The sequence below is a fragment of the Methylobacterium sp. Leaf123 genome (assembly GCF_001423405.1).
Taxonomy (GTDB): Bacteria; Pseudomonadota; Alphaproteobacteria; order Rhizobiales; family Beijerinckiaceae; genus Methylobacterium.
This window is the reverse complement of record NZ_LMNS01000012.1, coordinates 287,660-343,519: the sequence shown is the minus strand read 5'-3', so window position 1 is coordinate 343,519 and position 55,860 is coordinate 287,660. Positions and strand designations below refer to the sequence as shown.

56 protein-coding genes and 1 other RNA gene (2 of these 57 only partly in view) are annotated in these 55,860 nt (G+C 69.5%); 33 read left to right on the top strand and 24 right to left on the bottom strand.

Annotated features, from left to right (window positions below):
- Positions 1-1,288, top strand: the 3' portion of a protein-coding gene (gltA, locus tag ASF53_RS11265; RefSeq protein WP_056197945.1) for a citrate synthase. It extends 2 nt beyond the left edge of the window; the window shows 1,288 of its 1,290 coding nt (coding positions 3-1,290); its start codon straddles the left edge of the window (only 1 of its three bases is visible, at position 1); it ends in the stop codon at positions 1,286-1,288.
- Between the two features lie 44 nt (positions 1,289-1,332).
- Here the strand turns inward: gltA and ASF53_RS11260 are convergent, their stop codons facing one another.
- The 12 genes from ASF53_RS11260 to ASF53_RS11205 form a co-directional block, all read right to left on the bottom strand.
- A complete protein-coding gene (locus ASF53_RS11260; RefSeq protein ID WP_056197942.1) occupies positions 1,333-1,815 on the bottom strand; it encodes a YaiI/YqxD family protein in 483 nt (160 codons plus the stop codon).
- Complete coding sequence (gene lpxB, locus ASF53_RS11255) at positions 1,812-2,972, bottom strand: lipid-A-disaccharide synthase (RefSeq protein WP_056197940.1); 1,161 nt, start codon at positions 2,970-2,972, stop codon at positions 1,812-1,814. The genes ASF53_RS11260 and lpxB overlap by 4 nt, the downstream gene beginning before the upstream one ends.
- A complete protein-coding gene (locus ASF53_RS11250) occupies positions 2,969-3,817 on the bottom strand; it encodes an LpxI family protein (protein ID WP_056197938.1) in 849 nt (282 codons plus the stop codon). The genes lpxB and ASF53_RS11250 overlap by 4 nt, the downstream gene beginning before the upstream one ends.
- 11 nt (positions 3,818-3,828) lie before the next feature.
- Positions 3,829-4,638 carry an acyl-ACP--UDP-N-acetylglucosamine O-acyltransferase gene (gene lpxA, locus ASF53_RS11245; RefSeq protein ID WP_502690587.1) on the bottom strand — a complete coding sequence of 270 codons (810 nt, stop codon included), beginning with the start codon at positions 4,636-4,638 and terminating at the stop codon, positions 3,829-3,831.
- Positions 4,639-4,640: 2 nt separating this feature from the next.
- Entirely contained in the window at positions 4,641-5,102 is a 462-nt protein-coding gene (gene fabZ, locus ASF53_RS11240; RefSeq protein WP_056197937.1) for a 3-hydroxyacyl-ACP dehydratase FabZ, read from the bottom strand.
- A gap of 185 nt (positions 5,103-5,287) precedes the next feature.
- Positions 5,288-5,581: a helix-turn-helix domain-containing protein gene (locus ASF53_RS11235; protein WP_056197935.1), complete on the bottom strand. Its 294-nt coding sequence runs from the start codon at positions 5,579-5,581 to the stop codon at positions 5,288-5,290.
- A 10-nt stretch (positions 5,582-5,591) separates the two neighbouring features.
- Positions 5,592-5,918 (bottom strand): type II toxin-antitoxin system RelE/ParE family toxin, encoded by a 327-nt coding sequence (locus tag ASF53_RS11230; RefSeq protein ID WP_056197933.1) that lies wholly within the window; start codon positions 5,916-5,918, stop codon positions 5,592-5,594.
- 94 nt (positions 5,919-6,012) lie between these two features.
- Positions 6,013-7,239 carry a molybdopterin molybdotransferase MoeA gene (locus ASF53_RS11225; protein WP_056198451.1) on the bottom strand — a complete coding sequence of 409 codons (1,227 nt, stop codon included), beginning with the start codon at positions 7,237-7,239 and terminating at the stop codon, positions 6,013-6,015.
- Entirely contained in the window at positions 7,236-7,721 is a 486-nt protein-coding gene (gene moaC, locus ASF53_RS11220; protein WP_056197931.1) for a cyclic pyranopterin monophosphate synthase MoaC, read from the bottom strand. The genes ASF53_RS11225 and moaC overlap by 4 nt, the downstream gene beginning before the upstream one ends.
- The gene (gene trpC / locus ASF53_RS11215; RefSeq protein ID WP_056197929.1) at positions 7,718-8,569 is read right to left on the bottom strand and encodes an indole-3-glycerol phosphate synthase TrpC; all 852 of its coding nucleotides are present in this window, start codon (positions 8,567-8,569) and stop codon (positions 7,718-7,720) included. The genes moaC and trpC overlap by 4 nt, the downstream gene beginning before the upstream one ends.
- Positions 8,570-8,703: 134 nt before the next feature.
- A complete protein-coding gene (gene trpD, locus ASF53_RS11210; RefSeq protein WP_056198447.1) occupies positions 8,704-9,717 on the bottom strand; it encodes an anthranilate phosphoribosyltransferase in 1,014 nt (337 codons plus the stop codon).
- Between the two features lie 200 nt (positions 9,718-9,917).
- Positions 9,918-10,520 carry an anthranilate synthase component II gene (locus ASF53_RS11205; protein ID WP_056197926.1) on the bottom strand — a complete coding sequence of 201 codons (603 nt, stop codon included), beginning with the start codon at positions 10,518-10,520 and terminating at the stop codon, positions 9,918-9,920.
- 278 nt (positions 10,521-10,798) lie between these two features.
- Here ASF53_RS11205 and ASF53_RS11200 point away from each other — a divergent pair, with 278 nt between their 5' ends.
- Positions 10,799-12,490, top strand: a complete 1,692-nt coding sequence (locus ASF53_RS11200; RefSeq protein WP_056197925.1) for a methyl-accepting chemotaxis protein — start codon at positions 10,799-10,801, stop codon at positions 12,488-12,490.
- 61 nt (positions 12,491-12,551) lie between these two features.
- Here the strand turns inward: ASF53_RS11200 and trpE are convergent, their stop codons facing one another.
- On the bottom strand, positions 12,552-14,072 hold the full coding sequence (gene trpE / locus ASF53_RS11195) for an anthranilate synthase component I (RefSeq protein ID WP_056197922.1): 1,521 nt from the start codon (positions 14,070-14,072) through the stop codon (positions 12,552-12,554).
- Positions 14,073-14,079: 7 nt separating this feature from the next.
- Positions 14,080-15,984, bottom strand: a complete 1,905-nt coding sequence (locus tag ASF53_RS11190) for a SurA N-terminal domain-containing protein (protein WP_056197921.1) — start codon at positions 15,982-15,984, stop codon at positions 14,080-14,082.
- 221 nt (positions 15,985-16,205) lie between these two features.
- On the opposite strand from ASF53_RS11190, the gene tpiA reads away from it, so the two are divergent.
- Together tpiA and ASF53_RS11180 are read left to right on the top strand one after the other, a co-directional pair.
- Positions 16,206-16,970 carry a triose-phosphate isomerase gene (gene tpiA, locus ASF53_RS11185; RefSeq protein WP_056197919.1) on the top strand — a complete coding sequence of 255 codons (765 nt, stop codon included), beginning with the start codon at positions 16,206-16,208 and terminating at the stop codon, positions 16,968-16,970.
- The gene (locus tag ASF53_RS11180; RefSeq protein WP_286134332.1) at positions 16,967-17,449 is read left to right on the top strand and encodes a Tsi3 family protein; all 483 of its coding nucleotides are present in this window, start codon (positions 16,967-16,969) and stop codon (positions 17,447-17,449) included. Before tpiA ends, ASF53_RS11180 begins: the two co-directional genes overlap by 4 nt.
- Positions 17,450-17,469: 20 nt before the next feature.
- Here the strand turns inward: ASF53_RS11180 and ASF53_RS11175 are convergent, their stop codons facing one another.
- Positions 17,470-17,943 carry an isochorismatase family protein gene (locus ASF53_RS11175; protein WP_056197917.1) on the bottom strand — a complete coding sequence of 158 codons (474 nt, stop codon included), beginning with the start codon at positions 17,941-17,943 and terminating at the stop codon, positions 17,470-17,472.
- A 20-nt stretch (positions 17,944-17,963) separates the two neighbouring features.
- On the bottom strand, positions 17,964-18,245 hold the full coding sequence (locus ASF53_RS11170; RefSeq protein WP_015824704.1) for a hypothetical protein: 282 nt from the start codon (positions 18,243-18,245) through the stop codon (positions 17,964-17,966).
- 289 nt (positions 18,246-18,534) lie between these two features.
- On the opposite strand from ASF53_RS11170, the gene secG reads away from it, so the two are divergent.
- The 5 genes from secG (at position 18,535) to ASF53_RS11145 (ending at position 23,059) form a co-directional block, all read left to right on the top strand.
- Positions 18,535-19,017, top strand: coding sequence for a preprotein translocase subunit SecG (secG, locus tag ASF53_RS11165; protein ID WP_056197914.1), 483 nt, complete (start codon positions 18,535-18,537; stop codon positions 19,015-19,017).
- Positions 19,018-19,202: 185 nt separating this feature from the next.
- A complete protein-coding gene (pyrG, locus tag ASF53_RS11160) occupies positions 19,203-20,831 on the top strand; it encodes a CTP synthase (protein ID WP_056197913.1) in 1,629 nt (542 codons plus the stop codon).
- Positions 20,832-20,848: 17 nt separating this feature from the next.
- Positions 20,849-21,247, top strand: a complete 399-nt coding sequence (locus tag ASF53_RS11155) for a DUF350 domain-containing protein (RefSeq protein ID WP_056197910.1) — start codon at positions 20,849-20,851, stop codon at positions 21,245-21,247.
- 4 nt (positions 21,248-21,251) lie between these two features.
- Positions 21,252-21,896 (top strand): DUF1190 domain-containing protein, encoded by a 645-nt coding sequence (locus ASF53_RS11150; RefSeq protein ID WP_056197909.1) that lies wholly within the window; start codon positions 21,252-21,254, stop codon positions 21,894-21,896.
- Positions 21,896-23,059: a glutathionylspermidine synthase family protein gene (locus tag ASF53_RS11145; protein WP_056197907.1), complete on the top strand. Its 1,164-nt coding sequence runs from the start codon at positions 21,896-21,898 to the stop codon at positions 23,057-23,059. The genes ASF53_RS11150 and ASF53_RS11145 overlap by 1 nt, the downstream gene beginning before the upstream one ends.
- A gap of 61 nt (positions 23,060-23,120) precedes the next feature.
- Here ASF53_RS11145 and ASF53_RS11140 read toward each other — a convergent pair whose 3' ends face one another.
- Positions 23,121-23,402 carry a hypothetical protein gene (locus ASF53_RS11140; protein WP_056197905.1) on the bottom strand — a complete coding sequence of 94 codons (282 nt, stop codon included), beginning with the start codon at positions 23,400-23,402 and terminating at the stop codon, positions 23,121-23,123.
- Positions 23,403-24,048: 646 nt separating this feature from the next.
- Here ASF53_RS11140 and ASF53_RS11130 point away from each other — a divergent pair.
- From ASF53_RS11130 to ASF53_RS11110, 5 genes are all read left to right on the top strand, one after another.
- Positions 24,049-24,501, top strand: a complete 453-nt coding sequence (locus ASF53_RS11130) for a DNA polymerase III subunit chi (protein WP_056197901.1) — start codon at positions 24,049-24,051, stop codon at positions 24,499-24,501.
- Between the two features lie 59 nt (positions 24,502-24,560).
- Positions 24,561-26,216, top strand: a complete 1,656-nt coding sequence (locus tag ASF53_RS11125) for a S10 family peptidase (protein ID WP_056197898.1) — start codon at positions 24,561-24,563, stop codon at positions 26,214-26,216.
- Complete coding sequence (locus tag ASF53_RS11120; RefSeq protein ID WP_056197896.1) at positions 26,213-26,584, top strand: hypothetical protein; 372 nt, start codon at positions 26,213-26,215, stop codon at positions 26,582-26,584. Before ASF53_RS11125 ends, ASF53_RS11120 begins: the two co-directional genes overlap by 4 nt.
- Positions 26,585-26,734: 150 nt before the next feature.
- Positions 26,735-27,862 (top strand): carboxylate-amine ligase, encoded by a 1,128-nt coding sequence (locus ASF53_RS11115; protein ID WP_056197894.1) that lies wholly within the window; start codon positions 26,735-26,737, stop codon positions 27,860-27,862.
- Positions 27,863-27,946: 84 nt separating this feature from the next.
- Positions 27,947-28,492 (top strand): DUF4142 domain-containing protein, encoded by a 546-nt coding sequence (locus ASF53_RS11110; RefSeq protein WP_056197892.1) that lies wholly within the window; start codon positions 27,947-27,949, stop codon positions 28,490-28,492.
- 224 nt (positions 28,493-28,716) lie between these two features.
- On the opposite strand, the gene ASF53_RS11105 is transcribed toward ASF53_RS11110, so the two are convergent.
- Positions 28,717-29,763 carry a threonine aldolase family protein gene (locus ASF53_RS11105; RefSeq protein ID WP_056197890.1) on the bottom strand — a complete coding sequence of 349 codons (1,047 nt, stop codon included), beginning with the start codon at positions 29,761-29,763 and terminating at the stop codon, positions 28,717-28,719.
- A gap of 266 nt (positions 29,764-30,029) precedes the next feature.
- On the opposite strand from ASF53_RS11105, the gene ASF53_RS11100 reads away from it, so the two are divergent.
- Complete coding sequence (locus ASF53_RS11100; RefSeq protein WP_056197888.1) at positions 30,030-30,707, top strand: GntR family transcriptional regulator; 678 nt, start codon at positions 30,030-30,032, stop codon at positions 30,705-30,707.
- Between the two features lie 26 nt (positions 30,708-30,733).
- Here the strand turns inward: ASF53_RS11100 and ASF53_RS11095 are convergent, their stop codons facing one another.
- Both ASF53_RS11095 and ASF53_RS11090 read right to left on the bottom strand, forming a co-directional pair.
- Complete coding sequence (locus tag ASF53_RS11095) at positions 30,734-31,558, bottom strand: enoyl-CoA hydratase (protein ID WP_056197886.1); 825 nt, start codon at positions 31,556-31,558, stop codon at positions 30,734-30,736.
- Positions 31,559-31,581: 23 nt separating this feature from the next.
- Complete coding sequence (locus ASF53_RS11090) at positions 31,582-32,802, bottom strand: CaiB/BaiF CoA transferase family protein (RefSeq protein ID WP_056197884.1); 1,221 nt, start codon at positions 32,800-32,802, stop codon at positions 31,582-31,584.
- A 337-nt stretch (positions 32,803-33,139) separates the two neighbouring features.
- Between ASF53_RS11090 and ASF53_RS11085 the strand changes: the two genes are divergently transcribed.
- Both ASF53_RS11085 and ASF53_RS11080 read left to right on the top strand, forming a co-directional pair.
- Positions 33,140-33,607, top strand: a complete 468-nt coding sequence (locus ASF53_RS11085; protein ID WP_056197882.1) for a hypothetical protein — start codon at positions 33,140-33,142, stop codon at positions 33,605-33,607.
- A gap of 66 nt (positions 33,608-33,673) precedes the next feature.
- Complete coding sequence (locus ASF53_RS11080; RefSeq protein ID WP_056197880.1) at positions 33,674-34,096, top strand: FKBP-type peptidyl-prolyl cis-trans isomerase; 423 nt, start codon at positions 33,674-33,676, stop codon at positions 34,094-34,096.
- Positions 34,097-34,150: 54 nt separating this feature from the next.
- Here the strand turns inward: ASF53_RS11080 and ASF53_RS11075 are convergent, their stop codons facing one another.
- From ASF53_RS11075 to ASF53_RS11065, 3 genes are all read right to left on the bottom strand, one after another.
- Positions 34,151-35,164 carry an adenosine kinase gene (locus tag ASF53_RS11075; protein ID WP_056197878.1) on the bottom strand — a complete coding sequence of 338 codons (1,014 nt, stop codon included), beginning with the start codon at positions 35,162-35,164 and terminating at the stop codon, positions 34,151-34,153.
- Positions 35,165-35,240: 76 nt separating this feature from the next.
- On the bottom strand, positions 35,241-35,798 hold the full coding sequence (locus tag ASF53_RS11070; protein ID WP_056198442.1) for a Uma2 family endonuclease: 558 nt from the start codon (positions 35,796-35,798) through the stop codon (positions 35,241-35,243).
- Complete coding sequence (locus ASF53_RS11065; RefSeq protein WP_056197876.1) at positions 35,771-36,091, bottom strand: hypothetical protein; 321 nt, start codon at positions 36,089-36,091, stop codon at positions 35,771-35,773. The genes ASF53_RS11070 and ASF53_RS11065 overlap by 28 nt, the downstream gene beginning before the upstream one ends.
- A 116-nt stretch (positions 36,092-36,207) precedes the next feature.
- On the opposite strand from ASF53_RS11065, the gene ligA reads away from it, so the two are divergent.
- From ligA to ASF53_RS11005, 13 genes are all read left to right on the top strand, one after another.
- A complete protein-coding gene (ligA, locus tag ASF53_RS11060) occupies positions 36,208-38,655 on the top strand; it encodes an NAD-dependent DNA ligase LigA (protein WP_056197874.1) in 2,448 nt (815 codons plus the stop codon).
- Positions 38,656-38,728: 73 nt separating this feature from the next.
- Complete coding sequence (locus tag ASF53_RS11055) at positions 38,729-39,004, top strand: type II toxin-antitoxin system ParD family antitoxin (RefSeq protein ID WP_056197872.1); 276 nt, start codon at positions 38,729-38,731, stop codon at positions 39,002-39,004.
- Positions 38,994-39,299, top strand: coding sequence for a type II toxin-antitoxin system RelE/ParE family toxin (locus ASF53_RS11050; RefSeq protein ID WP_056197870.1), 306 nt, complete (start codon positions 38,994-38,996; stop codon positions 39,297-39,299). The genes ASF53_RS11055 and ASF53_RS11050 overlap by 11 nt, the downstream gene beginning before the upstream one ends.
- Before the next feature lie 99 nt (positions 39,300-39,398).
- Positions 39,399-39,802, top strand: an RNA gene (gene rnpB, locus ASF53_RS12505) — RNase P RNA component class A.
- A gap of 483 nt (positions 39,803-40,285) precedes the next feature.
- Positions 40,286-41,308 (top strand): 16S rRNA (cytosine(1402)-N(4))-methyltransferase RsmH, encoded by a 1,023-nt coding sequence (rsmH, locus tag ASF53_RS11045; protein WP_502690585.1) that lies wholly within the window; start codon positions 40,286-40,288, stop codon positions 41,306-41,308.
- Positions 41,305-41,736, top strand: coding sequence for a cell division protein FtsL (ftsL, locus tag ASF53_RS11040; protein WP_003602234.1), 432 nt, complete (start codon positions 41,305-41,307; stop codon positions 41,734-41,736). Before rsmH ends, ftsL begins: the two co-directional genes overlap by 4 nt.
- Positions 41,737-41,743: 7 nt before the next feature.
- Positions 41,744-43,621, top strand: a complete 1,878-nt coding sequence (locus tag ASF53_RS11035; protein ID WP_056197867.1) for a peptidoglycan D,D-transpeptidase FtsI family protein — start codon at positions 41,744-41,746, stop codon at positions 43,619-43,621.
- 59 nt (positions 43,622-43,680) lie between these two features.
- The gene (locus ASF53_RS11030; RefSeq protein ID WP_056197865.1) at positions 43,681-45,174 is read left to right on the top strand and encodes a UDP-N-acetylmuramoyl-L-alanyl-D-glutamate--2,6-diaminopimelate ligase; all 1,494 of its coding nucleotides are present in this window, start codon (positions 43,681-43,683) and stop codon (positions 45,172-45,174) included.
- A complete protein-coding gene (locus ASF53_RS11025) occupies positions 45,171-46,634 on the top strand; it encodes a UDP-N-acetylmuramoylalanyl-D-glutamyl-2,6-diaminopimelate--D-alanyl-D-alanine ligase (RefSeq protein WP_056197863.1) in 1,464 nt (487 codons plus the stop codon). Before ASF53_RS11030 ends, ASF53_RS11025 begins: the two co-directional genes overlap by 4 nt.
- 104 nt (positions 46,635-46,738) lie before the next feature.
- On the top strand, positions 46,739-47,821 hold the full coding sequence (mraY, locus tag ASF53_RS11020) for a phospho-N-acetylmuramoyl-pentapeptide-transferase (protein ID WP_003603658.1): 1,083 nt from the start codon (positions 46,739-46,741) through the stop codon (positions 47,819-47,821).
- A gap of 412 nt (positions 47,822-48,233) precedes the next feature.
- Positions 48,234-48,455 carry a YjiS-like domain-containing protein gene (locus ASF53_RS11015; RefSeq protein ID WP_056197861.1) on the top strand — a complete coding sequence of 74 codons (222 nt, stop codon included), beginning with the start codon at positions 48,234-48,236 and terminating at the stop codon, positions 48,453-48,455.
- Positions 48,456-48,766: 311 nt separating this feature from the next.
- The gene (gene murD / locus ASF53_RS11010) at positions 48,767-50,131 is read left to right on the top strand and encodes a UDP-N-acetylmuramoyl-L-alanine--D-glutamate ligase (protein ID WP_056198436.1); all 1,365 of its coding nucleotides are present in this window, start codon (positions 48,767-48,769) and stop codon (positions 50,129-50,131) included.
- Positions 50,132-50,283: 152 nt separating this feature from the next.
- Positions 50,284-50,748, top strand: coding sequence for an acyl-CoA thioesterase (locus ASF53_RS11005; protein ID WP_353652175.1), 465 nt, complete (start codon positions 50,284-50,286; stop codon positions 50,746-50,748).
- Positions 50,749-50,770: 22 nt separating this feature from the next.
- Here the strand turns inward: ASF53_RS11005 and ASF53_RS11000 are convergent, their stop codons facing one another.
- Positions 50,771-52,660: a cation:proton antiporter domain-containing protein gene (locus tag ASF53_RS11000; protein WP_056197858.1), complete on the bottom strand. Its 1,890-nt coding sequence runs from the start codon at positions 52,658-52,660 to the stop codon at positions 50,771-50,773.
- Between the two features lie 304 nt (positions 52,661-52,964).
- On the opposite strand from ASF53_RS11000, the gene ASF53_RS10995 reads away from it, so the two are divergent.
- The 3 genes from ASF53_RS10995 to ASF53_RS10985 form a co-directional block, all read left to right on the top strand.
- Positions 52,965-54,203 carry a hypothetical protein gene (locus tag ASF53_RS10995; protein WP_056197857.1) on the top strand — a complete coding sequence of 413 codons (1,239 nt, stop codon included), beginning with the start codon at positions 52,965-52,967 and terminating at the stop codon, positions 54,201-54,203.
- Positions 54,204-54,329: 126 nt separating this feature from the next.
- Complete coding sequence (locus ASF53_RS10990) at positions 54,330-54,983, top strand: hypothetical protein (protein WP_056197856.1); 654 nt, start codon at positions 54,330-54,332, stop codon at positions 54,981-54,983.
- 95 nt (positions 54,984-55,078) lie between these two features.
- Positions 55,079-55,860 carry the 5' portion of an AAA family ATPase gene (locus ASF53_RS10985; RefSeq protein ID WP_056197855.1) on the top strand. Its footprint extends 70 nt past the window's final position, so only the first 782 of its 852 coding nucleotides appear in the window; the start codon lies at positions 55,079-55,081; its stop codon lies off the right edge, out of view.

Sequence of the window (55,860 nt, the reverse complement as noted above, 5' to 3'; positions counted from 1 at the left end):
GAGCGCTTCCGCCAGCACCATCATCGTGGGCGACAAAAACGTCGAATTGCCCATCAAGACCGGAACGATCGGCCCCGACGTCGTCGATATCGGCAAGCTCTACGCCCAGACCGGCAAGTTCACCTTCGATCCGGGCTTCACCTCGACCGCCTCCTGCGAGTCGAAGATCACCTATATCGACGGCGACGAGGGCATCCTGCTCTATCGTGGCTATCCGATCGAGCAGCTCGCCGAGAACGGCGACTTTCTCGAGACCGCCTACCTGATGCTGTTCGGCGAGCTGCCCAGCTCGGCCCAGAAGGCGGATTTCGATTACCGGGTCACGCGCCACACCATGGTGCACGACCAGATGAGCCGCTTCTTCCAGGGTTTCCGCCGCGACGCCCACCCGATGGCGGTGATGGTGGCCTGCGTCGGCGCGCTCTCGGCCTTCTACCATGACTCGACCGATATCTCGGACGAGCAGCAGCGGATGATCGCCTCGCTGCGCATGATCGCGAAGATGCCGACGCTGGCCGCGATGGCCTACAAGTACACGATCGGCCAGCCCTTCGTGTATCCGAAGAACGACCTCGATTACACCTCGAACTTCCTGCGGATGTGCTTCGCGGTTCCGTGCGAGGAATACGTCGTCAACCCGATCTACGCCCGCGCGCTGGACAAGATCTTCATCCTGCACGCCGACCACGAGCAGAACGCCTCGACCTCGACGGTGCGTCTCGCCGGCTCCTCGGGCGCCAATCCGTTCGCCTGCATCGCGGCCGGCATCGCCTGCCTGTGGGGCCCGGCCCATGGTGGCGCCAACGAGGCGGCGCTCAAGATGCTCATGGAGATCGGGCATCCCGAGAACGTGCAAAAATACGTCGCCAAGGCGAAGGACAAGAACGATCCCTTCCGCTTGATGGGCTTCGGCCACCGGGTCTACAAGAACTACGACCCGCGCGCGCGCATCATGCAGAAGACGACCCACGAGGTTCTGAACGAACTCGGGATCAAGGACGACCTCCTCGAGGTGGCCGTCCAGCTCGAGAAGATCGCCCTCGAGGACGAGTACTTCATCGAGAAGAAGCTCTACCCGAACATCGACTTCTACTCGGGCATCACCCTCAAGGCACTCGGCTTCCCGACCTCGATGTTCACGGTGCTGTTCGCGCTCGCCCGCACCGTCGGCTGGATCGCCCAGTGGGCCGAGATGATCGAGGACCCGTCCCAGAAGATCGGCCGCCCGCGCCAACTCTATATCGGCCCGGATCGCCGCGACTACACGCCGATCGGCCAGCGGAGCTGAGCGGAAGATCGCCTCCGGACCCTGCGGTCCGGAGGCGCACGATGTCAGAGCTTGAGATCGCGCTTCAGGCGCATGACCACGCGATCCAGAGCACCGAGAAAGGCCGAGCGGTCCTTCGGTGAAAACGGCCTCGGTCCACCGGTGATTGCGCCGGCTTCGCGCAAATCCTGCATCAGGTTGCGGGTCGCGAGGGCGAGACCGACCGACGACTCCGTGAAGGCCTTGCCGTTCGGCGCGAGCGCGACCGCGCCGGTTTTCACGCAGCGGCTCGCCAGCGGCACATCTGCCGTGATGACGACGGCGCCGCGGCTCGCCCGCTCGGCGATCCAGTCGTCGGCCGCGTCGAACTTGTCCCCGACCACGACCCGCTCGATCCAGGGCTCGCGCGGCAGGTTCAGAAAGCTGTTCGAGACGACGAAGACGTGGAGGCCGTAGCGCCCGGCGACGCGGTACACCTCGTCCTTCACCGGACAGGCGTCGGCATCGACGTAGATCGCGATCCTCGGCGTCGTCGCTTCCTCGCTCATGCCGCCCTCTGCGCGCCCAAGACGATCCGGGCCGCCGCCTGGCTCGGTTCCTCGTCGCCGGGCAGCCGCATCCGGCCGTCGATCCGGGCCAGCGCGTCGAGCTGTGTCCGGCGGGCGGGGCCGCCCGCGAGAAGCGGCGCCAGCGTCTCGGCCAGCCGCTCCGGCGTACAATCCGCCTGCACGAATTCCGGCATGGCGTTCTCGGACAGGATCAGGTTCGGCAGCACGATCGTCGGCACCTGGATCAGCCGCCGGGCGATGACTTCCTCGACCCGCGACACCTTGTAGGCCACGACCATCGGCACGCCGGCGAGCGCAAGTTCGAGGGTGACGGTGCCGGAGGCCGCGAGCGCGGCCCGCGCCCGCCGGAAGGTCGCGTACTTGTCGCCCCCCCCGTGGACGATCCGCGGATGCCGCTCCCAGGCGGCGGCCAGCCGCTCGATCAGGGCGCGGTGACGGCTCACCGCCGGCAGCTCGATCTCGAACGGGCCGACCCGCCGGCTGAGTTCGGCGGTCGCCTGTCCGAAGATCGGCATCAGCCGTTCGATTTCTGAGCGGCGCGAGCCCGGCAGGACGGCGAGGACCGGCGGGCGGCCTTCGCGGACCGACGTTTCCTCGGGGGAGGGGCGCAGCTCGGCCAGACGCTCGATCAGCGGGTGGCCGACATAGGTGCAGGGTGGCCCGCCGAGGCGGCGATGCGCCTCCGGCTCGAAGGGGAGGAGGGCGAGCACGTGGTCGATGAAGGGCACCATGCCCTTGGCCCGCCACGGCCGCCACGCCCACACGCTCGGCGAGACGTAATCGACGATCGGCAGATCCGGCAGGCGCTTGCGCACGCGGGTCGCGACCGCGTGGGTGAAGCCGGGGCTGTCGATGATGACGAGCACGTCCGGCCGACCGGCCACGACGTCGTCCACGGTCTCGCGGATGCGCCGCAGCAGGGTGCGGGCGCGGGCAAGCACGGGCAGGTAGCCCATCACCGCCACGTCATCGATGGGAAAGAGCGAGCGGAAGCCCTCGGCCTCCATCGCCTCGCCGCCGACGCCGCCGAGCGTCAGGGGCTCGGGCGCGAGCGCCCGCAGGGCCCGGATCAGCTTGGCGCCGAGCTGGTCGCCGGAATCCTCGCCCGCCACGAGCCAGATCCGCCGATGCGTCACGGGGCGACCTCCACGCCGATCAGGAACAGACCCGCCGCATCCGCGGCCGTCACCGTCGCCTCGCCGTCGATCACCAGCGTATGGCCGGCGCCGATGGCGATGCCGGCGCAGCCGGCCTCCGCGGCGCGGCGCACGGTGCGCGGGCCGATGGCCGGCAGGTCGATCCGCAGATCCTGGCCGAGTTTCGGCAGCTTCACGAGCACCGTCCCCTTCGCGGGCGTGCCGCGGCCGAAGGGCTTGCGGTTGAGCGCGCGGGCGCGGGCGAGCATGCGGTCGGTGCCCTCGGGGCCCTCGACGGCGATGACGCGCTCGCCCGCCACCACGGCGGCCTGCCCGACATCGAACGGACTCAGCGCGCCGAGCATGGCGCGGCCCGTGGCAATCGAGAGGGTCGCGTCGGGATCCGGCGCCACCCGACCGAGCCGACCGAGCCGGCCGAGCAGGTCGGGCGCGACCTCGTGGACGCCGAGCACCCGGTGCCCGTTTTCTTCGAGGAGCGAGAGCACGGCCCGGAGCAGGCGGTCGTCACCGCCGGCGAGACTCTTCAGGATGTCGCGGTTGCGCACCGCGTGCGCCGCGTTGAGCAGGGCGGCCGGGCTTGGGCGGGTGACGCCGCCGGCCGGCACCACGGCGGCGGGAGCCCACTCCTTCAGGATGCCCAGGGTGCCGGGGATGTCGAGGAGATCGACCACCGCATCCGCACGCCGCCGCATCGCCCGCTCGGTGAAGCCGCGCACGGCCAGCACGCGGAACGGCCGCCGCGCCCGATCGAGAGAGGCCGCGACGAGTTCCGGCAGGTGGCCCGCGCCGGCCACCAGGGCGAGGGGCCGGGCGGGATCGATCACAACGGGCCGCCTCAGGCCGCCGCGGAGACGGGGCGGGGCGTACAGATCGAGCGCTTGCCGCCCGCGCGGATGAAGGCGAGGATTTCGTGGATCGCCGAATGGGTGTCGAACTCGGCCGCCACGTCCTCGACGCGCTCCATCAGCGTGCCTTCCTGGGCGAAGAGCAGCCGATAGGCCCGGCGCAGGGCGTGGATATCCTCACGCGAGAAACCGCGGCGCTGGAGGCCGATGATGTTGAGCCCGGAGAGATAGGCGCGGTTGCCGAGCACCATGCCGTAGGGGATGCAGTCGTTCTCCAGCCCCGAGAGGCCGCCGACGAAGGCATGGTCGCCGACGCGGGCGAACTGGATCACTGCCGCCCCGCCGCCGAGGATGGCGTAGTTGCCCACCGTGCAATGCCCGGCGAGCATCACATTGTTGGAGAAGATGACGTGGTCGCCGACGCGGCAATCATGGCCAACATGGCTGTTGGCCAGGAAGGCGCAGCCGTTGCCGACCACCGTCTCCAGGCCGCCGCCGGCCGTGCCGGGATTCATCGTCACGCCCTCGCGGATCAGGCAATCGGAGCCGACCACCAGCGTCGAGGGCTCACCGCGGAATTTCAGATCCTGCGGCGGGTGGCCGATCGAGGCGAACGGGTAGATCCGGGTGCGCGCGCCGACCGTGGTCCGGCCGGCGACGACGACATGGCTGACGAGTTCGCAGCCGTCCCCCAGCACGACGTCAGGCCCGATATGGCAGAACGGTCCGATCCGCACGCCGTCCCCGAGCCGGGCGCCGTCCTCGACGACGCTGCTCGGATGGATCCCGTCCCGCACGATGTTCACTCCGTCACCAGCATGGCACCGATCTCGGCCTGGGCCACGAGCACGCCATCGACGCGGGCCTCGCCGCGGAACCACCACATGGTCTTGCGCTGGTTCATCTTCGTCATGTGGAAGCGCACTTGGTCGCCGGGCACGACGGGCTTGCGGAACTTGCACTTGTCGATGGTCATGAAGAAGACCTGCTTGGTCTTCAGGTCGTCGCTCATGATGTGGCGGCAGCAGATCGCGCCCGCGGTCTGGGCCATGCCCTCGATCAGCAGCACGCCGGGGAAGACCGGCAGGCCGGGAAAGTGCCCGGTGAATTGCGGCTCGTTCGCCGTGACGTTCTTGATGCCGATGCAGCTCTCGTCCCGGTCGATCTCGATGATGCGATCGATCATCAGGAAGGGATAGCGGTGGGGCAGCAGTTCCAGCACCTTCTGGATGTCAGCCGAACCCAGCTCCCGCGTCTCACTCATCGGTCCCAACGCTCCCCGCCCATGCTTGCCCGGCGGCGTCTGCCGCGCGGTCCCGTGCCCTTTGCCGGTGGCCCATATCCGGTGAAGGCCGCCCTCTTCGGCAGAAAATCAGGCGGATGCAAGACTTTTGCGCCGTCGGGGCGTCTGCGAGGCGGGAACGGCCGGGTTGCCGGCCCGCCACGGGCTCAACCGCCGAGCGTCTCCTCCACGAGGCGCGGGTTCTTTTCCAGAAGAGCGAGGAGCACGCGGGCGGGCCCCTCGGGCCGCCGCCGTCGCTGTTCCCAGTTCCGCAACGTCCCGACGGCCACGCCGATGCGGCGGGCGAAGGCGTCCTGTGAGAGAGCCGAGGCTCTCCGCACCGCAACCACATCGATGTCGTGGGGAACGTGCACCTGCAATCCACCGACGGTCTCGCCGCGCGCATGGGCGGCCGCCTGCTCAAGGCTGCGCGTCAGTTCCTGGAACGTCGCCTCATCCATGGCTTCATCCTCAAAACAGCGTATCGACCAACCGCGCCAGCGCTTGCGCCTGTGCCGGTGTCGGATTGGCTTGATCGTTCTTCGCGTAGGCCAGAAGCAGGTACACGCCGCGTGCGCTCACAAAACACGTGATCACCCGTGCGCCTCCGCGCTTGCCACGACCGGGTAGAGGCACGCGAACCTTGCGCAGCCCACCCGTACCCGGGATCACATCGCCAGCGAATGGGTCGGCGGCGAGAACGTCCACGACCGCTGCCCGCTCCGCCTCGGTCATCAGGCGCTCCGCCGACCGAAGATAAATCTCGGTCTCGATGACGGTATGGAGCGCGTCGGCCATCTCACCAAATGAGCGGCTCACCACCCTACGTCAATGGCGCAGACGCGAACAACCTTGCCCGAACGATGCAATCTGCACGGACAGCACTCTCGGCTTAAACGATCCGCCGATCGAGCCGGATGATCCGGCACGGGTCGCCCGCCTTGGCGGGGCTCGCATGCGGCGGACGGATCAGCAGCGCCTCGCTGGTGCCGAGCACCGAGAGCATCGAGGAATCCTGGCGCGACTCGGGGTGGACGATCGGCAGCCGGTCCGGCGCCGTATCGAGGCGGGCGCGCAGATAGTCCTGGCGGGCATCGTTCTCCGGCATGTCGCGGCCGAGGGTCGCCGGCTCGCTGCGGTCCTCGCCCGCCCGCGCATCGCCGAGGAGCGCCCGGATCGCCGGCACCACGAAGAGCAGGCCGCAGACGATCGAGGAGACGGGATTGCCCGGTAGGCCGATCACCGCCATGGGCCCGAGCCGCCCGTGCATCAGCGGCTTGCCGGGCCGGAGCGCCACCCGCCAGAAGCCGAGTTCCAGCCCCTCGGCCCCGAGGGCGGCCTGAACGAGGTCGTGGTCGCCGACCGAGGCCCCGCCGAGCGTAACAAGCAGGTCAGCTTCGGCCGCGCGCGCACGGCCGACCGCCTCGCGCAAGGCGCCGAGATCGTCGGTGGCGATGCCGAGATCGATGACCTCCGCGCCCGCTTCCAGGCTCAGCGCGCCGAGCGCGAGGCCGTTCGAGGCGACGATCTGGTCCCAGGCCGCCGGCTCGCCCGGCCGCACCAGCTCGTCGCCGGTCGCGAGGACGGCGACCCGCGGTTTGCGCCGAACGGGCAGCACGGCATGGCCGGCGCTGGCCGCGAGCGCGAGGCGGCGCGCGTCGAGGGTCTCACCGGCCCGCACCAGCGTTTCGCCCTCGCGGAAATCGAGGCCGGCGCGGCGCAGGAAGCGGCCAGTTGCCACCGGCTCGCGGGCGGTGACGCTCTCGCCCTCAGACTCGGCGTTCTCCTGGATCAGGATCGCGTCGGCGCCCTCGGGCACGGGCGCGCCGGTGAAGATACGCACCGCTTCGCCGGGCCGCAGCGTTCCGGAGAAGCCGTGGCCGGCGGCGCTGGTGCCGATCAGGCGCAGGCGCGCCGGAACGGTCGCGACGTCGGCGGCGCGCACGGCGTAGCCGTCCATGGCGGAGGCCGGGAAGGGCGGCTGGGTGCGCCGGGCCGTGAGGTCGGCGGCGAGCGTCCGGCCGGCGCCCTGCGCGATGGGGATTTCCTCCACCGCGACCGGGCCGGGGATGGCGGCGAGGATCTTTGCCAGAGCCTCGGCAACCGGGAGCAGGCTCATGAGCCGGCGTTCCACGCGCCGGACTTGCCGCCTTCCTTCGAGAGGAGACGGATGCCCTCGATGCGCATGCCGCGATCGGCGGCCTTCACCATGTCGTAGACCGTCAGGCAGGCGACCGAGACGGCGGTCAGCGCCTCCATCTCGACGCCGGTCTGGCCCTGCACCTTCACCTCCGCGGTGAGGCGAAGACCGGGCAGGGAATCGTCGGGCTCGCAGGTGAGCCGGACCTTGGTGATCAGCAACGGGTGGCAGAGCGGGATCAGCTCATGCGTGCGCTTGGCCGCCATGATGCCGGCGAGCCGGGCGGTGCCGATGACGTCGCCCTTCTTGGCATCGCCCTCGCGGATCAGCGCCAGGGTCTCGGGCAGCATCACCACCACGCCCTCGGCCACCGCCGTGCGCGAGGTCGCGGCCTTGTCCGAGACATCGACCATGTTGGCCGCGCCGGTCCGGTCGATATGGGTGAGGGTGGCGCCGCTCACCGGTCCTGATCCCCGAACAGCAGAGCCTTGGTGGCAGCGGTCACGTCGTCCTGCCGCATCAGGCTCTCGCCGACGAGGATGGTGTCGAGCCCGTGCTGCTTCAGCCGCAGCACATCGGAATGTCCGCCGATGCCGCTCTCGGCCACGGCGATCCGGTCGGCCGGGATGCCGGGCTTCAGGGTGATCGCGGTCTCGAACGAGACCTCGAAGGTCTTGAGGTTGCGGTTGTTGACGCCGAGGAGACGCGTGCCGAGCGGCAGGGCGCGCTCCAGCTCCTGCGCGTCGTGGACCTCGACCAGCACGTCCATGCCGAGATCATGCGCGGTCTCGGTGATGGCGGCGGCCTCCGCGTCATCGAGGCAGGCCATGATGACGAGGACGCAATCGGCCCCCCAGGCGCGGGCCTCGTAGACCTGATACGGCTCGAACATGAAATCCTTGCGGAGGACCGGCAGGTCGCAGGCTGCGCGCGCCTCGATCAGGAAGTCCGGCGCGCCCTGGAAGGAGGGCGTGTCGGTCAGCACCGAGAGGCAGGTGGCGCCGCCCTTGGCATAGGCCTTGGCGAGCTTTTTCGGGTCGAAATCGGCGCGGATCAGCCCCTTCGAAGGCGAGGCCTTCTTGATCTCGGCGATCAGGGCCGGGCGGCCTTCCGCGATATGCCGGGCGATGGCGTCAGCGAAGCCGCGCGGCGGCTCGGCCTTGGCGACTTGCTTTTCCAGCTTGGCCAGGGGCACCCGCAACTTCGCCTCGGCGATCTCGCGGCGCTTATAGGCCTCGATCCGGGCCAGCACGCTCGCCCGCTCCGGCGTGGCGGGCCCGATGGTCACGTCGGCCACGATGTCGTCCATCGGTTTGTCCTCAGAGCATCGTCCCGAAAGTTGGCTTTCGGCTGTCAGATCAAGACGATGCGAAAACGTGCGTTGCGAGCATCGTCCCGGATGCGCCGCCGGGACCATGCTCTAGAACCGCTCAAAGCCGTCTATCATGCATTGGAGACGGCGACGAGGCGCGCGAGCGTGCCCCGCGCCGTACCGGAATCGATCGCGCCTTGCGCCCGCGCGACACCCTCGGCGAGCGTGCCGGCGGCCCCCGCCACCACGAGGCCGGCGCCCGCGTTGAGCACGGCAATGTCGCGATAGGCGTTGCGGGCGCCCTCCAGCACGGCGCCCAAAGCGGCGGCGTTGTGCTCGGGGTCGCCCCCGCGCAGGTCGTCCAGGGTCGCGAGCGGCAGGCCGACCTCGCGCGGATCGAGGGTAAAGCGCGAGAACGCGCCGTCTTCCAGCGCGACCACGGCGGTGGGACCGGTGGTGGTGATCTCGTCGAGCCCGTCGGAGCCGTGCACGGTCCAGACCCGGCGGCTGCCGAGTGTGGCCAGCACCCGTGTCAGCGGCTCGGCCCAGGCCGGCCGCGAGACGCCGAACACCTGGGCCGTCACGCCGGCCGGGTTCGAGAGCGGTCCCAGCATGTTGAAGATGGTGCGGAACGGCAGTTCGCTGCGCACCGGCGCGACATGGCGCATGGCGCCGTGATGCGTCTGCGCAAACATGAAGCAGAGCCCCGCTTCCGAGAGGCAGCGTGCCAGGGCCTCGGGCGGGAGCCCGATCTTCACGCCGAGGGCCGCCAGCACGTCGGCGGCGCCGGAGCGCGAGGTTGCGGCGCGGTTGCCGTGTTTGGCCACCGGCACGCCGCAGGCGGCCGTGAGGATCGCGGCCAGGGTCGAGACGTTGTAGCTGCCCGAATGGTCGCCGCCAGTGCCGACGATGTCGATGGCGCCCTCGGGCGCCGCGACCGGCAGCATCCGCGCGCGCATCGCCGAGACCGCGCCGACGATCTCGTCCTCGCTCTCGCCGCGCACCGAGAGGGCGGTGAGGAAGGCGCCGGCCTGGATCGGCGTGACCTCGCCCGAGAGCAGGTCATCGAAGGCGGCGCGGGCCTGCTCGCGGCTCAGCGGGGCGCCGGAGGCGACGGTCGCGAGATGAGTCTTGAAGGCGTCCATCGGGGTCGTGATCATCCGCTGGAAGCCCTCTCCCCTCTGCGGGAGAGGGTGCCCCCCGGAGGGGGTCGGGTGAGGGGAGCGGCGTTTCCGAAGAATTCGGAGCCAGCCCCTCTCCCGCCTCGCATCCGCGAGGCACCCTCCCCCGCGGAGGGGGGAGGGAATAGGGTGTGCCCCGTCAATGCACGCCGCGGCCGGCCTTGTCACGCGCGGGGCGCGGCGTCCTTCCGCCAAGCGGCGGCGATGTCGAGGAAGTTGCGCAGGATCTGCGTGCCGTGGTTCGAGAGGATGCTCTCGGGGTGGAACTGCACGCCGTGAACCGGCAACGCCCGGTGCTGAAGCCCCATGATGAGCCCGTCGGCTTCCGCCGTCACGGCGAGATCCTGCGGGCAGCTCGCACGGTCCACCACCAGCGAGTGGTAGCGCGTGGCGGAAAAACCCTCGTTGATGCCGCGAAACACGCCCTTGGCCTCGTGGCGGATGGTGGAGACCTTGCCGTGCATGGGGGAGGGCGCGCGCACCACGTCGCCGCCATAGGCCTGTCCGATGGTCTGCAGCCCGAGGCAGACGCCGAAGATCGGGATCTCGGAGCCCAGCTCCCGCACCGCATCGAGGCAGATCCCGGCCTCGTTCGGGGTGCACGGCCCCGGCGAGAGCACGAGCGCGTCCGGCGCCCGCGCGCGGATTCCGGCAACGTCGATCTGATCGTTGCGCACCACGTCGATCCGCTCGCAGAGCGGGCCGATCAGGTGGACGAGATTCCACGTGAAGGAATCGTAGTTGTCGATGACGAGGACGTTGGACATGGCCGCCGGTTCTGCGGAGTTTCCCGGTCGATGTGACCGTTGATCCGGCCGGGGTCAACGGGCTCTCGGGGACGCATCGCGCCGCCGGCCGTCCGTTCCGCACGACCGGCCGCGATGGCGCGGCCGAGCGCACCGCGGATCGGGTGCACGCTGTGGGCGGAGCGTGGCCCCCAATTTGCTCGTGCTGGTGGCATCACTTCATCCATCACATCTTAACCGTTTTTTTCACATCATTTGTTTATTTTAGGGCTTGCTCCACGTCAGGGCGTCCGGTCGTCATGCGCTACATCAACCATCTCGCGTTGCCCCTGAAGCTCGCAATCCCGATCGGGCTCCTGATCTGCCTGAGCATCGGCCTCGTGCTCACCGCCGGGTCCGGGATCGACGGGATCCTGGACCGGGTGACGCGCCTCACGGACTACACGCTCCAGCGCCGTATCGCGGTCAGCGAGTTCGATCGCCTGATCAAGGAGGCGACGCTTCATGAGAAGAACATTCTCATCGAGAGCGATCCGGCCGAGATGACGAAGTCGAAGGCCCTCCTCGATACAAGCCGAACCAAGGTCTTCAAGCAGATCGACACGATCCTCGCGGTGGCTGAAACGAGCGCTTTGCAAAAGCGCTACGAAGAGACCCGCCACGTGCTGGACGTCTATCTGTCCCAGGTTGAACGAAGCGTCGAGCGCGCGCTGCAGGGTGATCAGAAGGGGGCGTTCGCGATCGCCAACGGCGAGGGACGTGCCGCGCGCCAGCGCCTGGAGGAGCGCCTGTCGTCCCACCTGGCGGTGAATGCGGCCAGCACCGAGAAAGCCATCGAAACGATGGCGGCGGCAGGACACGCCACCATGACACGCCTCATCGTCACCGGCGTCGTCGGTATCGGAGGGCTGGCCTCGCTGGCAGGGCTGATCACCTTCCTCGGGATCGCACGCCCGATACGGCGAGCCGTGCAGGCCACCGAGCGCCTCGCGGCCGGCGACCTCGACACAGCTGTGGACGACGTCGCACGGCGCGACGAAGTCGGCGCGCTCAATCGGGCGCTCGCGGTGTTCAAGGAAAGCGCTCTGGCGCGGCAGCGGCTTGAGGCCGAGCAGGCCCGCGAGACCCATGCGAAGATGATGCGCGCCGAGCGGCTCGACGCGGCGACCCGCACCTTCGAAGCCGACGCCACCCGGATGACCTCCGGCCTCACCATAGCATCGGCGAACATGGAGGTGACCGCCCGCTCGATGAGCGGGATCGCCGACGAGACGTCCACGCAGGCGATGGCGGTCTCCTCGACGGCGACGCAGACCGCCTCCAACGTCCAGACCGTGGCCGCCGCCACGGAGGAATTGTCCGCCTCGATCGCGGAGATCACGGCGCAGGTCGCACAGTCCATCCACCTGATCGGGGCCGCCGTCGATCGCGTCGCGGAAACCGACGCGACCATCCAAACCCTGAGCAACACGGCCGAGCGCATCGGCGCGGTGGTGGCGATGATTTCAGGGATCGCAGGCCAGACGAACCTGCTGGCGCTCAACGCGACGATCGAGGCGGCTCGGGCCGGCCAAGCCGGCCGCGGCTTCGCGGTGGTCGCCACGGAGGTGAAGGAACTCGCCGCGCGGACCGGGCAGGCGACCGAGGAGGTCTCTGCTCAGATCGGATCGATCCAGGAAGCGACCAAGGCGGCGGTCGCCGCCATCCGCAGCATCGGCGGGCAGATCGCCAGCCTGGAACAGGTTTCGACGAGCATCGCGGCGGCTCTGGAAGAGCAGGAAACCGCAACCCGCGAGATCGCCCGCAACGTTCAAGAGGCGGCCCACGGCACCGAGCACGTCACCTGCGGCGTTGCCGGCATGAAGAAGGGCGCAGGCGAGACCGGCACGGCGGCGACGGAGGTTCTCGGGGCGGCTCGCCAGCTCGCCGACAGCGCCGAAGGGATCAGTCGCACCGTCGCCAGCTTCCTCGCAGACGTGAAGACCGCTTGAGTCCATGGACACGGGCCCTCGGCAGACGCGCCGGGGGCTCAAACCCGCTTCCCCGAAGCCGCTACTGCCCCCGCTTGGCCCGGCTCGCGAACTGCACCGCATCCTCCGCCGCGCGGAACAGGGCACGCGCCTTGTTCACGCACTCCTGCTGCTCGGAGGCGGGATCGGAATCGTAGACGATGCCGGCGCCGGCCTGCACGTGCATGCGGCCGTCCTTCACGATGGCCGTGCGCAGGACGATGCAGGTGTCCATCTCGCCGCGCGCGCCGAAATAGCCGATGCAGCCGCCATAGGGCCCGCGCTTCTCGCGCTCCAACTCGTCGATGATCTCCATCGCCCGCACCTTCGGCGCGCCCGAGACGGTGCCGGCGGGAAAGCCGGCGGCCAGCGCCGAGAGCGCGTCGTGGCTCGGGTCGAGGTCGCCCTCGACGTTCGAGACGATGTGCATCACCTGCGAATAGTATTCGAGGAAGAACGAGTCGGTGACGGTGACGCTGCCGATCTTCGAGACGCGGCCGACATCGTTGCGGCCGAGGTCGAGCAGCATCAGGTGCTCGGAGCGCTCCTTCGGATCGGCCAGGAGTTCGTCGGCGAGCGCCCGGTCCTCGGCGGGCGTGGCGCCGCGGCGGCGCGTGCCCGCGATCGGGCGGATCGTCACCTTGCCCTCGCGCACCCGCACGAGGATCTCGGGCGAGGAGCAGACGACCTGAAACGCCTCGAAATCGAGGTAGCACAGGAACGGCGCCGGGTTGGTGCGGCGCAAGGAGCGGTAGAGGGCGAGGGCCGGCAGGGTGAAGGGCGCCTCGAAGCGCTGCGACAGCACCACTTGGAAGATGTCGCCCGCGACGATGTACTCCTTGGCCTTGGCCACCATGTCGAGGAACGCGTCCGGCTCGGTGTTCGAGACCGGGGAGGGCAGGGGCAGGCTCGCGACGTCGAGGCGCGCCTCGACCGGCAACGGGCCTTCGAGGGCCTCCGCGACCCGGTCGAGACGGCCCTGCGCGGCTTCCAGCGCGGCGCGCACGCTCACGCCATCTGTCGGGCGCACGGGGGTGACGACGGTGAGCGCGTCGGCCACCGCGTCGAACACCACCATCACCCGCGGGCGCATCAGGATCGCGTCCGGCACGCCGAGCGGATCGGGGTTCGGCTCCGGCAGCCGCTCCATGGCGCGGACCATGTCGTAGCCGAGATAGCCGAACAGACCGGCCGCCATCGGCGGCAGCGCGGCGCTCTCGGCGTCATCCCCGACCGCGCTCTCGGCGATGAGGGCACGCAGCGAGGCGAGCGGCGCCCGCTCGTCGGCCACGAAATCCGTGAGGTCGGCGTCGCGGGCGATCTCGGGGCGTCCGTCGCGGCAGCGCCAGATCAGGTCGGGGTCGAGCCCGATCATGGAGTAGCGCCCGCGCACCGCGCCGCCCTCGACCGATTCGAGCAGGAAGCCAGGTCCGGCATGGACCGCCTTCAGCTTGAGGAAGGCGGCGACCGGCGTTTCCAGATCGGCCACGAGGGTCAGGCCGAGCAGGCTCGCCCGTCCCGCCTCGTAGGCACGCGCTACGGCCTCGTGCGCAGGCTCGGTCATGGGGGCCTCAGTACTCGCCGCCGAGCGCGCGCCGCAGGGCGGTCTGGTTCACGGTGACGCCGGCGCTCTTCTGCACCTCGGCGATGAACTCGCCGAGCACGTCGTCGGCGATCGCCGTGCGCAGCGAGGTCACGAGTTGGCCGTCGCTCGGCGTGCCCGGCACGAAGGCCGGCATCGTGGCGGCGGTGACCTTGAACACCGCGCGTCCGTCGCCGGCGGGCGCCGAGGCCGCCTTGCCGACCGGGGTGGTGAAGATGCGCTCGACGATCTCGGTGGAGAGGTCGTCCTTCGCTTGGTTGCGGCCGATCTCGCTGAACGCCTTCAGCGGCACGCCCGCCTCCTGCGCCACGGCCTCGATGGCCTCGCCCTTGTCGAGGCGCTCGGTCAGCTCCTTCGACTTGGCGACGAGGCGCTTGGCGACCTCGGCTTCGGTCCAGCCCTTCACCACCGCGTCGCGGACTTCCGCCAGCGGCTTGTCGTGCGAGGGATCGATCTTGACGACATCGTACCAGATCGCGCCGCCGGCCTTCGTGCGCAGCACTTCGGTGTCGTTGCCGACATCCGCGCGGAAGGCGGCCGGCAGGGTGGTCTCCTTGTCCGGAATGCCGGCGACCGGCTGGCCGGAAGGGTCGTTGCCCTGGGCATCGACCGCCGGGATGCTCAGCAGCGTCAGGCCCTGGTCCTTGGCGATCTCAGCCAGCGGCTTGGCGGAGGCGCGGGCATCCTCGATGGCGTCCTGCGCCTTGTCGAAGCCGCCGTCGCGCACGCGCTTCAGCGCGATCTCCTTGCGGATCTCGTCCTTGACCGCGTCGAACGGCTTGACCGTGCCGGGCTCGATGGCCGTGACGCGCAGGAGCACGGTGCCGAAGCGGCCCTTTACCGGCTCGCTCACCTTGCCCTGCTCCAGGGCGAAGGCGGCGTTGCCCACCGCCGGATCGAACAGCTCGGCCTTCGTCATCGTGCCGAGATCGAGCTGCTTCGGGTCGAGGTCACGGTCGGCGGCCACCGTCTCGAACGGCGTCGCGCCGCTCTCGATCTTGGCCCGCGCCTCCGATGCAGCCGCCTCGTCGGGGAAGCTGATCTGCTGGATCGTGCGCCGCTCCGGCTTGCCGAAACGGCCGGGATTGGCGTCGTAGACCTTGCGCGCCTCCTCGTCGGAGACCTCCTCCGGTTTGGCGAGAGCGGCGGGGTCGAGCACCAGCAGGTTAAGGCTGCGGTATTCGGGGGCGCGGAACGAGGCCTTGTTGTTCTCGTAATAGGCGTTCAGCTCGTCGTCGGTCGGGGCGGGGATCTCGCCAGCGGCGGAGGGCGCCAGCGTCAGCACGGCGGCGTCGCGGCGCTCGGTGCTGTAGCGGTGCACCGCCTCGCGGATCGCCTGAGGCACCGGCATCTCGGCGACGATCGCGTCGGCTAGTTGCAGGCGGGCGATGACCGAGCGCTGCTCGCGCACGAACATCGCCTCGTTCAGGCCCGCCCGCTGGAGCGTCTGGAAGAACAGCGCCCGGTCGAAGCTGCCATTGGCGTTCTTGAAGCTCGGCTCGTCCTGGATCGCCCGCAGCACCGTCGCGTCGGAGACGGCAAGGCCGAGATCCGTGGTCTTCTGGTCGAGCGCCGCCTCGGTGATGAGCTGCGCCAGCACCTGGCGCTCCAGGCCCATCGCCCGCGCCTGGTCCGGCGTCAGCGTCCGCTTGAGCTGGGCCTGATAGCGCTGGAGCTGGTTCTGGTAGGCGCTGCGAACCTCCTCGGCCGTGATCGGCGTCTTGCCGACGGTGGCGACCGCCGTGGTCGACCCGCCGCGGAAGAACTCCTCCACACCGAAGATCGCGACGCCCGCGATCAGGAAGGTGAAGATCACCGACAGCACGACCTTGCCGAGCCAATGCTGGCTGGCACTGCGAATGGACTGGAGCATCGGACGCCCGGACCTAAATCTTGACGGTCCCCGCCCGCGCGGGCGGGGAACAAATTCGAGCCCCGCGATAGACGATCGGGGCGGCGGCGCAAAGGGCATGTCGATTGCAGGCGGATTGTCAGCGGGAATCGCCCGAAGGGTGGTTTGCGCCCCTAAGCTTGCTCTGCTAGGTGCGCCCACGACGTTGCAGCCTTCCACCAGACACGGAGAACCGGGACGCCATGGCAAGCGAGGGACGCCGTCCGCTGGTTGCCGGCAACTGGAAGATGAACGGTCTGCTCTCCTCGGTCCCGACCGTCGAGGCGATCCGTGACGGGCTCTCGCCGGCGCTCGCGGACAAGATCGACGTGCTGATCTGCCCGCCCGCGACGCTGATCTCCTCCTGCGTGGCGGCGGTCTACGGCTCCGTGGTCGCCATCGGCGGCCAGAACCTGCATGCGCGGCCAAACGGCGCCTTCACCGGCTCGATCTCGGCGGAGATGTTTGCCGATCTCGGCGCGACCTACGTCATCGTCGGCCATTCCGAGCGGCGCGCCTACCATTACGAGACCGATGACGGCGTCCACGCCAAGGCGCTGGGCGCCCGCCGCGCCGGCCTGCGCGGCATCATCTGCGTCGGCGAGACGATGGAGGAGCGCCAGCAGGGCCGGGCGCTCGACATCGTGCGCGCGCAGCTCGCCATCGGCCTGCCGAAGGGCGCGACCGGCGCCGACACCGTGATCGCCTACGAGCCGGTCTGGGCGATCGGCTCGGGCCGCACGCCGACGGCGACGGAGATCGCCGAGGTCCACGCCTCCTTGCGCGAGATGCTCGACAAGCTCGTCGGCGAGGAGGCGCACAAGATCCGCATCCTCTACGGCGGCTCGGTGAAGCCCTCGAATGCCCGCGAATTGATGGCGGTGGAGAATGTCGACGGCGCGCTGGTCGGCGGCGCCAGCCTCGTGGCGGAGGACTTTTTGGGGATCTGCCGCGCTTACGAGGGGTGAGCGTTTCCCGGCAGCGCCGCGCCGCCAGCCTCCTTGGACCCGTGGCGGCCGGAACGATCCTCGCTCTCCTGATGGCCACGGCGTCACAGGGCGCGGCCATCACCGCGCCGGGCGGATGCCGGCTGGCCCTCGATATCCCCAAGGGTTTGTCGGCCCGGCCCCACGGCGAGAGCATCGTCCTGCACCCGATCGGGCAGGAGGGCCGGCGCAACGTGTTCGCGATCAGGCTGACGCCCGGACGGGGTGGAGACGCCGACCTGACAGCGCACCGGCCCCTCGGTGCGACGATCGCCCGCTACCGGACGACACGCGAGACCGTGGGATCGGGGGGCGAGGAGACGACGCTCATTGCCGAGACACCGCATGCGGGCGGTGTCGTCCGTCTCGAAGCATCGGTGCAGCGAGACGATGGGGCCGAGCCGGATTTTGAACCAGCCTGGTCGGCTCTCGCGACCGCGCGCTGCACCGACGCCCGCTGAGCTAATGACTTGCCAGTAGGCTACATCGCGTCGGGACCGCTCAGAACGCTGCCGAAGTGGTGCCGCCAGAGTTCAGTCCCGAGCGAACCGGAGCGATCGAGGGATGACCCGACGCTGAGCCAGGGCAGCAGGGTCGGGCGCAGCCCGGCATCGAACAGCATGAAGCCGGCGGCGAGGCAGCAGGTCTCCGTCTGCACGCCGCAGACGAGGACGCGCTCGATCTCGAGCGCCCTGAAATGGTCGATCAGCGCGGGCGGCGGCAGGTAACCGTGCTTGACGAAAACCCGGTCGGCCGGGACCAGCGGCTCTTCGTCCACCGGCGGCGCCCAGCCGAGTTGCGCCCTGAACGGTGTCACCGCCTCGTCGTGCCGCTCGACGGTCGCGACCGTGTGCAGCCTCCGGCTCAGCGCGGTGATGCCGGCGACGATCGTGTCCGGCACGCGAAAGCTGGCCTGAACATCGACAACGAGCAGGGCCTGCCGGTCCCGCGGCACGGAATGCGTCGGGTCCGCGGTCAGTCCGCCCGGGCCGGCGCCTTCGCCACCGCCTCCTTGGTGCGCTCGATCATCGAGAGCACCGCGACATAGAAGGCCTGCTGCAGCGGGCTCATCGCATCCGGCCGGATCCGGTCGGAGAGCGCGGCCTGCAGCGCATCCATCGCCTGCGCCCGCCCGGCCGGGTCGGGCCGCTCCAGGGCGATCCGCAGAAGGTCGCCCTGGACAGCCTCCATCTCCTCGCGGTCGGCGCGGTCGATGAAGGCGGCGAACCGCCCGGCTTCGTGCTGAAAATCGCTCATTCCGACTCCTCGCACGGGCCGTGGCCCGATGACCATGCTCCTGCGGCGATTTTCCCAGGCACCGTCTCCATGCAGGCGAGGAGCGTTTCCCGATGCGCGGCTCCTCCTTCGTGCGGGCCGCGCGCGAGGCGTTTGTCCCGCCCGCTTGCTTGAAGGCCGGTTGGCGCGGATGGGCAAACGGTGTAGGAGCCCCCACTTCGTGCAGCGGATACGCGGGCGCGCTGCTTTTGCGCGCGACCTTTAGTCCGGCACACCGACAGCGTCCGCGCGAGCGGGCACCGGAATCGCTATGCAGACCGTCCTTATCGTCGTCCACCTCATCATCGTGCTGGCGCTCATCGCCGTGGTGCTGCTGCAGCGCTCGGAGGGCGGGCTCGGGCTCGGCGGTGGCGGGGGCGGCGGCGTCTCCGGCTTCATGACCGGCCGTGGCCAGGCGAACGCGCTGACCCGCGCGACCGCGATCCTGGCCGCCCTGTTCTTCACCACCAGCATCGCCCTGGCGATCATGGCCCACCGCAGCGCCGCGCCCCGCTCGATCCTCGACGAGGCCGGGACGCCGCAGGGCCAGACGCAGCAGACCCAGAAGCCGGTGAACGCCGACAACCTGCTCGACACCCTGCGCAGCGGCAGCCCGAACCAGGGCGGCCAGCCGGCCTCTGTGCCGACCGACGCACCGGCCCAGCCGGCGACCCCGGCTCCTGCTCCTGCTCCTGCTGCTCCGAGCACGCCGCCGGTCGCACCGGCGACGCCGGACGCGCCGCAATCGCGCTGAGCGGCCGAGCCGCATCATTGACGGATAAGAGCCTTGCGGCCGGTGCATCGGCCGCTGGGATGGGAAAGACGAATTCCTCAACGGCATGAGGGGCATGGCCCCGTGCCGCCTCCCGCGTGGCCGGCGGGGTGCGGCAACCGTTGCGGTTTGGCGAATCGCTTGAGCCTCTTTATGGACCGGAGCCCATGACGCGGTACGTTTTCATCACCGGCGGCGTGGTTTCCTCCCTGGGCAAGGGCCTCGCCTCCGCCGCCCTCGCGGCTCTGCTCCAAGCGCGCGGATACCGCGTGCGCCTGCGCAAGCTCGACCCCTATCTCAACGTCGATCCGGGCACGATGAGCCCGACGCAGCACGGCGAGGTGTTCGTCACCGACGACGGCGCGGAGACCGACCTCGATCTGGGCCATTACGAGCGCTTCACCGGCCTGCCGGCCTCGCGCGCCGACAACGTGACCACGGGGCGGATCTACCTCGACATCATCACCAAGGAGCGGCGCGGCGATTATCTCGGCGCCACGATCCAGGTGATCCCGCACGTCACCAACGCCATCAAGGCGTTCGTGCTCGACGGCAACGACGATTACGACTTCGTGCTGGTCGAGATCGGCGGCACGGTCGGCGACATCGAGGGACTGCCCTTCTTCGAGGCGATCCGCCAGATCGGCCAGGAGCGCCCGCGCGGCAGCGTCTGCTACCTGCACCTCACGCTGCTGCCCTACATCCCGTCGGCTGGCGAGTTGAAGACCAAGCCGACGCAGCACTCCGTGAAGGAGCTGCGCTCCATCGGCATCCAGCCCGACATCCTGCTCTGCCGCTGCGACCGGCCGATCCCGCAGGACGAGCGGCGGAAGCTCGGCCTGTTCTGCAACGTACGGGAAAGCGCGGTCATCGAGGCGCGCGACGTCGACACGATCTACGCCGTGCCGCTCTCCTACCGCGAGGCGGGCCTCGACCGGGAGATCCTGGCGCATTTCCAGATGGAGCCCGAGACCGAGCCGAAGCTCGACCTCTGGCAGGACATCCTCGAGCGGGTGCGCAACCCCGAGGGCGAGGTCACCATCGCCATCGTCGGCAAGTATACGGGGCTGAAGGACGCCTACAAGTCGCTCACCGAGGCGCTGACCCATGGCGGCATCGCCAACAACGTGCGCGTCAACCTCGAATGGATCGAGGCGGAGGTGTTCGAGCGCGAGGATCCGGCCCCGTTCCTCGAAGGGCTGCACGGCATCCTGGTGCCCGGCGGCTTCGGCCAGCGCGGCGCCGAGGGCAAGATCCGCGCGGCCCGCTACGCCCGCGAGCGCAACATCCCCTATTTCGGCATCTGCTTCGGCATGCAGATGGCGGTGATCGAGGCGGCGCGTTCACTGGCCGGGATCGAGGGGGCCAACTCCACCGAGTTCGGCACCACCGAAGAGCCCGTGGTCGGCCTCCTCACCGAGTGGATGCGCGGCAACGAGCTGGAGCGGCGCGCAGCAGAGAGCGATCTCGGCGGCACCATGCGGCTCGGCGCCTACAAGGCGACGCTCGGCGCGGACACCAAGATCGCGCAGATGTACGGCGGCACCGAGATCTCCGAGCGCCACAGGCACCGCTACGAGGTCAACATGGCCTATCGCGCGTGCCTGGAGGCCAAGGGCCTGCGCTTCTCCGGCACGTCGCCGGACGGGCTCCTGCCCGAGACGGTTGAGCACGAGGGCCACCCGTGGTTCATCGGCGTGCAATTCCACCCGGAGCTGAAGTCGCGTCCCTTCGAGCCGCATCCGCTGTTCAAAGGGTTCATCGCCGCCGCGATCGAACAGAGCCGGCTGGTGTGACGTAAGGGGAAGCACGGTTGACGACGATCTCGGGCCTTCCGGCCTTTCTTGCCTACTTCGCCGTCTCCCTCGGGCTCACCGCCCTCTACCTCGTGACCTACCTCACCGCGACGGCGCATCGGGAGATCGCACTGGTGCGCGAGGGCAACCTCGCCGCGTCCCTGGCCCTCGGTGGCAGCCTGCTCGGCTACTCGATCCCGCTCTCGGCGGCGGTGCGCTACGCCGGCTCGCTCCTCGACTGCATCGTCTGGGGGCTCGTCGCCCTCGTAGTGCAGGTGGCGATCTACTGGCTGATGCGACCGCTGCTGCCGAACCTGTCGCGGCGGATCGACGAGGGCGAGACCGCGCCCGCCCTGCTGCTGGGGGCCGCCTCCCTGGCGGGTGGCCTCGTGAACGCCGCCTGCATGAGCTACTGAGGCCGTGGCGGACGAGCGCGAGACAGCGCGAGGCTTCGGCCACCGCCCGACGGGCCGATCCAAGCCGGCCGTCACCCCTCCCGACCGCGCGGCAACCAAGCGCTCGCAGACGGTTTCGACGGTGCTGGTGGCCGGCGCGGGCCTCGCCGCGCTGAGCCTCGGCAGCCTCGACCGGACGGTTCCGGGCCGGGACGTGCTGGTCTACCCGGACGTGACCGCCTGTGCCGCCGATGCGATCCGAACCGCCGACGATTGCCTGAGCGCCTATAACGTCGCCCGCGCCGCCTATCCGTCCTCGGCCCCGCATTACGAGTCGCTGCCGCGTTGCGAGCAGCATCACGGCAGCAACCATTGCGAGACCGACGGAACGGTGGATCTGCCCGACCCGATGCGCTTCGTTCCGCGCATGGCCGGCTACCTGCTCGGGCGGACGGCCGCCGACGGCGTGACGCCCGAGCCGGTCTACGACCACAGCAGCGGCGAGAACGGCCATCACGGCGCCTATTGCACGGGATCGGGCGGACGCATCACCACGGGTTCGGGAGCCCACGCGTCTTCGGGCACCCTCAAATCCGGGTCTGCGCAGGCGACGAAGTTCGGCGGCTTCGGCAATAGCGGGCGCGGCTTCTCCTCCTTCGGCGGAAGCTGATGCGCCGCATCGCTTGCGGAGAGCGGCCCGGCTGGCGGTCCATCGCGCGGGACGCGGGCTTTGCCTTCCACACCATCGACGGCGAACCCTATTGGGACGAGAGCCACGCCTACGCCTTCACGCTCGCCGAGATCGAGGACGACATCGAGGGACCGAGCGGCGAGTTGCACGCGCTCTGCCTCGACTTCGCGGCCCAGGCAGTGACGGATGAGCGCATCCTCGCCTCGCTCGCCATCCCCGAACCGGTCTGGGACACGGTGCGGGCAAGCTGGCGCCGACGCGATCCGAGCCTCTACGGACGCCTCGATTTCTCCTATGGCGGGACGGGGCCGGCCAAGCTCCTCGAATACAACGCCGACACGCCGACCGCCCTCTACGAGACTGCCGTGTTCCAGTGGCTCTGGCTCGAACAGGGGCTGAAGGACGGGCGCCTGCCCGCAGGCAGCGACCAGTTCAACGCGCTCCACGAGCGGCTGATTGCGCGGCTCGCCGAGATCGCGCCGCCCGGTCTGTTCGCCTTCGCCGCCGATACGAGCGGGCCCGAAGACCTCGGCACCGCTGGCTACCTTCAGGATTGCGCGGTCCAGGCCGGCTGCGAAACCATCCTGCTCGACCTCGCTCAGATCGGCCTGCGGGCGGACGGCGCCTTTTGCGGGCCGGACGAGCGGCCCTTCGCTGCCCTGTTCAAGCTCTACCCTTGGGAATGGGCGTTCCAGGACGCGTTCGGTTCGGCGGTCGCGGCCGCGCCGACGCGCTTCCTCGAGCCGCCCTGGAAGATGGTGCTCTCCAACAAGGGCCTGCTCGCCCATCTCTGGGCGCGCGAGCCCGGCCATCCGAACCTGCTGCCGGCCTTCTTCGAGGGCGATCCCGCCTGTGCGAGCCTGGGCGGCGCCTATGTCCGCAAGCCGCTGCTCTCGCGGGAGGGCGCCAATGTCGAAATCTTCTCCGAAGGGGCCCGCATCGCCGGGGCGGATGGGCCCTACGGAGCGGACGGCTTCATCCGGCAGGGTCTGGCCGCACTGCCGTGCTTCGACGGCCGCCGCCCGCTCCTCGGCGCCTGGATCGTCGGGGATGCGCCGGCCGGTCTCTGCATCCGCGAATCCGATGGCCCGATCACCGGGGACGGCGCGCTGTTCGTGCCGCACCTGATCGAACCGGGCTGAGACCGGACACGGAAAAGGGGCCGGATCGGCTCCGGCCCCTTCACTTGCGCTCCGGCTCGCGTTAGCGGCCCGCGGCGCTGTTGCCGCCGCCGGCGCTGCCCGCGCCGCCACCCATGGTGCCGCCCGGCGCGTTGCCGGGGGCCATGGTGCCGGTCGAGCCGGTGGTTGCGCCCGCGGGACTGCCGTTCGTCGGCCGCATGCTGTTGCCGGTGTTGTTCCGCACGGGGCTGGCACTGTCCGTGGTGCCCCCGGTGCCGCCCTTGCCGGTGCTCGACTGGGCGAAAGCCGCCCCGGACACGGCGAGGGTCAGCGCGGCGGCCAGAGCGAGGATTTTGGTCGGCATGGCTCGTTCCTTCCCTGATATCGGTCGTGGAACGCGAACGCACCGCTCGGGGCATGGTTCAGAACCGATCCGTCGTCTCCCAACCGGATCCGGGCGGAACAGCGGCGACGCTGCGTCCGCCCTGCCTGAAGGCGCGCGAACCCTTCTATTCGGCTCCCGCTCCTCTCGTCGTCGTCTGCGCGTCGCTCAGCGGCCCGCGGCGCTGTTGCCGCCGCCGGCACTGCCCGCGCCGCCGCCCATGGTGCCGCCCGGTGCGTTGCCGGCCCCGGCTCCAGCCGGGCCGCGCATGGCATTCCCCGGACCGCCGGGAGCGATCGTCCCGGACGACCCGTCGGTCGTGGCGCCGCCCGAGCGTTGCATGCTGCTGCCGGGCGCACTCCTCGTGTTGGTCTCGGTGCTTCCGCCGCCACCGCCGCCTTGGGCAAGGGCGGCCCCCGGAAGAGCGAGGATCAGTGCGACCGCAAACGAAATCGTCCTGGACGTCGTTTTACGCGGCATGGCTGTTTCCTTCCCTGATATCGTTTGTCAGGGGCGAACCCGTCCGCGGAAAGCATTGTTCAGAACCGATACGCCGCCCGGGCGATCGAGGCCGCGACGCTGCGTCCGCCCTGCCGAAGCGTCGCCGGATCCTATATGGTTTGATGCCGTGACCGAGATCCTGTTCTACCACCTCCAGCGCCAGCCCCTCGAAAAGGTGCTGCCCAGCCTCGTCGAGAAGTCGCTGGAGCGCGGCTGGCAGGCGGCCATCCAGGCGGTGAGCGAGGAGCGCCTTCAGGCGCTCGACGACGGCCTCTGGACCTATACCGACGAGAGCTTCCTGCCCCACGGCACCGACCGTGACACGGACGCGGCAACGCAGCCCGTGGTGCTGACCCTGCGCGAGACCAACCCCAACGGCGCCTCGATCCGCTTCCTCGTCGAGGGCGCGGAACTGCCGGAGGATGCGGAGAGCTACCAGCGGATCTGCATCCTGTTCGACGGCACCGACACCGACGCGCTGCTCCATGCCCGTGAGCAATGGCGCGGCGCCAAGGCTGCCGGCCACGCCATCGCCTACTGGCAGCAGGACGAGGGCGGGCGCTGGACCAAGAAGGCGTGAGACCCGCGCACCGTCCGATGGCGGGGTGCGACCAACGGCCTAAGGATCGCGAGAGACCGATGACGCAAGCCTTCTCCCTCCGTGCCGGAACGGCCCGGCTCTGCCTTGCCGGATTCCTCTTCCTCGCCGTGGGATTGGGGCCGATGCCGGTGCTGGCCCAGCACGGCCCGGCCCAGGGCGACGGGCCCGGCCCAACGCGGGGGAAGGGAGCGGGGCAGGGCCAGCCGCGCAAGGCGCCCGAAGGCCGCCGCCTGCCGCCGGACGCGACCACCGAGCACAGCATCGACGGTCCGAACGGCCGGGCGCTCGCCTTCACCGCCACGGCCGGAAGCCTCGCTTTGGTGGACGAGGAGGGCAAGCTTCAATCCGAGATCGCCTTCATCGCCTATACCAAGGCGGGCAAGCCGGAGGAGGCCGCCGCTCGGCCGATCACCTTCGGCGTCAATGGCGGGCCGGGCGCGGCCTCGGCCTACCTCAATATCGGCGCGATCGGCCCCTGGCGCCTGCCGACCGACGGCGCCTCGATCAGCCCGTCGCAGACGATCGCGCTTCAGCCAAACCCGGCGACCTGGCTCGACTTCACCGATCTCGTCTTCATCGATCCCGTCGGCACCGGCTACAGCCGTGCGGCGGATGGCGATGGCAAGAAGTACTGGAGCGTCGATGCGGATGCCTCGGTGCTCGCCGCGGCCATCGCCCGCTATCTGCGCCAGAACGACCGCCTCGCCTCGCCGAAGTTCTTCGTCGGCGAAAGCTATGGCGGCTTCCGGGGGCCGCTGATCGCGCAGAAGCTGCAGCAGGATGTCGGCGTCGGCCTCTCGGGCCTCGTGCTGCTCTCCCCCGTGCTCGACTTCGCGTGGCTGCAGCCGCCCCGCACCACGCCGTGGGGGTTTGTCACCAAACTCCCCTCGTTTGCCGCCGCGGCGCTGGAGCGCGCGGGCACGACGCCGAGCCGCGAACTCATGAAGGAGGCCGAAGCCTACGCGTCCGGCGCCTATCTCACCGATCTCCTGAAAGGCCCGTCCGACCGCGAGGCGGTGGCGCGGCTCGCCGAGAAGGTCTCCGCCTTGACCGGCCTCGATCCGGAGACCGTCCGGCGTCAGGCCGGGCGGCTCACCGCCCATAGCTACCAGCGCGAGATCGGGCGCGACGCCGGCCGCGTCGCCTCGGCCTACGACACCGGCGTGACCGGCTGGGACCCGGACCCGACCGCCCCGCAATCGGGCTTCGAGGATCCGGTGCTCGATGCGCTGCAGGCGCCGCTCACCACCGCCATGGTGCAGCTCTATCAGGGCCGTTTGAACTGGCGCGTCGAGAACATGCGCTACGAATTGCTCAACGGCGCGGTCAACCGCGGCTGGACCTGGGGCTCGGGCCGCTCGGCCCCGGAAGCCATGGGCGCCCTGAAGGACGCGCTGGCTCTTGACGGGCGGATGCGGGTGCTCGTCGCCCACGGCTTCACTGATCTCGTGACGCCCTACTTCACCTCGAAGATGCTGCTGGATCAGATGCCGGTCTACGGCTCGCCGGACCGCCTCAAGCTCTCGGTTTATCCCGGCGGCCACATGTTCTACACGCGGCCGGATTCACGCAACGCCTTCCACGACGATGCCGCCGACCTGTTCGCCCGAGCGCTGGAGACCCGCTCCGACGGGAGCGCGAAGGGTGGCAGCGCGTCGGGCGCGACCATGCCGGAGAAGAGACCGACGCCTTGAGGATTGTTTTGGGACTACTGCCCGTCCTGTTGCTGGCGGGTTGCAACACCGGGGAACGCCGCGAGCCGATCCCGCCCCCCCCGCCACCGAGCGCGGTACTGCCCGCCATCCCGACGGCGCCGGCTGCCGCGTTCGGCCCCGTGCTCGACGGTAATGGCGCCTGCACCGGCCCGGCGCCGGGCACGGCCGCCGCCATCGAGACCGGGATCGGCGAATGCGACCTCGTGCGGCTCAAGGGCCGTCCGCCGACCGACGTGCTGGTCGGCGAGGGCCGTTCCGGCCGCGAGGTGCAGGTGCTCTACACCGAGCCCGGCGCCAAGGAGCTGTACTTCTTCGTCAACAACCGCCTCGATCGTATTGTCCGGTAAGTGTCTCTCATAAAATGGCCGCCGCCCCGTCAGCCCGAAGGCTAATGGGGCGGTGCCCGAGCGTTTTGTGAGGCACCTGAACGCTTGAACCGTTTGGGCCCGCACTTGCTTCCTTCCGGACCGGGTCGAGCCCGGAAGGTGGGACGAGCGATGGCACACGCGTACCGGTTCGGGATCGAGGAAGAGCTGTTCCTGGCCAGCAGCCGCACCCGGGCGGCGCCCAGCGAATCGGTCTCGGCCTTCCACAAGGCGGCGCGCAGCCGCCTGGAGGGCGTCGAGCGCGAGATGCTCGAGAGCCAGGCCGAGATCTGCTCCAAGCCCTCGGCGAGCTTCGATGAGACCCACGAGACGCTGGCCAAGCTCCGCACCGGCCTGTGCGCCATCGGCCGCGAGCACGGCCTGAAGGTCTTCGCCGCCGGCACCCACCCGACCGCGATCTGGACCGACCAGCGCGAGACCGCCAAGGTCCGCTACCGCAAGATGATCGAGACGCTGCAGATGGTGGGGCGGCGCTCCATCGTCAGCGGCCTACATGTCCATGTCGAGGTGCCCGAGCCGGACCAGCGCATCGACCTCATCAACCGGCTGATGCCGTTCCTGCCGGTGCTGCTCGCGCTCTCCACCTCCTCGCCCTTCTACGAGCGGCACCGCACCGGGCTCGCCGGCTATCGCCTGCGGGCCTATGCCGAGCTGCCGCGCACCGGCTTGCCGGAGCTGTTCGACGGGGCCGACGATTTCGAGCGCTACGTGCGGGTGATGACGCGGGCGGGTGCGGTCGAGGACGCGACCTATTTCTGGTGGCACATCCGCCCGTCGATCCGCTACCCGACCCTCGAATTGCGGGTCGCCGACAGTTGCACCCGGCTCAAGGACACGCTGGCCATCGCCGCGCTCTACCGGTGCCTCGTGCGGCTCTGCGTGCGCCGGCCGGAGCTGAACGCGCGGCCCACGGGCGCCTCGCGCGGCTTCGTCATGGAGAACCTGTGGCGGGCGCAGCGCGAGGGCGTTCACGCCGCCCTGATCGATGAGGCGGCGGAGGAGGCGGTGCCGGTGCGCCGCCTCGTCGAACGCCTGCTCGACCTCGTGGCGGAGGATGCCGCGGCTCTGGGCTGCAACGCCCAGGTCGCCCACGCCCTCACCATCACCGAATGCGGCTCCAGCGCCGACGGGCAGATCCGGGCCTACGAGGCGTCGCTGGCCGCGGGCGGCAGCGAGCGCAAGGCGCTGTCCTGCGTCATCGACTGGCTCGCCCGCGAGACCGCGAACTGCGAGACATGACGGCGCGCCTCCGGCCCCGCCAGGAACATCGCACGCCCGCTCCGGTTGCTCCGACAGGTACGATTACTGCCCGAGGAGATACCCATGAGAACGACACTCACCGCCGCCGCCTGCCTGCTCCTGCTGGGCGCGGCGGGGATGCCGGCCCATGCGCAATCGGTCGGCGAGAAGACCGGCGTGAACTCGCTGATCGGCGTCGCCCCGACGGCCCAGGACTTCGTCACGCAAGCCGTGATCAGCGACATGTTCGAGGATCAGACGAGCAAGCTCGCCCTCGAGAAGGCGGACGAGAAGACCAAAGCCTTCGCCAAGAAAATGATCGAGGACCACAAGAAGACCTCGGATGAGCTGAAATCCGTCGTCCAGACCGGCGACATGAAGCTCAACCTTCCGACCGCCCTGGATTCGAGCCACCAGAGCAAGCTCGACAAGCTCAAGAGCCTGAGCGGCGAGGACTTCACCAAGCAGTATCACGACGATCAGGTCACGGCGCACAAGAACGCCACCGACCTTTATAAGCGCTACGCCGAGGGCGGCGACAACGCGGCGCTCAAGGCCTTCGCCATCAAGACGAAGCCGCATCTCGATGAGCACCTGAAGATGGCTCAGGACCTCGACAACAAGAAATAGTTTTTCGCCGTTCGGGCGGCGTTCTTCGGTGAGCGCCGCCCAGCCGCGGGCATCTTCGAAACGGGCTATCCCGACCACGGCCTCACCCTGAGGTGCCGGAGCGAAGCGGAGGCCTCGAAGGGTCATCCAGTCACCACGAGGAAACGGGAAGACCCTTCGAGGCCGATTCGCGGCACCTCAGGGTGAGGGGTCTGGTTGGAAACGGGGCATTCGGTGCCCCGCCGTCACTCGGCCATCGCCGCGAACGCCGCGGCCTTCGCGCGGATCACCTCCGCCGCCCGGTCGATGCCCGCGCGATCCACGTCGAGATTGGCGGTTGCGCGGATCTGGTGCGCGCCGATCGCCCGCACCCGCACCCCGTCTTCGAGACAGGCACTCGCGAAGGTCGAGGCGGTGATGCCCAAGGCATCCACCGTGAAGCACAGGATGTTCGACTGCCCCGCCGTCGGGTCGAAGCCCAAGCCCGGCACGTCGGCGATGGCCCGGTGCAGCCGGTCGGCGTTGGCGTTGTCCTCGGCGAGCTGCGTCATGTGGTGATCGAGGGCGTAGAGCCCCGCCGCCGCCAGCACGCCCGATTGGCGCATCGCGCCGCCGAGCCGGTACTTCCACTGCCACGCCTGCTCGATGAAATCCCGCGTGCCGCACAGGACCGCCCCGACCGGGCAACCGAGGCCCTTGCTGAGATCGATCCAGACGCTGTCGAAGCCGGCTGCATACTCCGCCGCCGAGAGACCGGTGGCCACAACCGCGTTGAGCAGGCGCGCCCCGTCGATATGCGCCTTCAACCCGCGCGCCTGGGCGTAGTCGCGGATCCGGCGCATCTCGCCGATGTCCCAGACCGTCCCGCCGGAAAAGCTCGTCGTCTGCTCGATCGAGACCAGCCGTGAGCGCGGCGCCGTGCGCTGCGGAACCCGGATCGCCGCCTCGACCTGGGCCAGGGTGAACAGCCCGACCCGCGTCGGCAGCGCCTTCACCGAGACGCCGCCGATCGCGGCGGCGCCCGCGGCCTCGGTGTTGTAGATGTGGGACTGGTCATCGACGATGATCTCGTCGCCGGGCCGGCAATGCACCAGGATCGAGGCGAGGTTGCACATCGTGCCCGACGGCATGAACACCGCCGCCTCCTGACCGAGCATTTCCGCCACGCGCTCGCACAGGGCATTGGTGGTCGGATCGGAATTCGACTGCTCGTCGCCGACCTCGGCCCGCGCCATGGCCTCGCGCATGCCCGGCGTCGGACGCGTCTGGGTGTCGCTGAACAGGTCGATCATGGCGCATCCCTTCCTTGCGGGCCCCGTCCGCTCGGGCTCCGACGCAAGGGGCTCCGGCGGCGCCTCTGAATGCATGAAAAATTCAATTCGCTGCAAGCCGTCCCGCGTGCCATCGCGAGGGCCGCCTTTCGCAACCCGAGACTTTCCGCCCGGAACTTTCGGTGTGGCTCACGAAGCTGGGAACGGCCACGTATCTCGACAGGCGGTAGCCGCAAGTCTAGAAATTGCGACGCGTAGTTTCGCATTTAAAATTCTTTGAGAGCTCGATGAATAGAATTGAGCCCAGTATCGGGATCAGCCGTCGCTACCTTCATGACGAGGTGGCGGACCGGATGCGTGAATTGATCAACGACGGCGAACTCGAGCCGCGTGCGCGCGTCAATGAGAGCGAGTTGACCGAGCGTTTCGGCATCTCGCGTACGCCGTTGCGCGAGGCGATCAAGATCCTGGCGACCGAAGGACTTCTGGAACTGCTGCCCAATCGCGGCGCGCGGGTCGCGAGCATCTCGCCCGACGAGTTGGAAGAGATGATCGAGGTCATCGCCGGGCTGGAGGCGACCGCCTGCGACCTCGCCTGCCGGACGATCACCGACGAGGAACTGGCGGAGATCGAGGCGAAGCATCTGGCGATGGTGGCGGCGTGGCAGGCGCGCGACGAGGCGAGCTACTTTCGCCTGAACCGCGAGATCCACGAAGCGATCATGCTGGTGAGCCGCAACACCAAGTTGCGCAGCCTGTATCTGGGGCTCACCGGGCGGATTCAACGCTCCCGCTACAGTGCCCACCAGACCGAGGCGCAATGGGCTCAGGCGGTCGAGGAGCATGAGCAGATGATTCCGCTGCTCCGCGCCCGCAACGGCGAAGAACTCGCCGGGCTGATGCGCCGGCATATCCGCTCCAAGAAGCCGGTAATCGCGGCGATCTACGGCGAAGAGGGGAACTGAGGCGCCGCGACGAAACGGATGCCGGTTCAGCGGCCTTTGAAGTTCGGCGGGCGCTTGCCCAGGAAGGCCTCCATGCCCTCCCGGAAATCGTCGCTCATGTAGGTCATCACGATCAGGTCGTCGCCGGGCCGCTCGCCCTCGGCGGCCTCGGCCATGCCCTCCTCGCCGATGCGGCGCAGGCCTTCCTTGGTGGCCTGAAGAGTGAGGGGCGCGTGGCTCGCAAGCTGGCTGGCCAGCGCATCGGCACGGGCCGCGACGGCCGCGGCATCCTCGACCACCTCGTTGACGAGGCCGATCGCCAGAGCCTCCGGTGCCTCGACGAGCCGAGCGGTGAACAGGATGTCCTTCACGCGCGGCGCGCCGATGAGGTTCGCCAGCCTCCGCAGGGTGTTCTGCGAGAGGCAATTGCCGAGCGTGCGGGCGATGGGGATGCCGAAGCGGGCGTCGCGGCTGGCGATGCGTAGGTCGCAGGCCGCCGCGATCGCCGCGCCGCCGCCGGTGCAGGCTCCGGCGATCGCCGCGATGGTCGGCACCCGCAGGCGCTCCAAGCCGCCGAGCACCCGGTCCATGAAGCGCTCGTAGCCGATCGCGTCCTCGGGCTTGTTGAAGCTGCGGAACTGGGCGATGTCGGTGCCCGCCGCGAACGCCTTGTCCCCGGCGCCGGTGATGATCACCGCCTTGATCGCGCGATCCGCCTCGATCCGCTCGCACAGCTCCACCAGCCCGCGATACATCGCGAAGGTCAGCGCATTGCGCGCCTTCGGCCGGTTGAGGGTGATGCGGGCGATGCCCGCCGCGTCCACCGCGAAGAGCAGTTCGTCGATCGCGGCGGTCTCGGCGTCAGCGTTCATGGAGCGGTTCCTCGTCAAGCGTCTCAGGCCGTCGTCTCGCGCACGACGCCCCGAGCGATCAGATCGTCGATTTCCGCCCCGTCATAGCCGGCTTGGGCCAGGATGGCGCGGCTGTGTTCGCCGAGCAGCGGCGCGGGGCCGTGCACCCGCCCCGGCGTCGCCGAGAATTTGACCGACAGGCCGAGCGTGCTCATCCGACCGGCGCGGGGGTGCTCGACCTCGACCACCATCGCGCGGGCACGCGTCTGCGGATCAGCCTGCATCGCGAGCACGTCGAGCACCGGTCCAGCCGGCACGCCGCCGGCCTCCAGCCGCGCGAGCCAGTCGGCGGAGGGCGCGGTGCGGAAATGCGGGGCCAGCGCCTGGGCCAGGGCCGCGCGGTTCGCCATGCGGTCGCGGTTGGCCGAGAAGCGCGGATCGACGGCCAGATCCTCGGCGCCGAGCACCGCGAGCAGGCGCAGCCAGTTGGTCTGGTTGGCCGCGCCGAGGGTGATCCATCCGTCTTCCGTCTCGAACGCCTCGTAGGGCGCGTTCAGCGGGTGGGCCGAGCCCATCGGCCCCGGCGCCACGCCGGTCGCCATGGCGATGGCCGATTGCCAGTAGGTGAGGGTGATGCCAGCCTCGAACAGCGAGGTATCGACGATCTGCCCCTCGCCGGTCTTCAGCTTGTGGACATGGGCGGCCAGCACGCCCATCGCTGCCAGGATGCCGGCGGTGATGTCGGTCACCGGCGGGCCGCACTTCATCGGCGGCCGGCCCGGTCCCTCGCCGGTGATGCTCATCAGCCCGCTCATGCCCTGCGCCACGAGGTCGAAGCCCGCGCGCTCGGCATAGGGGCCCGAACGGCCGAAGCCCGAGAGCGAGCAATAGACCAGCCCCGGAAATTCTTGTCGGAGAACGTCGTAGCCGAGGCCGATCCGCTCCATCGTGCCGGCGCGGTAATTCTCGATCAGCACATCGGCGTCGGTGAGCAGGCGCCGCAGCACCGCCTTGCCGTCCGCGCTCTTGAGGTCGAGGGCGATGCCGTTTTTGCCGCGGTTCATCATCATGTAGGCGGCGCTCTCGCCTTCGATGGCGGGCGGCACCGAGCGGCGGGTGTCGTCGCCACCCTCGATCTTCTCGACCTTGATGACGTTGGCGCCCATGTCGCCGAGCATCAGCCCGCAGACCGGTCCGGCCATGATGTGGGCGAGTTCGATGACCTTCACGCCGGCCAGCGGGCCGGATTTCGCGGCTTCCATCATCGCCAACGCCTCAGTCGTGACGCGCGGCGGCACCACACGCACGGGGCGAATCGAACGCTTGCGAAAAGCCCATCACATCACTCCTCCCTTCGCGTGGCGACCGCCCCTCATGCGGCGATGGAGCCGCGAGAGGTGAGCGATCACCCGCATTTTGAATTGAGTTTATTGGCGGGATCGTCGACGAGGCAACCGATTTTGAATGCGATTTTCCGCGCGTGAACGAAACAGCAGGTGTGTTCGACGCGCACGATGGAACGTGCGGGCCGGCTCCCGGTTGTCGGCGAAAGCGTGGCCGTCGGGGCGTCTCCCTGTCCGGCCCTGTGGAGCGGAGGGATCGATGCGCGGGTTGAGCACGGCACTGGGACTGGCGGCGGCCCTCGCCGTGACGGCAGCGAGCATCGCTGGGGCGGAGGCGTCCTGCGCCCGCCGCATCATCAACAAGTCCGGCTACACCGCCCTCGTCAGCCGCGACGGCGGTCCCTGGGTCGCGGTACGGCCGAACCACTCGCAGACGATCCAGTACCATCACTCCGGCCGCATCGACGTGGCCCTGACCTGCGGTCCGGGCGCCCAGCCGGAGCAGGCCGCCTACCGGGCGAGCTACGACACGGTGGCGATCATCGACCGCTGCTACATCCGCTTCGGCGACGGCTTCTTCGAGGAGCAGCTCGGCGGCGGCTTCATCGGCCGGAAGGATCCGGGGCCGCTCGCCCTCAACAATCCGCGCCAGGGCGACCTCGTGGTCGGCCCGCAGGCCGGCGCCTGCCCGGCATTGGGGCGCGGGGCCCTCCGGGCGCGCTATTAGCCTTGCGGCCGGGCGCGTGTTAACCCGCGCCCCCGTCGTCAGCGACGACCCGCCGAGACGAGATTCATGCGCTCGATCCTTCCCCTAGCCGGAGCCATCGCCCTCGCCATGACCAGTGCCGCTTCTGCCGCCCAGCCCGTCACGCTGCCCTCGGGCCTCAGCTACACCGATGAAGTGGTCGGCACCGGCCCCGAGCCGAAGACCGGCCAGCAGGTCACCGTCCACTATACCGGCTGGCTCGACGAGGGCGGCGGCAAGCGGGGCAAGAAGTTCGACTCGTCGCGGGATCGCGGCCAGCCTTTCTCGTTCACCATCGGCGCGGGCCAAGTGATCCGCGGCTGGGACGAGGGCGTCGCTACGATGAAAGCCGGCGGCCGCCGCATCCTGACGATCCCGCCGGATCTCGGCTATGGCGCCCGCGGCGCCGGCGGCGTGATCCCGCCGAACGCCACGCTGATCTTCGACGTCGAGCTGATCGGCTCGCGCTGATCGCGAAACGCTCCGGCGCCCCTTGAGGGCGCCGGATCCCGTGCGCGGCGGTCTTCAGATGAGCTTGTGCTCGCGCGCCAGCGCCAGGAGATCGCGCTGCGGCCGGGCGCCGATATGCTCGATGACCTCGGCCGCCGCGAGCGCACCGAGACGGGCCGACGACACGTAGTCGATGCCGCGGGTGTAGCCCGCGAGGAAGCCCGCCGCGAACAGGTCGCCGGCGCCGGTGGTGTCGATCACTTCGCGCACCGGGAAGGCGTCCACCGAGCGCACCTCGCCGCCGCGCACCACCAGCGCGCCCTGGGACGAGCGGGTGACGAGGCCGAGCAGATGCGTGCCCTGGCCACCGCGCTCCTCGCGCAGGGCCGCGACGGCGGCATCCGGATCGTCGGTCTGGTAGAGGCTCTGCAGCTCGCCGATATTGGCGAACAGGATGTCGATGCTGCCGTTGCGGATCAGTTCGAGGAATTCCTCGCGGTAGCGGCCGACGCAGAACGCGTCCGACAGGGTCAGCGCCACGGCGTTGCCGGCCGAATGCGCGACCTTCACCGCCTTGCGGAACGCGTCCTTGGCGGCCGGCGGATCCCACAGATAGCCTTCGAGATAGGTGACGCGGGCCGAGCGCACGGTCGCCTCGTCCACGTCGTCGGGGGAGAGGCCCTGGCAGGCGCCGAGATAGGTGTTCATGGTGCGCTCGCCGTCGGGCGTCACCAGGATGAAGCAGCGGGCGGTGGCCGGACCCTCGGTCGCGGGGGGCACGTCGAAGCGCACGCCGGTCGCTTTCAGGTCGTGGCTGAACAGACGGCCGAGTTCGTCCTCATGCACCTTGCCGACGAAGCCGGTCTTGGCACCGAGCAGGGCGGCGCCGACGGCGGTGTTGGCGCCGGAGCCGCCGGAGACGACGGTCGCCGGGCCCATCACCTCGAAGAGGGTCTCGGCCCGCGGCTCGTCGACGAGCTGCATCGCGCCCTTCGTGACACCCTGCTTGACGAGGAAATCCTCCTCGGCATGGGCGATGAGATCGACGATGGCGTTGCCGAGGACGAGGAGGTCGAGGGATTGGGACATCGGGCCGTCCGGTCTCGCGTGACAGATGGGCCGGGCCTGTCGCACCCTGTTCGGCAAGCGTCAAGCAAAGGCCGGCTCAAGGCTCCGCGAACAGGCTCGCCACGGCGAGCGTGAGGCCGGGCGGATCGAGCGAGAGATCACTCGAGGCGGCGATGCGCGTCTCGATCAGGTCGCCTCCACCGCGGCGATGGTGGATCACCGTGCGGCGCTCCGCATCGAGGATGAGGCAATGCTGCACGCTCGGCAGGCGAAAGTAGCCCATGAGCTTGGTGCCGGTATCGACGTGTCGCGTGCTCGGCGAGAGGACTTCGACGATGATGACGGGCTCCGGGACTGCGGTTGCATCCGGCGCGAGACGTTCCCCGCAATAGACGAGGGCATCGGGCTCGAAGGCGGTCAGGGTATCGATCGGAACACACAGGCCGCTGGGCAGCACCTCGCAGGGAAGAGAGGTCGCACCAAGCGCTTCGGACAAGGCGATCTGGGCAGCGAACTTTGTTTCGACGTGCCGAACGCATTGAGACGGCCTCGACACGATCTCACCATCCACGAGTTCGTAGCGCCCAGGCCGTCCTTCGGCCCAGTCGATGAACTCAGTCACGGTCGTCACTGCTGCAGCGCCTTCACCTCGCACTGTGCGTAATCCGAACTCGCCTTGACGTAGGCGTTGAGCTTCTGGACGTAAGCTCCTGCGATCGATTGGAAAGCCTGGGCCTGCGCGTTGTAGGCCTTGATCGCGTCGTTGTAGCTGTAGGCCTCCCAGCCGGGGCAGCCGTCTTTCTTGTCGAGGCAGGCGGGCTTTTCGGGAAGCTTCGGCTTGTCCGGCCGCGCTTCGGCCGGCGGAGGCGTCGGCGGGGTGCAGGGGGCGGCCAGCGCCGGACCCGCGAGCCCGGCCAGCGCCAGTGCCGTGATGATGCGTCCTGCCATGATCCGTCCCCGAGCCGTCGTTTCCAGGGTTGTGACGGTCGAGTTGTGGCGGGAATGGGGTCGTGGAAACCGCGAGCCTTATCGCACCGTCGTGCGAGATGCGATAAAGGCGGCCCATGCCGAGCACGTCCCTTTCCGCCGCCGCCGAAGCCTTGAGCGAGGATGCCGCCCAGGCACGCCATAATGAGCTGTCGCGGGCGATCGAACGGGCGAACCACCTCTACTATAACGAGGACGCGCCCGAACTCTCGGACGCCGAATACGACGCCCTGCGCCAGGAGTTGGAGGCGATCGAAGCGCGTTACCCCGCGCTGACCGGCACCACCGAGGCGAGTGCAGGCGTCGGCGCCAAGCCTTCGGAGAAGTTCGCCAAGGTCCGGCACGCGGTGCCGATGCTGTCGCTCGGCAACGCCTTCGCCGACGAGGATGTCGAGGAATTCGTCGCCCGCGTGCGCCGCTTCCTCAACCTTCCGGCGGAGGAGGCCGTCGCCTTCACCGCCGAGCCGAAGATCGACGGGCTGTCGCTGTCCCTGCGTTACGAGGCAGGCCGGCTCGTCACCGCGGCGACGCGGGGCGACGGCGAGGTCGGCGAGAACGTCACCGCCAACGCGCTGACCGTGGACGACATCCCGGAAACGCTCTCCGGCACGGACATCCCCGAGGTGCTGGAGGTGCGCGGCGAGGTCTACCTGTCGCACGCGGATTTCGCGGCCATCAACGCGCGCCAGGAGGCGGCGGGCAAGCCGCTCTTCGCCAATCCGCGCAATGCCGCGGCCGGATCGCTGCGCCAGCTCGATCCGGCGATCACCGCCTCGCGCCCCCTGCGCTTCTTCGCCTATGCCTGGGGCGAGGTCTCCGAGCCCTTCACGGACACGCAATCGGCGGTGCTGGAGCGGTTCCGCGGCTGGGGCCTGCCGGTGAACCCGCGGACCAAGCTGTGCCGCTCGGCCGAAGAGATGGTCGCGCATTACCGCGCCATCGAGGCGGAGCGGGCGGATCTCGGCTACGACATCGACGGTGTCGTCTACAAGGTGGACGATCTCGGCTTCCAGCGCCGACTCGGCTTCGTCAGCCGCGCGCCGCGCTGGGCGCTGGCGCACAAATTCGCGGCGCAGGAGGCGATCACCGAACTCCTCGCCATCGACATCAATGTCGGCCGCACCGGCTCGCTCAACCCGCTGGCGCGCCTCAAGCCCGTCACCGTCGGCGGCGTGGTGGTGTCGAACGCGACTTTGCACAACGAGGGTTACGTGCAGGGCGTCGGCGCCGACGGCGAGCCGATCCGCGAAGGCCGCGACATCCGCATCGGCGACACCGTGATCGTCGTGCGCGCGGGCGACGTCATCCCGAAGGTGCGGGACGTGGTGCTCGACAAGCGCCCCCCTGAGGCGGTGCCTTTCGTCTTCCCGGACACCTGCCCGGCCTGCGGCAGCCGGGCCGTGCGGGAGCTCAACCCGCGGACGAAAAAGCTCGACGCGATCCGCCGTTGCACCGGGGGGCTGATCTGCCCGGCGCAGGGCGTGGAGCGGCTGAAGCACTTCGTCTCGCGCAACGGCTTCGACCTCGAAGGATTCGGCCAGACCTATATCGAGGTGCTGTTCGAGGCTGGCCTCGTGAAACAGCCCGCCGACCTGTTCCGCCTGGAGTTCGAGCCGCTGAAGGCGGCGATCGTCGCCCGGCGCGAGGCGCTGTCCGCCCAGCGCCGCACCGAGGGCGAGCCGGCGCCGAAGAAGCCGACCAAGAAGAAGGGCGAGGAGGAGGACAAGGCGATCAAGAATCTGCTCGCCTCGCTCGACGCCCGCCGAACGATCCCGCTCAACCGCTTCCTGTTCGCGCTCGGCATCCCGCAGATCGGCGAATCGACGGCCAAGGCGCTGGCCAAGCGCTTCCCCGACATGCCCGCCCTGATGACGGCCCTCGCGGCGGCGACGCGGGAGCAGGCGGGCCAGGACTGGCTCGAACTCTCGGCGCTGCCGCGGATCGGACCCGGCACCCGCGACCGCCTTTTCGAGACCCTCGATCCGCTGCCCGGCGAGGCGATGCAGGACCTGAGCCTCGGCGCGCGTCTGCGGGGGCGGTTCACGCCGTCTCAGCGCGAGGCGGTGCTCGCCCATTACGGCAGCGAGGAAGAGGTCGATGCGGCGCTGGAGCGGGCGGCCTCGCAGCGGGCCGGCGACGCCTACCGTCTGTTCGCCGACGACGGCGAGATCGGTCCCGTGGCGACGAATTCGCTGATCCAGTTCTTCTCCGAGCCGCACAACGACGCGGCGGTGCGGGCGCTGCTCGAAGAGGTGGGAACCGAACCGCTCGCGGCCCCCACCACCTCGGCGGCGGCGTTTGCCGGCAAGACGGTGGTCTTCACCGGCACCCTCGAAAAGATGACCCGCAGCGAGGCCAAGGCCACCGCCGAGCGCCTGGGCGCAAAGGTCTCCGGCTCGGTCTCGGCCAAGACCGACCTCGTGGTCGCCGGCCCAGGCGCCGGCTCGAAGCTGAAGGACGCCGAGCGGCACGGGGTTAAGGTGGTCTCGGAGGACGATTGGCTGGCGATGCTGGCAGGGGCATGAGGCAGTTGCCCTTGGGCCGGCAATGACTTTGTCATACACTGGGCCGATCGCTCTCGAAGCAGTGGCAAGCGTCATGCGAAGCAGCAAGCCCGTCACCGTCACCCTCGGCGAGATGCAGGATCGGGTGGAGGCCCGCGTCCGCTCCGGCACCTACGCTTCGGTCAGCGAGGTGGTCCGCGCCGGACTCCGCGCCCTGGAACGCGAGGAAGCAGCCATCGAAACCGTCCTGCATCGGAAGGTGCAGGAGGCGCTGGACGATCCTAGCCAACCGCTCCCGGCCGATCAGGTGTTTGCGGAACTGCGCGCCCATCACGCGGGGCGTCGGAAGGCCGGCAGGGATGACGTGTGAACTCACCTTCCACCGGCTTGCCAGGGCCGACCTGTTCGGCATCTACGATTACATCGACGAGCGAAGCGGCTCAGCCCGCGCCAGCGGCTTTCTCGACCGGATCGAAGCAGCATGCCGGGGGCTGACGGAGTTTCCCGAGAAAGGCTCGCCGCGTGACGATATCTCCGCCGGCCTGCGCACCTGGGCGATGGAGCGCCGCATTCTGATCGTCTATCGGGCGACCCGTGAGCGGGTCGAAGTCCTGCGCGTGCTCTATGGCGGCAGAGACTTCCGGGCAGACGAAATCCCGAATTGAGCGCGGCTGCCGGGTCGCCGATATACGCCCGTTCTTCTGACGAGAAATGCCTGCCGAGCCTTGACCCCGCGTCCCCCGCGGCGCAATCCGTGCCCCGGATCAGCCGGCCGGGCAGCCGCTCCGTCGTCAGACGGGGAGGAAAGTCCGGGCTCCATGGAGAGGCGGTGCCGGATAACCTCCGGCGGGGGCGACCCCAGGGACAGTGCCACAGAGAGCAGACCGCCTTGCAAGGCTCGTCCTTTGCAAGGTCAGGGTGAAAGGGTGCGGTAAGAGCGCACCGCGGACGCGGCAACGCGGACGGCACGGCAAACCCCACCGGGAGCAAAACCGAATAGGGGCGACACGCCTTTCCCGCGAGGGAAGGGCAGGCCCTCTCTCCAGGCTCGTCGCCCGGGTTGGTTGCTCGAGGCGGCCGGTAACGGACGTCCCAGAGGAATGGCTGCCACGTCCGTGAGTTCATCTCGCGGGCCCTACAGAACCCGGCTTACAGGCCGGCTGATCCACCCGATCCCGCCGATGCGCGCGGTCCCGCCTTCCGCGGGGCAAGTGCTTCCCGAGTTTCGCGAATTCCACCGCAGCGCATCCGGCGCCCGCGGCGAGAGTTGCCAGCGCGCCGCTTGGTAAACCTCAAGAAAACATCCGCGTTATTGACGCTCGGTTAACCTTGATGCGGTCAGATCAGAGCTGCCTGCATGGTCAAGCTCGTTGACGCGTTTCGAGGGCCCATGTTACCCCGCGCCATCCCGTTGACGCCCTGTTCTGGATCGGCCAACACTCGCTCAGGTTGCCTCGCGGGACTGCGCCCGCACGGCCGGACCCGCTCGCGGATCGGCGTCGCCACATCTCGGGCCGCCCTGCGGTCCGTCCACTCAGCAGGCTCCCATGATGCATCCCCCGCCGGGTGGCGCCCGAGCTTTCTCCGGATTCCGCGAGAGCGCCGGGGGGCGATGCCGATGAGCCGGGCGCCGCGCACAGCCAGAGCCGAGATGCCGAAGGGCGAGCCGGCTCGCCACATTCCCGTTCTGCTCGCCGAGGTTCTCGCCGCGCTCGCCCTCGACCGGCCGGGCCTGGCCGTGGACGGCACCTTCGGTGCGGGCGGCTACACCCGTGCGCTGCTCGAGGCCAATCCGGACCTGCGCGTGATCGCCATCGATCGCGATCCCACCGCGATCCGGGGCGGAGCCGACCTCGTGAAGGCCTCCGGGGGCCGGCTGCGGCTCGTCCAGGGCCGCTTCGGCGATCTCGACACGCTCCTCGCCGATCAGGACGAGGCGCAGGCCGATTGGGTCGTGCTCGATATCGGCGTGTCCTCGATGCAGATCGACGAGGCACAGCGCGGCTTCTCGTTCCGGCAGGACGGACCGCTCGACATGCGCATGGGCGGCGAGGGACCCTCGGCCGCCGACCTCGTGAACGGCGAGGAAGAGACCACGCTCGCCGACATCCTCTACCATTTCGGCGAGGAGCGCCGCTCGCGGGCGGTGGCCCGCGCCATCGTCGAGGCGCGGCGGCGCGGCCCGATCGAGACCACGGCGCAGCTCGCCGACCTCGTGGCCGGCGTGGTGCGACCCGAGCCCGGCAGCCCGATCCATCCGGCGACCCGCAGCTTCCAGGGCCTGCGGATCGCGGTGAACGACGAGCTCGGTGAATTGGTGCGCGGCCTGCACGCCGCCGAGCGGGTGCTCAAGCCCGGCGGCCGGCTCGCGGTGGTGACGTTCCATTCGCTGGAAGACCGCATCGTCAAGCAGTTCTTCTCCGCCCGCAGCGGCCGGGCGGCGCAGGCCTCCCGGCACGTTCCGGGCGTAGAGCGGCCGGCGCCCAAGAGCTTCAAACTGGTGACCAAGGGCCCGGTACTGCCCTCCGAGGCGGAGACGGACGTCAATCCGCGCTCGCGCTCGGCCAAGCTGCGCGCCGGCGAGCGGACCGACGCGCCCGCGCCGCCGCCGCTGAGCGCCATCGAAACGCTGGCGAGCCTGCCGGCTCCACAGGGACGGGGGCCACGTCGGTGATCCGGCTTCTCAACGTGCTGGCGATCGTCGGGCTGATCTGCTCGGCGGTCTACGCCTACTCGATCAAGTACGACACGCTCTATCAGGCGGGTCAGGTCTCCAAGCTGAAGACTGGCCTGCACAAGGAGCGGCAGGCCATCGCGGTGCTGCGCGCCGAGTGGCAGCTCCTGACCCGCCCGGACCGGCTCCAGGCGGCGGTGGAGCGGCATCTCACCCTCGAGCCGATCGGCAACGGGCATCTCGCCCGGCTCTCCGACCTGCCGAACCGGCCCGACCGCGGCGACGAGATCGGTCGCTTGCTCGCCTCCACGGCGACCCCGACCGTGACCCCGACGGACAAGCCGGGGAGCGCCCGCGACGAGCCGCGCACCACCGGCTCCGTCACCACCCGCACCGTCTCCACCCGCCCGCCCGCGGTTTCGAGGTAGCGTCCCCGTGTCTCACGATCCGTCCCAGGAAGACCCGGCCCAGGCAGATCCGTCGCAGGGCCTGCAGCAGGAGCAGCCGGACGCGCTCGCGGCCGATGCCGCCGTGCCGGAGCCGGGCGCGGACCGGGTGGTGCGGAGCGAGCCGCCGGCCTCGGCGCTGACGCGGCTCACCCGGATCATGTTCCGTCTTGCCATCGAGCGCTCGCATGCCCGCGTGGCGCTGGTGGGTCTCGCCTTCACGGTGGTGTTCCTCACCATCAGCGTGCGGCTGATCGTGATGGCGGCGACGCCTGCGAGCAACAGCGACGAGCACCGGGTGGCGGCCGCCGCCACCACCGCGATCCGCCCCGACATCATCGACCGCAACGGCGAGATCCTGGCCACCGATATCCGCACCGTCTCGGTCTTCGCCGAGCCGAAGCGGATGGTGCGCACCTTCGACACCGACGAGGCGGTCGAACTCCTGACCGCCGTGCTGCCCGAGCTGAACGCGGCGGAGCTGCGCGCCAAGCTGTCCTCGAAGAAGGGCTTCGTCTGGATCAAGCGCGAGATCACCCCGAAGCAGCAGCTCGAAGTCCACCGCCTCGGCATCCCCGGCGTCGGCTTCCTGCCCGACCACAAGCGCGTCTACCCGAACGGGGTCGCGGCCGCGCACGTCATCGGCGCGACGAACCTCGACAATATCGGCATCGCGGGCATCGAGAAGTACATCGACAACCGCGGCAACAAGGCGCTCAACGAATTCGGCCTCGTGGCCAAGCAGACCGACCTCTCGCCGATCCAGCTCTCCATCGACCTGCGCGCCCAGTTCGCCCTGCGCGACGAGCTCGTGAAGGGCGTGGAGAAGTTCAAGGCCAAGGCCGGCGCCTCGATGATCCTCGACGTGACCACCGGCGAGGTCGTCGCGCTCGCCTCCTACCCGGATTTCGACCCCAACGAGCCGAAGGACGCGCTCTCGGACGACCGCATCAACCGGATGAATGTCGGCGTCTACGAGATGGGCTCGACCTTCAAGGCGATGACGCTCGCCATGGCGCTCGATTCCGGCAAGTACAACGTCAACTCCACCTTCGACACCCGCGGCGGCGTGCTGCATTGGGGCCGGCAGAAGATCCACGACTACCACGCCACCGGCCGCGTGCTGACCATGCCGGAGGTGTTCACCCACTCCTCCAACATCGGCTCGGCCAAGATGGCGCTCGGCGTGGGCGTGCCCGGCCACCGCGCCTTCCTCAAGAAGATGGGCCTGCTCGACCGGATGCGGACCGAGCTGCCGGAATCGGCCGCGCCGATCCTTCCGCCGCGCTGGGCCGAGATCAACACCATCACCATCGCCTTCGGCCACGGCATCGCGGTGGCGCCGATCCAGGCGGCGGCGGCGGTGGCGGCGATCATCAATGGCGGCGACCTGATGACGCCGACCTTCCTCAAAAGCGACGAGCCGACCGCGCGGGCCAAGGCCAGCCACGTGATGAAGCCCGAGGCCAGCGAGGCGATGCGCTTCATCATGCGCCTCAACGCCGTCGAGGGCTCGGCCAAGAAGGCGTCGATCCCGCTCTACTATGTCGGCGGCAAGACCGGCACGGCGGAGAAGGTCATCAACGGGCGCTACGCCAAGAACCGCCTGTTCACGACCTTCATGGCCGCCGCCCCCATGGACAAGCCGAAATACCTGTTCCTGACGATCATGGACGAGCCGCAGGGCCTGCCCGAGACCGGCGGCTACGCCACGGCGGCCTACAATTCCGGCACGGTGACGGGCAAGATCATCGAGCGGGCCGCGCCGATCCTCGGCCTGGCACCGCGCTTCGATCCGCCGGTGAAGCCGTTCCCGCTGATGGTGAAGCTCGGCGCCTACCACGCAACCATGGTGGACGGGCAGTGACGGTAGCCTGTACCCGGTCGGCCTGACCCGCACGGACGCTTCCGAGGATTTTTGTGCCGATGAGCCAGCCGACGCCTGACGACCGGACGCGTGGCGACCAAACTCTGGGCGCCCTGTTTCCGGAGGCGGACGGGACCATCGCCGGCCGCCCCGTCGCCGGCCTCACCGCCGACAGCCGGAAGGTCGTGCCCGGCGGCGTGTTCGTCGCCGTTCCCGGCACCGCCGCCGACGGCCGGCGCTTTGCCGCCGCCGCCGCAGCGGCCGGCGCGCTCGCCGTCGCCGGGGAGGGGACGCGCCCGGACGACCTGCCCGAGGCGACGGCCTGGATCCAAGTCGCGGATGCCCGCCGGGCGCTGGCCCTCGCTGCGGCCCGCCTGTCCGGGCGCCAGCCGGAGACGGTGGTGGCGGTCACCGGCACCAGCGGCAAAAGCTCGGTCGCCGACTTCGTGCGGCAGATCCTGTCGCGCCTCGGCCGGGACTCGGCGAGCCTCGGCACGGTCGGCATCGTCACCAATCGGGGTGCGGAATACGGCTCGCTGACGACGCCCGACCCCGTCACGCTGCACGAGACCCTGGCGCGGCTGGCCGACGAGGGCATCACCGATCTGGCCATGGAAGCCTCCTCCCACGGCATCGAGCAGCGCCGCCTCGACGGGGTGGAACTGACGGCCGCCGCCTTCACCAATCTCGGCCGCGACCACCTCGATTATCACCCCACCATCGAGGACTATCTCGACGCCAAGCTCCGGCTGTTCACGACGCTGCTGCCGAAGGGCTGCCCGGCCATCATCAATGCCGATGGCGCCTATGCCGAGCGGGTCATCGGCGTCGCCGACGCCGCCGGCCACGCCATCCGCACCACGGGGCGCGGCGGCGACTTCATCCGCCTCGTCGAGGCCGGCACCGAGGGTTTTGCGCAGAGCCTGACGCTCGCCCACGACGGCACGGAATACCGCGTGCGCCTGCCGCTCGTCGGCGGCTTCCAGGTCGAGAACGCGCTCGTCGCGGCGGGTCTCGCCCTGGCGACGCCGGCGGGTGCGGCCGATCCGGCCGGCGTCTTCGCCGCGCTCGAAGGGCTCACCGGCGTGCCGGGCCGCATGGAGCGGATCGGCGAGGCGAATGGCGGGCTCTGTCTCGTCGATTACGCCCACAAGCCGGAGGCGCTGGAGCACGTCCTGAGCGCGCTGCGCCCCTTCGCCAGCGGACGCCTCGTCCTCGTGTTCGGCTGCGGCGGCAATCGCGACGCCGGCAAACGCCCCATCATGGGCGCGATCGCCGAACGCCTTGCCGACCGGGTCATCGTCACCGACGACAACCCCCGCAACGAGGAACCCGCCGCGATCCGCGCCGCCATCCTCGCCGCAGCACCGGGCGCGGAGGAGATCGGCGACCGGGCCGAAGCGATCCGCGCGGGCGTGCGGGATCTGCGGGCCGGCGACGTGCTGGTCGTGGCCGGCAAAGGACATGAAACCGGCCAGATCGTCGGGCCACGCGTGCTCCCGTTCTCGGATCACGACACCCTGCGCGCCGCGATCGCGGAGTTGAACGGATGACCGACGCCCCCCTCTGGCCCCCTGCCGCCTTGGAAGCGGCCACCGGCGGTTCCTTCCGCGGTGAATCGCGCCCCATTTTAGGCGCCTCGATCGACACCCGCAGTCTGGAACCCGGCGACCTGTTCTTCGCCATCCGCGGCGAGGCGCGGGACGGGCACGACTTCGTGCCGGCCGCCCTGGGCAAGGGAGCGGGCGCCGCCGTGGTCGCCGCCGCGCGCGCTCACGAATTCGAGGGCGCCGGCCCCGTGCTCGCCGTGCCGGGCGAGGGCGACGATCCGGTGCTGGACGCGATGCGCCGCCTGGGTCTGGCCGCGCGCGCCCGCACCGGGGCGGCGATCGTCGCGGTGACCGGCTCCGTCGGCAAGACCGGCACCAAGGAAGCCCTACGCCACGTGCTCTCGGCGCAGGGCGCCACGCACGCCTCGGTCGCCTCCTACAACAACCATTGGGGCGTGCCGCTGACGCTGACGCGGATGCCGGAGGCCACCCGGTTCGGCGTGTTCGAGATCGGCATGAACCACGGCGCCGAGATTCTGCCGCTGACCGCCATGGTGCGGCCGGACGTGGCGCTGATCACCACGGTCGAGCCGGTGCATATCGAGCATTTCCGCTCGCTCTCGGCCATTGCCGACGCCAAGGGCGAGATCTTTTCCGGGTTGAAGCCGGGCGGCGTCGCGGTGATCAACCGCGACAACCCGAATTACGAGCGGCTGCTGGCCCATGCCCAGGCCTCGCAGGCAGGGCGCGTCATCACCTTCGGCGAGCACGCGGCGGCGGATGTGTGCGCCCACCGCATCCTCACCCGGCCCGACGTCTCGGTGGTCGATGCCACCGTGATGGGCATTCCCGTGACCTACCAGCTCGGCACGCCGGGCCGGCACGTGGCGATGAACTCGCTCGGCGTGCTCGCCTGCATCCACGCGCTCGGCGCCGACCTCGCCCGTGCGGCCCTATCGCTGGCGAGCCTCAAGCCGCCGGTCGGGCGCGGCGAGCGCACGGCGCTTCGGATCGCAGACGGCGAGGCCTTCCTCGTCGATGAGAGCTACAACGCCAACCCCGCCTCGATCCGCGCGGCGCTGGCGACGCTCGCCGGCATCGACACCGGCGCCAGGGGGCGGCGCATCGCCGTGCTCGGCGACATGAAGGAGCTCGGCGCGGCTGGCGAGACGCTCCACCGCGAGTTGGCGGATGCGGTCGCCGCGAACGGCATCGACCTCGTCTTCGCCGTCGGCCCGCTGATGACGCACCTGTTCGAGGCGCTGCCGATGCCGGTGCGGGGCACAGCCGCGCCGACCGCCGAGGGCGTCATCGACGCCGTCCTCGCGACCCTGCGGCCGGGTGATGCCGTGATGGTGAAGGGCTCCAACTCCATGCGCATGGTCCGCATTGTCGAAGCGGTGAAAGCCCGCTACGCGGTCGCGCCGGACCCGCGCGAAGCCTCGCTGAACGCGGTTCGCTAAGCTTCAATACAGCGGCCAGGCCTCGCGCCCGGCCGTTCCATCCGGCCGCGCGCAACGCCGTGCCGGGCGTGTCGACAAAGAACCTGCCGCGGGCGGACGAACGCATGCTCTATCTGCTGTCGGAACTGAGCGGCACGCTCACGCCCCTCAACGTGTTCCGCTACATCACCTTCCGCACCGGCGGCGCGCTGTTCACGGCGGGCTTCTTCGTGTTCTGGTTCGGGCCGTGGATCATCTCGCTCCTGCGCCTGCGCCAGGGCAAGGGCCAGCCGATCCGCGAGGACGGCCCGGCCTCCCACCTGACCAAGCGCGGCACGCCCACCATGGGCGGGCTGATGATCCTGGCCGGGGCCGTGGTCTCGATCCTGCTCTGGACCAACCCGCACAACCACTACGTCTGGGTCACGCTCGCCGTGACCCTCGGCTTCGGCGCGATCGGCTTTTACGACGACTACCTCAAGGTGACGAAGCAGTCGCATAAGGGCTTCTCGGGCCGCTTCCGCCTGCTGCTCGAATTCGCGATCGCGGGCGCGGCCTGCCTGATGATCTCGCTCTACTCGCCCGCCGGACTGCAGAACCAGCTCGCTTTCCCCGTCCTCAAGGACACGCTGCTGAACCTCGGCTGGTTCTGGGTGCCGTTCGCCGCCTTCGTGATCGTGGGGGCGGGCAACGCGGTGAACATCACCGACGGCCTCGACGGGCTCGCCATCGTCCCCGTCATGATCGCCTGCGCCACCTTCGGCATCATCGCCTACCTCGTCGGCAACGTCATCTATGCCGGCTACCTGCAGGTGAACTATGTGCGCGACACCGGCGAACTCGCCGTGGTCTGCGGCGCGGTGATCGGAGCAGGCCTCGGCTTCCTCTGGTTCAACGCACCGCCCGCGCAGATCTTCATGGGCGATACCGGCTCGCTGGCACTCGGCGGCCTGCTCGGCTCCATCGCCGTGGCGGCCAAGCACGAGATCGTGCTCGCCATCGTCGGCGGCCTGTTCGTGCTGGAGATCATGTCGGTGATCATCCAGGTCGTTTCGTTCAAGCTCACGGGCAAACGCGTCTTCCGCATGGCGCCAATCCACCACCACTTCGAGCAGAAGGGCTGGAAGGAGCCGCAGGTCGTGATCCGCTTCTGGATCATCGCCGTCATCCTGGCGTTGGTCGGACTCGCCACGCTGAAGCTGCGCTGAGCCGTTTCCGGCGCAGGCCGGGGAACATTTCGCACATCACCATCCGCATTTCGGTCCCAGGCCTCGGCGCGTCCCCGCGCCGGGGCCTGCATTTTTCTGCTGGTCCGCAAAACCGGTGCAGCCAGAGAGCCAGCCTCCAGACCGACCTGTCCGCATATTGCTGCGCTGCAAAACAACAGAAAACGAGACCCATTCGGGTGAATGGGGACGCTCGGGCGCGGCTCGGGCCGTGCCCCGCCATGCGCTAAAAATCATCAATCTGCTCAAAGATGGCCACTTTTGCACAGTGTATGCGCGCTAAGCAGAGCTGATCCCTGAGATCTGCTCTCCTCCAAAGACGCGTTCGGCCTCATCTTGTCCTCAACGCGAGCCGCCATCGTCTGTTAACCGGCGGCATGCCTGAGGTTCGGCCATGTTCAGCAAAGTTTTCGAGAATCTTCGCGCGCAGTTCAACGTTAACTCGCAAGACGAGTCGCTGATCAGCCTCAGTGATCGGGCCCTCCAAGACATCGGCCTGACCCGCGGAGAGGTCATCGCGCTCCAATCCCGGTCGAAATCCGCGCGTATCGCGCGTCCGGCTCGGGATACGTCGATCGCCACCGCCCATCCGACGGTGCTGGCGCACGCCGCCTGAGGCGTCGCGCCCGCCGGCTTCCCGTTCCGGGAGTGATGGCGGCGCTTTTTTGTCGCAGCGCACCATGCGCCGCTCCGACCCGGTCGGGGCGGCGCTTCGTCGTTCCGGGGCATCGGATCCGAAGGGCCGTCCCCCGCGTCGGCCGCGAAATGATCGAGGGACCGGCGCCGGGGCCGATTGAAAGTCGGTGGGGCCCGGCACTAGGGTGCCGCCGTGCCTCACGAGGCTGCCCGCCTCATCCTCTGCTCTGCGCAGGGGGGGAGCGGGCGCCGTGATTGCCGCCCGCGACGAGTTTCGAGCCCGCCTTTCTCATGACCCCAGCCACCACCTTCGCCGGCCAGAAACTCGCCTTGTTCGGCCTCGGCGGGTCCGGGCTCGCCACCGTTCGCTCGCTGCTGGCGGGCGGCGCCGACGTGCTGGCCTGGGACGACAATGCAGGCAGCCGCGACCGCGCCCGCGAGCAGGGCATCACCGTCACCGACCTCAACGAGGCGGATTGGTCGGGCTTCGCCGCTCTGGTTCTGGCGCCGGGCGTGCCGCTGACCCATCCTGAGCCGCACTGGACCGTGGGGCTGGCGCGGCAGGCCGGCATCCCGATCATCGGCGACATCGAGATTTTCTGCCGCGAGCGTGCGGCGCTGGCGCCCGACGCAGCCTTCGTGGCTATCACCGGCACCAACGGCAAATCCACTACCACGGCGCTCACGGCCCACCTGCTGCGCCATGCCGGGCGCGACGTGCAGATGGGCGGCAATATCGGCACCGCCATCCTGTCGCTGGAGCCGCCCGCGGCGCACCGCGTCCACGTGGTCGAACTGTCCTCGTTCCAGATCGACCTGACGCCCTCGCTCAAGCCCGGCGTCGGCATCCTGCTCAACCTGACGCCGGACCATCTCGACCGTCACGGCACCATGGAGAACTACGCCGCGATCAAGGAGCGGCTGGTGGCGGGCGCGGATCTCGCGGTGATCGGTGTCGATGACGTCTACTGCGCCGCAATCGCCGAGCGCCGCACGGGCGAGCGCATCCGCCTCCATGTCGAGGGTCATGGGGATGCGGCGGGCGACTATGTCGGCGCCGACGGTACGGTGCGCGGGCCCGACGGCGCCGTGATCGCCGAGGTCACCGGCATCCAGGCGCTGCTCGGCGACCACAACCTCCAGAACGCGGCCGCGGCGGTCGCCGCCGCGATCCGGCTCGGCCTCAGCAGCGCGGAGATCGCGGCGGGGCTGAAGAGCTTTCCCGGCCTCGCCCACCGGATGGAGCCCCTGCGCCGGATCGGCGCGATGCAGTTCGTCAATGATTCCAAGGCGACCAACGCCGATTCGACCGAGAAGGCGCTGCTGGCCTTCCGCGACATCCACTGGATCGTCGGCGGCAAGGCGAAGGAGGGCGGCATCGAACCGCTCGCACCGCTGTTCGACCGCGTGGCCCATGCCTACCTGATCGGCGCATCGAGCGAGGCGTTTGCCGCGACGCTGGAGGGACGCGTCGCCTTCACCCGTTGCGGTACGCTGGAGGCCGCGACCGAGGCGGCGGCGCGGGCCGCCCGCGCATCCGGCACCGAGGCCCCTGTCGTGCTGCTGTCGCCGGCCTGCGCCTCCTACGACCAGTTCCCGAATTTCGAGGTGCGCGGCGACCGCTTCCGCACTTTGGTCGCCGCTCTACCGGAATAGGGCGGAGGTTTGCACTGGACAAAGGGCAGCCGTTCGCGGACTTGTTCAGTCTGCCGACGACGTGACCAATGAATCTCTGGCTTCGACTTCTCTGGTTGATCATCACCGTGTGGCGGCGGCCGAAAATCGGTCTGCCCTTTGGCGTCTCGTGTTTGAGATTCCGCGTCTGGCCGCACGACCTCGACACGTCGCTGCACCTGAACAACGGGCGCTACTGGACGCTGATGGATCTCGGCCGTGCCGATCTGATGATCGGATCCGGCCTCTGGCGTCCGATTCTGCGCAAGGGCTGGACCCCGGTGGTCAGCGCCGGCCAGATCCGTTTCCGCCGTGAGCTCCGGCCCTTCCAGGCCTTCGATCTGGAAACCCGGCTGCTGCACTGGGACGACACCCGCGTCGTCATGGAGCATCGGCTCATCGCGGCCGGAACGGGCACCGTTGCGGCGATCGCCCTGGTCCAGGCCGGCCTGTACGACCGGAAGCAGCGCAGCTTCGTCCCGGTGCGCGAGCTGTTCGCGGCGACCGGCGCGCAAGCCGAGCGGCCGCCGATGACGGCGGAGGTCGAAGCCTTCCTGTCGGCGGGCGACGCCCTGCGCGAGGCGACGGTCTCGGCCTGAGCGCGTCAGGCGCGCGCGACCCTCACGCGGTTTTGCCGATCGGCCGCACTTCGGCCGGCGGCTCGGCGGCCTTCTCCGCCGCGGTCTCGCGTCCCTTGCCGACCGTGCGGCGGGCGCGGAAGACGGGCCGCGCCTCCGCTTCACGGCGCTTCAGCATGGTGCGGAACTCGTCGCGCCGCTCATGGATCGAGGCGATGACGTTGCCCATCGGCACGCCGACATCGACCAGCACGGCTTCCGAGAGTTGCAGCGAGGCTTCGATCGTCTCGGGCACCGCGTCATCGACGCCCATCTCGTAGAGCTGCGTGGCGTGGCGCGCGTCGCGGGCGCGGGCGACGATGGTGAGGTCCGGCCGCTCGGCGCGGGCGGCCTGCACCACCGCCTCCACGGCGCGGGGATTGTCGAGGGTCACCACCAGGGCGCGGGCTGTGGCGATGTCGCAGCGGCGCAGCATCTCCGTATTGGCGGAATCGCCGAAATAGACCGGGCTGCCGAGCCGGCGCTGTTCGGCGACGCGGGCCGGGTCCGAATCGACGGCGATGTGGGAAATCGCGTGGCGCTTGAGCATCTCGCCGACGAGCCGCCCGACCCGGCCATAGCCCGCTATGATCACCCGGTTCTGCTCGGGCTCCGGTAGCGGCTCGGCCTGGGCCGGACCGGTTTGCTGCTTCGAGGCGCGGCCGCCGATGCGGCGGGCGAGTGCGGCAAGGCCGGGGATTGCGATCATTGTCACGGTGGTGACGATGAGGGCGGCACCGCCCACCGGCTCCGGCACGAGCCCCGTCGCCATCGCGCCGCCGATCAGCACGAAGGCGAACTCGCCGCCGGGGCCGATCAGCAGGGCGGTCTCCAGGGCGACCGAACGGGACAGCTTCATGATGCGGGCGCCGACGAGCACCACGGCGCCCTTGATGACGAGAAGCCCGACCGACAGGCCGAGGATCGCGCCCGGCGCCGAGATGAGCTGGGCCGGATCGAGGTTCATGCCGACCGAGACGAAGAACACCCCGAGCAGTAGCCCCTTGAACGGATCGATGGTCGCCTCGATGGCGCGGCGATACTCGGTCTCGGCCAGGAGCAGGCCGGCGACGAAGGCGCCCAGCGTCATCGACAGGCCACTGCCCGCCGCGACCACCGCCGTCGCCACGATGACGAGCAGGCAAGCCGCCATGAACAGTTCGGGCGAGCGGGTGCGCGCGACGAGATGGAAGAGCGGGCGCAGGGCGACCCGGCCAGCCACCACGATCACCACGAGGGCGATCGCCGCCTGTCCGAGCGCCAGGGCGAGCGCGGCCCCCAGATCGCCGCCGTCCTTGCGCCCGAGCACGGCGATGGCGAACAGGATCGGGGCGACCGCCAGATCCTGAAACAGCAGGATCGCGAAGCTGGTGCGGCCGGCCGGCGTGCCGAGCCGCTTCTGCTCGGCGAGCACCGGCAGCACCACCGCGGTCGAGGAGAGGGCGAGCGCCAGCCCCACCAGCACCGCCCCGGCCACCGGTTGATCCAGAGCGAGGAGGATCAGGGCGATCACCGTCGCCGAGGCCGTCACCTGAATCGCCCCGAGTCCGAAGACGAGCCGGCGCAGCACCCGCAGGCGCTCCCAGGACAGCTCGATCCCGATCATGAACATCAGGAAGATGACGCCGAACTCGGCCAGATGCGCGATCTCCGCGCGGTTGCCGATGGTGAAGGGCGCGAGCCACGGATGCGCGTCGGCAAAGCGCCCGAGGCCGAACGGCCCGAGCAGCGCGCCCGCGCCGATGAAGCCGAGCACCGGGCTGATCCGCAGGCGGTGGAACAGCGGCACGACGATGCCGGCGGTGACGAGGAAAAGAATCGCCTCCCGGTAGCCGACCGCATGCGCGCCGGCTTCCGCGGCGATCTGGGTTCCGGCCTGCACGGGGTCGGTCATCGGGCTGATACGCTGCCGCCTGGGAAAAGAGGAGCTGGGCGGCCCGGCTCCCTGCATCTTCGATGCCGCGGGAGGGACCGGTTGCATCATGGGCGGCGAGCCGGTGGCGGAGCAACCGTTTTTGCGTGGCCATCGGCCGTTTTCGCGGCCGTTTCACCCGCGGCGGTCGCGGCGGGCCGCCATCCACCGCTCATCGACCGAGCCGGCACAACTTCGGCACAATACGCTCCTAACCTCGGGTAACGCGATGTTAGGGGATGGCCGGTCCGCCGCTCAGCCGGAGGCCCGCAGCGATCTAAGGCCCATGAAGTTCTGGCCCATGAAATTCTTTTCCGACACGCCTCCCAGCCGGGACGTGCAGCGCGAGCGGCGGGAATGGTTGCTCGACCAGCAGCGCTGGAAGCACGAGCGCGACATCGAGCGTGGCTACCGCATCAAGTGGGGCTACGTCGCCATCGCCTATCTCGTCGAGTTCATGGTGATCGGCGCCTCGCTCTGGGGCGCGTGGCTGTTCGCGGGCACCTACAGCGACGGTGACGACCGGGCGTTCTACTTCATGCTTCTGGCGCCGCTGGTCTACGCCGCGGTGGAGCTGTGCCGCGTGCCGCTCGGCATCCTGGCGCGCACCCAGCGCTCGTGGTTCGTGAAGGCGCTTGCCATCGTCGGCATCATCTTCGCCGCGGGCGTCACCACCAAGTCGGTGTCGCAGCTCGGCGAGATGATGTTCCATCCCCGCCTGATGGACGCGGCCAAGGCCAAGACCGCCCTCAAGGACGCGCAGGCCGACCGCAACAGCATCGATACACGCATCGCCGCCGCCAATGCCCGGGTCGAGCAATACACCAACGAACTGGAGCAGATCGAGCGGCGCTCGGCCGAGAACGCCTCGCAGCTCGCCGGGCTGCCCGCGCAGCGCTGCGAGCGCGTCTACGGCACCAACAGCCGCGGCATGCGCTACTCGAACCTGAAATGCGTCACCGACCCGCGCACCGCGACCCTCAACGCCGCCGTGGCCAAGGCGGGCAGCGACCGGGGCGCCATCGTCAAGGAGCTGGAAGAGGCCCGCAAGGCCCGCGCCGCCCTCGACCGCGGTGCCGCCGACCGCAAGGTGGCCGATGCCGAGCAGGCCTACCGCAACTCGGTCAACCGCTCGCAGCTCCACTCCTTCACGGCCATGGTCTACGGCGTCGATCCGATCGACGTGAACGATGCGCAGGTCCACGCCTTCCTGCGCATCTTCGTGTTCGTCCCCGCCCTCTGCGCCGCCTTCGCCTCGACGATCCTGGCCCTCTCGGCGGTCTCGGTGCGCAAGACCTTCATGGACGAGGACGACCTCGGCGCCGCCGTGAACCCGGAGGCCACGCCCTACCTGCTCGCCTCAATCGCCGAGGGCGTGCGCCAGGAGATGGCGCTGGCCCAGCCGCGACCGATGACGCGCGAGGCCTCGGTGATCCCGCTGGAGCGGCGCACGGCGCCCGTGGTGCCGCCGCCCCCGCCCCCCGCCAACACCTCCGGTAACGCCCCCACCGGCGCTACTGCGTAAGCCTTTCGAACCGCTGCCGATCACACCGCGATCGGCAGCGGTTCGAGTTCCTGTTTCCACACGCTCCCTCGCGCCGAACCGGCGGCCCCTTCGGCGGAGAGCGCTGTTCAAGTCGAGCGCCCGACCATGAGCATCCACACCGAGGGCACGCACGAGAACATCGTGCTCGCGCAACACGTCAACGGCCGCCTGCGGGCGGAGGCCCGGATGCATTTCGCCCGCGCCTTCCTGCTGCGGGCGATCGGCGCCGGCGCCTTCTCGGCGCTCGCCGGCATCGGCATCGGCGCGGCCTGCTACGGCTACGCCTACATGAACCAGTTCGACTCGGCCGCCGAGAAGATCGCCAGCGCGATGCAGGCCGCGCTCGCCGACGTGACGCTGAAGACCAAGGGCGAGGTCACCCTCACCGACAACACCCTGAAGCTCGAAGGCTTGCCGACGCAGAAGGCCAATGCCGTGCCGACGCCGACCAAGGCGCAGCTCGGCACCGACGCCGCCCCGGCTTCTCAAGCGCCCGTGAACACGACCTTCACCGTGTTCAAACAGGTGCCCTATCTCGACGGGCAGATCGTGACGGGCTGGAACTTCAAGGCCAACGAGGAGCGGCCGTTCCAGCAATATTGCTACTTCTCCCGTCGCTCGAACGAAACGAAGGGGCAGGTCGAGATCAAGATCGACCTCGCCATGGACGGCAAAACGCTGCCCCAGCCGCAGAAATCGGACGTGAATCTCGGGATTCTGGCCTCGAACTGCGTGTGGCACGACGGAAAGACGTTGTGAGGGAGCGCCCTAGGCATCGACCGCCGCGCGAGCGGTTGCCGACCCGCTTCGCCTCGGGTTAGTCCGCTCCCATCCCCCTCCCGACGCGAGGCTCCATGCGCTTCACCGGAACCGAGTCCTACGTCGCGCCGCCCGATCTCACCACGGCGGTCAACGCGGCGATCGTGCTGGAGCGCCCGCTCTTGGTGAAGGGCGAGCCCGGCACCGGCAAGACGGTGCTGGCCGAGGAGATCGCCCGGGGCCTCGGCGCGCCGCTGCTGACCTGGAACATCAAGTCCACGACCAAGGCGCAGCAGGGGCTCTACGAGTACGACGCCGTCTCGCGGCTGCGGGATTCGCAGCTCGGCGATCCGCGGGTGTCGGACATTGCCAACTACATCCGGCGCGGCAAGCTGTGGGAGGCGTTCACCGCCCCGCAGCGGCCGGTGCTGCTCATCGACGAGATCGACAAGGCCGACATCGAGTTCCCCAACGACCTGCTGACCGAACTCGATCGGATGGAGTTCCACGTCTACGAGACCGGCGAGACGATCCGCGCCGACATCCGCCCCATCGTCATCATCACCTCGAACAACGAGAAGGAGCTGCCGGACGCCTTCCTGCGCCGCTGCTTCTTCCACTACATCAAGTTCCCCGACGCCGAGACGCTGAAGGCCATCGTCGCGGTGCATTATCCGGGCATCAAGCACCGCCTCGTCGAAGAAGCGCTGCGGGTGTTCCTGGAAACCCGCGAGGTGCCGGGCCTCAAGAAGAAGCCTTCGACCTCGGAATTGCTCGACTGGCTCAAGCTCCTCGTCTCCGAGGATGTCCAGCCCGAGACCCTGCGCGAGCGCGACGGCCGCAAGCTGATCCCGCCGCTGCACGGCGCGCTCCTCAA

Excerpts from the sequence above, each read along its gene's own strand:
- trpC (WP_056197929.1), bottom strand. The coding sequence starts at position 8,569 with ATGGACGACATCGTGGCCGACGTGACCATCGGGCCCGCCACGCCGGAG.
- ASF53_RS11125 (WP_056197898.1), top strand. The coding sequence starts at position 24,561 with ATGACGCAAGCCTTCTCCCTCCGTGCCGGAACGGCCCGGCTCTGCCTT.
- ASF53_RS11105 (WP_056197890.1), bottom strand. The coding sequence starts at position 29,763 with ATGATCGACCTGTTCAGCGACACCCAGACGCGTCCGACGCCGGGCATG.
- murD (WP_056198436.1), top strand. The coding sequence starts at position 48,767 with ATGACCCCAGCCACCACCTTCGCCGGCCAGAAACTCGCCTTGTTCGGC.
- rsmH (WP_502690585.1), top strand. The coding sequence starts at position 40,286 with ATGCCGAAGGGCGAGCCGGCTCGCCACATTCCCGTTCTGCTCGCCGAG.
- ASF53_RS11075 (WP_056197878.1), bottom strand. The coding sequence starts at position 35,164 with ATGTCCCAATCCCTCGACCTCCTCGTCCTCGGCAACGCCATCGTCGAT.
- trpD (WP_056198447.1), bottom strand. The coding sequence starts at position 9,717 with ATGGACGCCTTCAAGACTCATCTCGCGACCGTCGCCTCCGGCGCCCCG.
- pyrG (WP_056197913.1), top strand. The coding sequence starts at position 19,203 with ATGACGCGGTACGTTTTCATCACCGGCGGCGTGGTTTCCTCCCTGGGC.
- ASF53_RS11110 (WP_056197892.1), top strand. The coding sequence starts at position 27,947 with ATGAGAACGACACTCACCGCCGCCGCCTGCCTGCTCCTGCTGGGCGCG.
- ASF53_RS11225 (WP_056198451.1), bottom strand. The coding sequence starts at position 7,239 with ATGAGCCTGCTCCCGGTTGCCGAGGCTCTGGCAAAGATCCTCGCCGCC.
- ASF53_RS11055 (WP_056197872.1), top strand. The coding sequence starts at position 38,729 with ATGCGAAGCAGCAAGCCCGTCACCGTCACCCTCGGCGAGATGCAGGAT.
- ASF53_RS11145 (WP_056197907.1), top strand. The coding sequence starts at position 21,896 with ATGCGCCGCATCGCTTGCGGAGAGCGGCCCGGCTGGCGGTCCATCGCG.
- mraY (WP_003603658.1), top strand. The coding sequence starts at position 46,739 with ATGCTCTATCTGCTGTCGGAACTGAGCGGCACGCTCACGCCCCTCAAC.
- ASF53_RS11085 (WP_056197882.1), top strand. The coding sequence starts at position 33,140 with ATGCGCGGGTTGAGCACGGCACTGGGACTGGCGGCGGCCCTCGCCGTG.
- ASF53_RS11235 (WP_056197935.1), bottom strand. The coding sequence starts at position 5,581 with ATGGATGAGGCGACGTTCCAGGAACTGACGCGCAGCCTTGAGCAGGCG.
- ASF53_RS11050 (WP_056197870.1), top strand. The coding sequence starts at position 38,994 with ATGACGTGTGAACTCACCTTCCACCGGCTTGCCAGGGCCGACCTGTTC.
- ASF53_RS11030 (WP_056197865.1), top strand. The coding sequence starts at position 43,681 with ATGAGCCAGCCGACGCCTGACGACCGGACGCGTGGCGACCAAACTCTG.
- ASF53_RS10995 (WP_056197857.1), top strand. The coding sequence starts at position 52,965 with ATGAAGTTCTGGCCCATGAAATTCTTTTCCGACACGCCTCCCAGCCGG.
- ASF53_RS11090 (WP_056197884.1), bottom strand. The coding sequence starts at position 32,802 with ATGATGGAAGCCGCGAAATCCGGCCCGCTGGCCGGCGTGAAGGTCATC.
- trpE (WP_056197922.1), bottom strand. The coding sequence starts at position 14,072 with ATGACCGAGCCTGCGCACGAGGCCGTAGCGCGTGCCTACGAGGCGGGA.
- ASF53_RS11025 (WP_056197863.1), top strand. The coding sequence starts at position 45,171 with ATGACCGACGCCCCCCTCTGGCCCCCTGCCGCCTTGGAAGCGGCCACC.
- tpiA (WP_056197919.1), top strand. The coding sequence starts at position 16,206 with ATGGCAAGCGAGGGACGCCGTCCGCTGGTTGCCGGCAACTGGAAGATG.
- ASF53_RS11170 (WP_015824704.1), bottom strand. The coding sequence starts at position 18,245 with ATGAGCGATTTTCAGCACGAAGCCGGGCGGTTCGCCGCCTTCATCGAC.
- ASF53_RS11140 (WP_056197905.1), bottom strand. The coding sequence starts at position 23,402 with ATGCCGACCAAAATCCTCGCTCTGGCCGCCGCGCTGACCCTCGCCGTG.
- ASF53_RS11190 (WP_056197921.1), bottom strand. The coding sequence starts at position 15,984 with ATGCTCCAGTCCATTCGCAGTGCCAGCCAGCATTGGCTCGGCAAGGTC.
- ASF53_RS11000 (WP_056197858.1), bottom strand. The coding sequence starts at position 52,660 with ATGACCGACCCCGTGCAGGCCGGAACCCAGATCGCCGCGGAAGCCGGC.
- ASF53_RS11065 (WP_056197876.1), bottom strand. The coding sequence starts at position 36,091 with ATGGCAGGACGCATCATCACGGCACTGGCGCTGGCCGGGCTCGCGGGT.
- ASF53_RS11100 (WP_056197888.1), top strand. The coding sequence starts at position 30,030 with ATGAATAGAATTGAGCCCAGTATCGGGATCAGCCGTCGCTACCTTCAT.
- ASF53_RS11200 (WP_056197925.1), top strand. The coding sequence starts at position 10,799 with ATGCGCTACATCAACCATCTCGCGTTGCCCCTGAAGCTCGCAATCCCG.
- ASF53_RS11015 (WP_056197861.1), top strand. The coding sequence starts at position 48,234 with ATGTTCAGCAAAGTTTTCGAGAATCTTCGCGCGCAGTTCAACGTTAAC.
- ASF53_RS11260 (WP_056197942.1), bottom strand. The coding sequence starts at position 1,815 with ATGAGCGAGGAAGCGACGACGCCGAGGATCGCGATCTACGTCGATGCC.
- secG (WP_056197914.1), top strand. The coding sequence starts at position 18,535 with ATGCAGACCGTCCTTATCGTCGTCCACCTCATCATCGTGCTGGCGCTC.
- ASF53_RS11115 (WP_056197894.1), top strand. The coding sequence starts at position 26,735 with ATGGCACACGCGTACCGGTTCGGGATCGAGGAAGAGCTGTTCCTGGCC.
- ASF53_RS11230 (WP_056197933.1), bottom strand. The coding sequence starts at position 5,918 with ATGGCCGACGCGCTCCATACCGTCATCGAGACCGAGATTTATCTTCGG.
- ASF53_RS10990 (WP_056197856.1), top strand. The coding sequence starts at position 54,330 with ATGAGCATCCACACCGAGGGCACGCACGAGAACATCGTGCTCGCGCAA.
- ASF53_RS11095 (WP_056197886.1), bottom strand. The coding sequence starts at position 31,558 with ATGAACGCTGACGCCGAGACCGCCGCGATCGACGAACTGCTCTTCGCG.
- fabZ (WP_056197937.1), bottom strand. The coding sequence starts at position 5,102 with ATGAGTGAGACGCGGGAGCTGGGTTCGGCTGACATCCAGAAGGTGCTG.
- ligA (WP_056197874.1), top strand. The coding sequence starts at position 36,208 with ATGCCGAGCACGTCCCTTTCCGCCGCCGCCGAAGCCTTGAGCGAGGAT.
- ASF53_RS11080 (WP_056197880.1), top strand. The coding sequence starts at position 33,674 with ATGCGCTCGATCCTTCCCCTAGCCGGAGCCATCGCCCTCGCCATGACC.
- ASF53_RS11205 (WP_056197926.1), bottom strand. The coding sequence starts at position 10,520 with ATGTCCAACGTCCTCGTCATCGACAACTACGATTCCTTCACGTGGAAT.